66 protein-coding genes and 2 pseudogenes (2 of these 68 running past the window's edge) are annotated in these 57,671 nt (G+C 34.3%); 9 read left to right on the top strand and 59 right to left on the bottom strand.

What is annotated here, in order from left to right; all coding sequences use genetic code 11:
- Positions 1-699: the final stretch of a hypothetical protein gene (locus GTO82_RS01920; protein ID WP_180873559.1), read on the top strand. It extends 12,495 nt beyond the left edge of the window; 699 of the gene's 13,194 nt are visible here — the last part of the coding sequence; the start codon falls outside the window, past its left edge; it ends in the stop codon at positions 697-699.
- Positions 700-2,382: 1,683 nt separating this feature from the next.
- Positions 2,383-2,655: a hypothetical protein gene (locus GTO82_RS01915; protein WP_180873558.1), complete on the top strand. Its 273-nt coding sequence runs from the start codon at positions 2,383-2,385 to the stop codon at positions 2,653-2,655.
- Between the two features lie 420 nt (positions 2,656-3,075).
- Here GTO82_RS01915 and GTO82_RS01910 read toward each other — a convergent pair whose 3' ends face one another.
- From GTO82_RS01910 to GTO82_RS01865, 10 genes and pseudogenes are all read right to left on the bottom strand, one after another.
- Positions 3,076-3,264: a hypothetical protein gene (locus tag GTO82_RS01910; protein ID WP_044025913.1), complete on the bottom strand. Its 189-nt coding sequence runs from the start codon at positions 3,262-3,264 to the stop codon at positions 3,076-3,078.
- On the bottom strand, positions 3,257-4,585 hold the full coding sequence (gtfB, locus tag GTO82_RS01905; RefSeq protein ID WP_014567119.1) for an accessory Sec system glycosylation chaperone GtfB: 1,329 nt from the start codon (positions 4,583-4,585) through the stop codon (positions 3,257-3,259). Before gtfB ends, GTO82_RS01910 begins: the two co-directional genes overlap by 8 nt.
- Positions 4,578-6,107 (bottom strand): accessory Sec system glycosyltransferase GtfA, encoded by a 1,530-nt coding sequence (gtfA, locus tag GTO82_RS01900; RefSeq protein ID WP_180873557.1) that lies wholly within the window; start codon positions 6,105-6,107, stop codon positions 4,578-4,580. The genes gtfB and gtfA overlap by 8 nt, the downstream gene beginning before the upstream one ends.
- Before the next feature lie 12 nt (positions 6,108-6,119).
- A complete protein-coding gene (gene secA2 / locus GTO82_RS01895; protein WP_180873556.1) occupies positions 6,120-8,486 on the bottom strand; it encodes an accessory Sec system translocase SecA2 in 2,367 nt (788 codons plus the stop codon).
- Between the two features lie 4 nt (positions 8,487-8,490).
- On the bottom strand, positions 8,491-9,351 hold the full coding sequence (gene asp3, locus GTO82_RS01890; protein WP_180873555.1) for an accessory Sec system protein Asp3: 861 nt from the start codon (positions 9,349-9,351) through the stop codon (positions 8,491-8,493).
- On the bottom strand, positions 9,335-10,879 hold the full coding sequence (gene asp2 / locus GTO82_RS01885; protein ID WP_180873554.1) for an accessory Sec system protein Asp2: 1,545 nt from the start codon (positions 10,877-10,879) through the stop codon (positions 9,335-9,337). Before asp2 ends, asp3 begins: the two co-directional genes overlap by 17 nt.
- A gap of 1 nt (position 10,880) precedes the next feature.
- Positions 10,881-12,389: an accessory Sec system protein Asp1 gene (gene asp1 / locus GTO82_RS01880; protein ID WP_180873553.1), complete on the bottom strand. Its 1,509-nt coding sequence runs from the start codon at positions 12,387-12,389 to the stop codon at positions 10,881-10,883.
- A 2-nt stretch (positions 12,390-12,391) separates the two neighbouring features.
- Positions 12,392-13,579: an accessory Sec system protein translocase subunit SecY2 gene (gene secY2 / locus GTO82_RS01875; protein WP_180873552.1), complete on the bottom strand. Its 1,188-nt coding sequence runs from the start codon at positions 13,577-13,579 to the stop codon at positions 12,392-12,394.
- An 81-nt stretch (positions 13,580-13,660) separates the two neighbouring features.
- Positions 13,661-15,049: pseudogene (locus tag GTO82_RS01870) on the bottom strand (IS3 family transposase).
- Between the two features lie 177 nt (positions 15,050-15,226).
- Positions 15,227-16,882, bottom strand: coding sequence for an APC family permease (locus tag GTO82_RS01865; protein WP_180873551.1), 1,656 nt, complete (start codon positions 16,880-16,882; stop codon positions 15,227-15,229).
- A gap of 474 nt (positions 16,883-17,356) precedes the next feature.
- Here GTO82_RS01865 and GTO82_RS01860 point away from each other — a divergent pair.
- Positions 17,357-18,745: pseudogene (locus GTO82_RS01860) on the top strand (IS3 family transposase).
- Between the two features lie 201 nt (positions 18,746-18,946).
- Here GTO82_RS01860 and GTO82_RS01855 read toward each other — a convergent pair.
- The 5 genes from GTO82_RS01855 to GTO82_RS01835 form a co-directional block, all read right to left on the bottom strand.
- A complete protein-coding gene (locus tag GTO82_RS01855; protein WP_011161540.1) occupies positions 18,947-19,882 on the bottom strand; it encodes an AAA family ATPase in 936 nt (311 codons plus the stop codon).
- Positions 19,883-19,990: 108 nt separating this feature from the next.
- Positions 19,991-20,668, bottom strand: coding sequence for a 2,3-bisphosphoglycerate-dependent phosphoglycerate mutase (locus GTO82_RS01850; protein WP_053107056.1), 678 nt, complete (start codon positions 20,666-20,668; stop codon positions 19,991-19,993).
- Positions 20,669-20,689: 21 nt separating this feature from the next.
- Entirely contained in the window at positions 20,690-20,932 is a 243-nt protein-coding gene (locus GTO82_RS01845) for a hypothetical protein (protein WP_180873549.1), read from the bottom strand.
- A gap of 1 nt (position 20,933) precedes the next feature.
- A complete protein-coding gene (locus GTO82_RS01840; RefSeq protein WP_180873548.1) occupies positions 20,934-21,191 on the bottom strand; it encodes a hypothetical protein in 258 nt (85 codons plus the stop codon).
- A gap of 63 nt (positions 21,192-21,254) precedes the next feature.
- Complete coding sequence (locus GTO82_RS01835) at positions 21,255-22,139, bottom strand: cation diffusion facilitator family transporter (protein ID WP_180873547.1); 885 nt, start codon at positions 22,137-22,139, stop codon at positions 21,255-21,257.
- Positions 22,140-22,233: 94 nt separating this feature from the next.
- Here GTO82_RS01835 and GTO82_RS01830 point away from each other — a divergent pair, with 94 nt between their 5' ends.
- On the top strand, positions 22,234-22,560 hold the full coding sequence (locus GTO82_RS01830; protein WP_069168893.1) for an ArsR/SmtB family transcription factor: 327 nt from the start codon (positions 22,234-22,236) through the stop codon (positions 22,558-22,560).
- 26 nt (positions 22,561-22,586) lie between these two features.
- On the opposite strand, the gene GTO82_RS01825 is transcribed toward GTO82_RS01830, so the two are convergent.
- On the bottom strand, positions 22,587-23,276 hold the full coding sequence (locus GTO82_RS01825) for a histidine phosphatase family protein (protein WP_180873546.1): 690 nt from the start codon (positions 23,274-23,276) through the stop codon (positions 22,587-22,589).
- Positions 23,277-23,538: 262 nt separating this feature from the next.
- On the opposite strand from GTO82_RS01825, the gene GTO82_RS01820 reads away from it, so the two are divergent.
- Positions 23,539-24,123, top strand: coding sequence for a DJ-1 family glyoxalase III (locus tag GTO82_RS01820; RefSeq protein WP_014567098.1), 585 nt, complete (start codon positions 23,539-23,541; stop codon positions 24,121-24,123).
- A 233-nt stretch (positions 24,124-24,356) separates the two neighbouring features.
- On the opposite strand, the gene GTO82_RS01815 is transcribed toward GTO82_RS01820, so the two are convergent.
- Positions 24,357-25,223 carry an NmrA family NAD(P)-binding protein gene (locus GTO82_RS01815; protein ID WP_148420910.1) on the bottom strand — a complete coding sequence of 289 codons (867 nt, stop codon included), beginning with the start codon at positions 25,221-25,223 and terminating at the stop codon, positions 24,357-24,359.
- 143 nt (positions 25,224-25,366) lie between these two features.
- Positions 25,367-25,957 carry a TetR/AcrR family transcriptional regulator gene (locus tag GTO82_RS01810; RefSeq protein ID WP_180873545.1) on the bottom strand — a complete coding sequence of 197 codons (591 nt, stop codon included), beginning with the start codon at positions 25,955-25,957 and terminating at the stop codon, positions 25,367-25,369.
- Between the two features lie 90 nt (positions 25,958-26,047).
- On the opposite strand from GTO82_RS01810, the gene GTO82_RS01805 reads away from it, so the two are divergent.
- From GTO82_RS01805 to GTO82_RS01795, 3 genes are all read left to right on the top strand, one after another.
- On the top strand, positions 26,048-27,187 hold the full coding sequence (locus GTO82_RS01805; protein ID WP_180873544.1) for a DUF3533 domain-containing protein: 1,140 nt from the start codon (positions 26,048-26,050) through the stop codon (positions 27,185-27,187).
- Positions 27,187-27,831: an NAD(P)-dependent oxidoreductase gene (locus tag GTO82_RS01800; RefSeq protein ID WP_180873543.1), complete on the top strand. Its 645-nt coding sequence runs from the start codon at positions 27,187-27,189 to the stop codon at positions 27,829-27,831. Before GTO82_RS01805 ends, GTO82_RS01800 begins: the two co-directional genes overlap by 1 nt.
- Positions 27,832-27,921: 90 nt before the next feature.
- Positions 27,922-28,518, top strand: coding sequence for a Sir2 family NAD-dependent protein deacetylase (locus tag GTO82_RS01795; protein ID WP_260983170.1), 597 nt, complete (start codon positions 27,922-27,924; stop codon positions 28,516-28,518).
- A 475-nt stretch (positions 28,519-28,993) separates the two neighbouring features.
- On the opposite strand, the gene GTO82_RS01790 is transcribed toward GTO82_RS01795, so the two are convergent.
- The 40 genes from GTO82_RS01790 to rpsL form a co-directional block, all read right to left on the bottom strand.
- Positions 28,994-33,691 carry a type ISP restriction/modification enzyme gene (locus tag GTO82_RS01790; RefSeq protein ID WP_180873542.1) on the bottom strand — a complete coding sequence of 1,566 codons (4,698 nt, stop codon included), beginning with the start codon at positions 33,689-33,691 and terminating at the stop codon, positions 28,994-28,996.
- A gap of 166 nt (positions 33,692-33,857) precedes the next feature.
- Positions 33,858-34,253 carry a 30S ribosomal protein S9 gene (gene rpsI, locus GTO82_RS01785; protein WP_004895822.1) on the bottom strand — a complete coding sequence of 132 codons (396 nt, stop codon included), beginning with the start codon at positions 34,251-34,253 and terminating at the stop codon, positions 33,858-33,860.
- Between the two features lie 13 nt (positions 34,254-34,266).
- A complete protein-coding gene (gene rplM, locus GTO82_RS01780; protein WP_011161528.1) occupies positions 34,267-34,710 on the bottom strand; it encodes a 50S ribosomal protein L13 in 444 nt (147 codons plus the stop codon).
- A 102-nt stretch (positions 34,711-34,812) separates the two neighbouring features.
- Positions 34,813-35,604, bottom strand: a complete 792-nt coding sequence (truA, locus tag GTO82_RS01775; RefSeq protein WP_180873541.1) for a tRNA pseudouridine(38-40) synthase TruA — start codon at positions 35,602-35,604, stop codon at positions 34,813-34,815.
- A 3-nt stretch (positions 35,605-35,607) separates the two neighbouring features.
- Complete coding sequence (locus GTO82_RS01770) at positions 35,608-36,405, bottom strand: energy-coupling factor transporter transmembrane component T family protein (RefSeq protein WP_180873540.1); 798 nt, start codon at positions 36,403-36,405, stop codon at positions 35,608-35,610.
- Positions 36,406-36,594: 189 nt separating this feature from the next.
- The gene (locus GTO82_RS01765; protein WP_180873539.1) at positions 36,595-37,752 is read right to left on the bottom strand and encodes an RNA-guided endonuclease InsQ/TnpB family protein; all 1,158 of its coding nucleotides are present in this window, start codon (positions 37,750-37,752) and stop codon (positions 36,595-36,597) included.
- Between the two features lie 142 nt (positions 37,753-37,894).
- Positions 37,895-38,758: an energy-coupling factor transporter ATPase gene (locus GTO82_RS01760; RefSeq protein WP_180873538.1), complete on the bottom strand. Its 864-nt coding sequence runs from the start codon at positions 38,756-38,758 to the stop codon at positions 37,895-37,897.
- On the bottom strand, positions 38,734-39,582 hold the full coding sequence (locus GTO82_RS01755) for an energy-coupling factor transporter ATPase (protein ID WP_180873537.1): 849 nt from the start codon (positions 39,580-39,582) through the stop codon (positions 38,734-38,736). The genes GTO82_RS01760 and GTO82_RS01755 overlap by 25 nt, the downstream gene beginning before the upstream one ends.
- 185 nt (positions 39,583-39,767) lie before the next feature.
- The gene (gene rplQ / locus GTO82_RS01750) at positions 39,768-40,151 is read right to left on the bottom strand and encodes a 50S ribosomal protein L17 (protein WP_003649454.1); all 384 of its coding nucleotides are present in this window, start codon (positions 40,149-40,151) and stop codon (positions 39,768-39,770) included.
- A 26-nt stretch (positions 40,152-40,177) separates the two neighbouring features.
- Complete coding sequence (locus GTO82_RS01745; RefSeq protein ID WP_004895837.1) at positions 40,178-41,116, bottom strand: DNA-directed RNA polymerase subunit alpha; 939 nt, start codon at positions 41,114-41,116, stop codon at positions 40,178-40,180.
- A 45-nt stretch (positions 41,117-41,161) separates the two neighbouring features.
- Complete coding sequence (gene rpsK / locus GTO82_RS01740; protein ID WP_003647813.1) at positions 41,162-41,551, bottom strand: 30S ribosomal protein S11; 390 nt, start codon at positions 41,549-41,551, stop codon at positions 41,162-41,164.
- 24 nt (positions 41,552-41,575) lie between these two features.
- A complete protein-coding gene (gene rpsM / locus GTO82_RS01735) occupies positions 41,576-41,923 on the bottom strand; it encodes a 30S ribosomal protein S13 (RefSeq protein ID WP_003647814.1) in 348 nt (115 codons plus the stop codon).
- 33 nt (positions 41,924-41,956) lie between these two features.
- The gene (gene rpmJ, locus GTO82_RS01730) at positions 41,957-42,073 is read right to left on the bottom strand and encodes a 50S ribosomal protein L36 (protein WP_003647815.1); all 117 of its coding nucleotides are present in this window, start codon (positions 42,071-42,073) and stop codon (positions 41,957-41,959) included.
- A 14-nt stretch (positions 42,074-42,087) separates the two neighbouring features.
- A complete protein-coding gene (gene infA / locus GTO82_RS01725; RefSeq protein ID WP_003647816.1) occupies positions 42,088-42,309 on the bottom strand; it encodes a translation initiation factor IF-1 in 222 nt (73 codons plus the stop codon).
- Between the two features lie 73 nt (positions 42,310-42,382).
- Positions 42,383-43,036, bottom strand: a complete 654-nt coding sequence (locus GTO82_RS01720; protein WP_004895847.1) for an adenylate kinase — start codon at positions 43,034-43,036, stop codon at positions 42,383-42,385.
- Between the two features lie 11 nt (positions 43,037-43,047).
- Entirely contained in the window at positions 43,048-44,343 is a 1,296-nt protein-coding gene (secY, locus tag GTO82_RS01715; protein ID WP_004895849.1) for a preprotein translocase subunit SecY, read from the bottom strand.
- The gene (gene rplO / locus GTO82_RS01710) at positions 44,343-44,783 is read right to left on the bottom strand and encodes a 50S ribosomal protein L15 (protein ID WP_003649460.1); all 441 of its coding nucleotides are present in this window, start codon (positions 44,781-44,783) and stop codon (positions 44,343-44,345) included. Before rplO ends, secY begins: the two co-directional genes overlap by 1 nt.
- A gap of 25 nt (positions 44,784-44,808) precedes the next feature.
- Positions 44,809-44,994 carry a 50S ribosomal protein L30 gene (gene rpmD, locus GTO82_RS01705; RefSeq protein WP_024273012.1) on the bottom strand — a complete coding sequence of 62 codons (186 nt, stop codon included), beginning with the start codon at positions 44,992-44,994 and terminating at the stop codon, positions 44,809-44,811.
- Between the two features lie 9 nt (positions 44,995-45,003).
- Complete coding sequence (gene rpsE, locus GTO82_RS01700; RefSeq protein ID WP_003647820.1) at positions 45,004-45,528, bottom strand: 30S ribosomal protein S5; 525 nt, start codon at positions 45,526-45,528, stop codon at positions 45,004-45,006.
- Positions 45,529-45,545: 17 nt separating this feature from the next.
- On the bottom strand, positions 45,546-45,905 hold the full coding sequence (gene rplR, locus GTO82_RS01695; RefSeq protein ID WP_004895852.1) for a 50S ribosomal protein L18: 360 nt from the start codon (positions 45,903-45,905) through the stop codon (positions 45,546-45,548).
- A 27-nt stretch (positions 45,906-45,932) separates the two neighbouring features.
- A complete protein-coding gene (gene rplF, locus GTO82_RS01690; RefSeq protein WP_011161522.1) occupies positions 45,933-46,463 on the bottom strand; it encodes a 50S ribosomal protein L6 in 531 nt (176 codons plus the stop codon).
- Positions 46,464-46,487: 24 nt separating this feature from the next.
- Positions 46,488-46,886, bottom strand: a complete 399-nt coding sequence (rpsH, locus tag GTO82_RS01685; protein ID WP_004895856.1) for a 30S ribosomal protein S8 — start codon at positions 46,884-46,886, stop codon at positions 46,488-46,490.
- 24 nt (positions 46,887-46,910) lie between these two features.
- Complete coding sequence (locus tag GTO82_RS01680) at positions 46,911-47,096, bottom strand: type Z 30S ribosomal protein S14 (protein ID WP_003647824.1); 186 nt, start codon at positions 47,094-47,096, stop codon at positions 46,911-46,913.
- A gap of 14 nt (positions 47,097-47,110) precedes the next feature.
- Positions 47,111-47,653 carry a 50S ribosomal protein L5 gene (rplE, locus tag GTO82_RS01675; RefSeq protein WP_004895859.1) on the bottom strand — a complete coding sequence of 181 codons (543 nt, stop codon included), beginning with the start codon at positions 47,651-47,653 and terminating at the stop codon, positions 47,111-47,113.
- Between the two features lie 14 nt (positions 47,654-47,667).
- The gene (gene rplX / locus GTO82_RS01670) at positions 47,668-47,907 is read right to left on the bottom strand and encodes a 50S ribosomal protein L24 (RefSeq protein WP_004895861.1); all 240 of its coding nucleotides are present in this window, start codon (positions 47,905-47,907) and stop codon (positions 47,668-47,670) included.
- Positions 47,908-47,927: 20 nt separating this feature from the next.
- Entirely contained in the window at positions 47,928-48,296 is a 369-nt protein-coding gene (gene rplN, locus GTO82_RS01665) for a 50S ribosomal protein L14 (protein WP_003647826.1), read from the bottom strand.
- A gap of 33 nt (positions 48,297-48,329) precedes the next feature.
- A complete protein-coding gene (gene rpsQ / locus GTO82_RS01660; RefSeq protein ID WP_003647827.1) occupies positions 48,330-48,596 on the bottom strand; it encodes a 30S ribosomal protein S17 in 267 nt (88 codons plus the stop codon).
- 22 nt (positions 48,597-48,618) lie between these two features.
- Entirely contained in the window at positions 48,619-48,816 is a 198-nt protein-coding gene (gene rpmC / locus GTO82_RS01655) for a 50S ribosomal protein L29 (protein WP_003647828.1), read from the bottom strand.
- Positions 48,806-49,243 carry a 50S ribosomal protein L16 gene (gene rplP / locus GTO82_RS01650; protein WP_004895865.1) on the bottom strand — a complete coding sequence of 146 codons (438 nt, stop codon included), beginning with the start codon at positions 49,241-49,243 and terminating at the stop codon, positions 48,806-48,808. The genes rpmC and rplP overlap by 11 nt, the downstream gene beginning before the upstream one ends.
- Positions 49,244-49,245: 2 nt before the next feature.
- Positions 49,246-49,914 carry a 30S ribosomal protein S3 gene (rpsC, locus tag GTO82_RS01645; protein WP_012845643.1) on the bottom strand — a complete coding sequence of 223 codons (669 nt, stop codon included), beginning with the start codon at positions 49,912-49,914 and terminating at the stop codon, positions 49,246-49,248.
- A 14-nt stretch (positions 49,915-49,928) separates the two neighbouring features.
- Positions 49,929-50,282, bottom strand: a complete 354-nt coding sequence (gene rplV, locus GTO82_RS01640) for a 50S ribosomal protein L22 (protein ID WP_135352506.1) — start codon at positions 50,280-50,282, stop codon at positions 49,929-49,931.
- A gap of 20 nt (positions 50,283-50,302) precedes the next feature.
- Positions 50,303-50,590 carry a 30S ribosomal protein S19 gene (gene rpsS / locus GTO82_RS01635; RefSeq protein WP_003647831.1) on the bottom strand — a complete coding sequence of 96 codons (288 nt, stop codon included), beginning with the start codon at positions 50,588-50,590 and terminating at the stop codon, positions 50,303-50,305.
- Between the two features lie 21 nt (positions 50,591-50,611).
- Positions 50,612-51,448, bottom strand: a complete 837-nt coding sequence (gene rplB / locus GTO82_RS01630) for a 50S ribosomal protein L2 (RefSeq protein ID WP_004895870.1) — start codon at positions 51,446-51,448, stop codon at positions 50,612-50,614.
- A 19-nt stretch (positions 51,449-51,467) separates the two neighbouring features.
- On the bottom strand, positions 51,468-51,764 hold the full coding sequence (gene rplW / locus GTO82_RS01625) for a 50S ribosomal protein L23 (RefSeq protein ID WP_004895873.1): 297 nt from the start codon (positions 51,762-51,764) through the stop codon (positions 51,468-51,470).
- The gene (gene rplD / locus GTO82_RS01620; RefSeq protein WP_004895875.1) at positions 51,764-52,381 is read right to left on the bottom strand and encodes a 50S ribosomal protein L4; all 618 of its coding nucleotides are present in this window, start codon (positions 52,379-52,381) and stop codon (positions 51,764-51,766) included. The genes rplW and rplD overlap by 1 nt, the downstream gene beginning before the upstream one ends.
- A gap of 14 nt (positions 52,382-52,395) precedes the next feature.
- Positions 52,396-53,025: a 50S ribosomal protein L3 gene (gene rplC / locus GTO82_RS01615; RefSeq protein ID WP_003649467.1), complete on the bottom strand. Its 630-nt coding sequence runs from the start codon at positions 53,023-53,025 to the stop codon at positions 52,396-52,398.
- Positions 53,026-53,051: 26 nt separating this feature from the next.
- Positions 53,052-53,360: a 30S ribosomal protein S10 gene (gene rpsJ / locus GTO82_RS01610; protein ID WP_003647835.1), complete on the bottom strand. Its 309-nt coding sequence runs from the start codon at positions 53,358-53,360 to the stop codon at positions 53,052-53,054.
- A gap of 270 nt (positions 53,361-53,630) precedes the next feature.
- Complete coding sequence (gene fusA, locus GTO82_RS01605; protein ID WP_014567086.1) at positions 53,631-55,727, bottom strand: elongation factor G; 2,097 nt, start codon at positions 55,725-55,727, stop codon at positions 53,631-53,633.
- 29 nt (positions 55,728-55,756) lie between these two features.
- Positions 55,757-56,227, bottom strand: a complete 471-nt coding sequence (gene rpsG / locus GTO82_RS01600) for a 30S ribosomal protein S7 (RefSeq protein ID WP_004895884.1) — start codon at positions 56,225-56,227, stop codon at positions 55,757-55,759.
- A gap of 23 nt (positions 56,228-56,250) precedes the next feature.
- Complete coding sequence (rpsL, locus tag GTO82_RS01595; RefSeq protein WP_003647838.1) at positions 56,251-56,658, bottom strand: 30S ribosomal protein S12; 408 nt, start codon at positions 56,656-56,658, stop codon at positions 56,251-56,253.
- A gap of 166 nt (positions 56,659-56,824) precedes the next feature.
- On the opposite strand from rpsL, the gene GTO82_RS01590 reads away from it, so the two are divergent.
- A complete protein-coding gene (locus GTO82_RS01590; RefSeq protein ID WP_180873536.1) occupies positions 56,825-57,496 on the top strand; it encodes a prepilin peptidase in 672 nt (223 codons plus the stop codon).
- A gap of 73 nt (positions 57,497-57,569) precedes the next feature.
- Here the strand turns inward: GTO82_RS01590 and rpoC are convergent, their stop codons facing one another.
- Positions 57,570-57,671: the 3' portion of a DNA-directed RNA polymerase subunit beta' gene (gene rpoC / locus GTO82_RS01585; protein WP_023599205.1), read on the bottom strand. 3,570 nt of this gene lie beyond the right edge of the window; 102 of the gene's 3,672 nt are visible here — the last part of the coding sequence; the start codon falls outside the window, past its right edge — the gene reads right to left on this strand; it ends in the stop codon at positions 57,570-57,572.

Raw genomic sequence — 57,671 nt, 5'->3', positions numbered from 1 at the left:
CTCAAGCTTTCACTCATACTTACTGAGTTACTTAAGCTTTCACTCATCGATACTGAGTTAGATAAGCTCTCGCTCATGCTTACTGAGTTACTCAAACTCTCACTCATCGATACTGAGTTGCTCAAGCTCTCGCTCATGCTTACTGAGTTACTCAAGCTCTCACTCATGCTTACTGAGTTACTCAAGCTCTCGCTCATTGACACTGAGTTACTTAAACTTTCACTCATGCTTACTGAGTTGCTTAAGCTTTCACTCATTGACACTGAGTTACTCAAACTCTCACTCATACTTACTGAGTTACTTAAGCTTTCACTCATACTTACTGAGTTGCTTAAGCTGTCACTCATTGACACTGAGTTACTCAAGCTCTCGCTCATACTTACTGAGTTACTCAAGCTCTCACTCATGCTTACTGAGTTACTCAAGCTCTCACTCATGCTTACTGAGTTGCTTAAGCTTTCACTCATTGATACTGAGTTGCTTAAGCTTTCACTCATACTTACTGAGTTACTCAAGCTTTCACTCATACTTACTGAGTTAGACAAGCTCTCACTCATGCTTACTGAGTTGCTTAAGCTTTCGCTCATCGATACTGAGTTGCTTAGACTTGCACTTGTGGAAGTTGATCCGCTAAATGCTGTATATCCTATATATGCAGTTTTTTTAAAACGCGGCAAAATAATATTACTATCAACTTGAGCTGTATCGGTAGTTCCAGTTGGATCAAGTTGATTAGGCATCAAAGTAGTGTTGGTGCTTTGAACCGTACCACTTGGATAATTATCGTTTCGTGTATTATTTACATTAATGGTTGCTGTATTGGTTGCTATAAATGGTGATTTTTCTGTTATATCTCCATCACCAGTTTGAATATTTGTTTCACTTGCATTAACTGTGAAGGTAACACTGTAACCCTTATATTGAGAACCATAGGCTCTACCACCACCATTGCTCAGAATCACATAATCTGGATTGTTGATATTTACCGTTGCAGAGCCTAGTGCACCAATATTGAATAAATCACTATTTAATTGAACTCTAGCACCAGGATTGATATTGATTGTATTGTTAACTGATGCATTTTCATAATTTAAATCAATATTATCAGTAGCACCTTCTGGCACAGTCAAATTTACTTCCGCATTGTTACCAATGTTGATGACATTATCACCCCCGTCATAACTTGGCATAATAATGTTGGACTTAGCCGCACCCTTCATTTCAACATGTGCATTGTCACCAATCGAAATAGTATGCGTACCCCTCTTACCTTGCAATTGAATATTATATTCGGCACTTCCACCAGCATCTAAAACAACGTTTGCCCCGTTATCAATAACTACGTTAAATGCTGGTGAAATTAAAGCTGTACCATGAATATCGCTATATGCTGGAATATATATTGTTCCATTATAAGTATAGGAACTAGCTCCATTAATTCTCGTGTTACCTTTTATTTCAAACGTTTTTAGTGGTTGATATGAATAAGAATTAAAAAGACCATTATTAGCTTCTCTATCTGCAAAGACTGCCGTTCCACCAACTGCTTGTACATTATTATAAACTAATCTGATTTTAGAATTATCAAAGAATCTGGGAGTATTATTCATATATACTGCCCCATATTGATTAGCTGTATAAAGTGTAGTGTCATTAAATGTAATATTTAGCTCATCACTAGGAGAAGTCCAATTTGGTTTAATATAGAAGTTACCAAAGTTAATGATATGGCCATTACCATTAATAGTTACGCTGTGGGGAGTGTTCATAACACCAGTACTACTACCATATTTTGCTCCCAAATCAATGTCATTCGTTATATTAACGACACTAGCAGTACCCTTAACAACTTGATTATAAAATTCTTGCGCATTGCTTACATCAACACCAGTGTTTGTTTGAACCAAGTTAGTAAAAACACCATTCAAGCTTAATTCATTTAATTGTTGCTTTTTATTAAGTTGCTCTTTGTTATCAGTACTAATCTTATTTATGGAAGTTTGAAGAGCAACAGGAATTTTAAGACTTCTATCTATAAGTTGTGTATTGCTCAAGCTTAAACTAGTTGTATCATTAAGATTACTTTGATCGGTGCTTTGTTTTTCAATAATAGATGAATTTTCGCTAGAATAGAAATTTCCTACATAAGTGCTATTACTTGCATTGGCATTATTATTTGAATTTGAAACACTAGATTTGTCTTTAGTTTTTGAAGAATTGCTGCTCTTATCTCTATGAGATGTAGAAGTTCTTTTTTCAGCTACACTTAAAGAAGTAAGTTTACTTTTAGAATAACTTAAAGATTCTGATAAACTTTGTGACTTACTTAAAGATGTAGACTGTGAAGTCGATTGTGAGTGACTTATTGATTGACTTAAAGATGTGGAAGTACTTTTAGAGATTAGCAAACTCTTTGAACTAGAACTAGACATGCTTTTAGCTGCTGAGTTACTAGCCCTGACTCCATTTTCATCAGATTTACTATATCCTTGTTTTGATAAGTCAGTCTGTGTACTTTCAGACACTGATCCAACTATTTGTGATTTAGCATCTACAGAAGTCTGTGCAGCATATACACGATCATTGGGTAAAATTGCTGCCCCTGTAGCTCCAGTTCCTAAAATTGCTGCTAACGCTGCTAGTTCTTTAAGATAGGGCTTAGAACTATCTTCCGTTTCCTTTAAACTATTAGGATCGACATACTTACTCTTACTTTTTTGATTCTTTTTAAATTTTCTGTCTTTCATAACATCTCTTATCCGTCACTATAATATTACATTTAAATTTATTTATTAGATCTCTTTTATCTGGTATTAGCACATATTATAATAACATTCTTGTCACTAAATTGAATAATTCAAAGAAAGAAGCGATAACAAATTGTTATTTATAAAATTTTATTATTCAATAGATAAAAAAATCCTCAGTCGATTAATTTCATCAACTGATGACAAAAGCTTCATATATTTTATAGCCTATTAACAGGAAATGGATCAGTATTTACGCACTAATTTTTCAATTTATAATTTAAATATCTACTTGAAATAGTGTAAATCAAACTAAAACTAGGCTTTTTTACTTAACTATCATTTGAATTAACATCAAAAGTAAAATTATTCCAAAAAGCATCCCCATGACTAACTGTTTCCATGGAAAATCATTCTGCTTTTTTTCATAAGCTTTTCTTTGATTTTCTTCTACCTTATCTAATCTTTTTAACGCATGTCGTTCAGCAAGCGTATTTTTTGTTTTTTCCTTATTCACCTTTCAAGCCCTCAATCACTTCTTTATACTGGTCAACGCTCACATCCCCAGCTAGTAATCTTTGTTGATCAATAAGATTTCTCATAGTATTTGTATCAGACAAAGCATCAGAAATTTTATCAGCCATTTTATCAATCTCAGTATGTTTAAAGATATTATCAGGACTAATAAATTTAGGATTATGTAGCGTATCTTCAAACCCCAGAATTAACATATTTTGTTCAAAAGCACCACGAACCGCATCCAAAATTTCATTACCATGATTTATATCTAAATAGATATCACTAGTTTGATACAATTCCTGAATTTGTTTAGTTGTAGCATTTGGATACAAACGAACATTATTATACTTTTTAAAGGCAAGCAATTTAGATGACATTTCAGTAATAGCAGCAATATTAAAATGAATATTTGGCATTGCTTGAACTACTTCATCTAAATGTTCAATCTGGTCTGAATTAGTCAAAATAACTGCTTCAGGACGCATCTTGTTTCCTCTTGGATGAGGATAAATCATACCTAAAAATCTAAAATCAATATTTTTATCATTCGGTAATTTATCCTTCCACGTTTGCCAATCTACATAATTTTGGAAAACAATATGCTTAGTTCTGGTACTATTGTCCATTAAATACTTCATATTACCTGGTAAATCGTTAGCAATCTTTTCATGCCAAAACAGCGTATCACTACCATCACTTTGAAGCCCTAAACTTACCATCATTGACTGATTCAAAGTATTGTAGAAAACATGATCAAGCTGGTATTTCTTTTTTCTTAAATAGTAAGTCACAAATTGAGCTAAATTAGCAAAATATCGTTCATTATTTTCTTCATGTAAAAAGATATCACCAGAAACCAAATATTGTGTAATAACTTCTTTTCCATCTTTATTAAAGTATCGCTTTAAAACTTGCTGTCCATTGTTAACATAAGTTTTAGCAAATAGTTTTCCTTGACGATTATAGTGATCAATCCAGTTCAAGTTTCCATTCTTATCAAGCCAATGAACCTCTTTAATTAATCTTGTATTATCAGTGGCAAGGAAAAAAATATCTGCTCTCTTTTCATAAAGATCATAGACTTCTCCCTTACTTGCAGTTGCTACAATTCGATGAAATTCTGGCACCTTTAAGCGGTTAAAATACAGGGGAGTATTTTCATCACCAAATCCGCAATAGAATTTAAATGGAGAGTCTACCTCAACTGGTAAAAAACCATCATCATTAATTACCACAGAAGGAATTTTAAGATTAGCAAAAAGCTGTGATCTTAGAAAGTCGGTTGATTCTACGTCTAAATTTTCAAATAAATTAATCATTGACCAATTCCCCCACTAATTTTTTCCATTGTTTAGCAACATTTTCAGTTAAATAAGGTTCTGCTATTTGATATGATTTTTTATTAAAGCTGTCTACATCACTCTTAGTAAACAACTCAATAATTGCCTTTGTTAAAACTTCTTCTTTTCTAAAGTCAGTCCATTCTTCATTATATGGTAAAAGCATTCCATTTTTTCCATTTTCAATAAAAGTAGGATTTCCATATGGAACATCAAAACCAATCATTGCTAATCCAGATCCCACAGCTTCAAGCAGTGAAAGACCAAAACCTTCGCTTGTTGAAGCGGCAATATAAGCAGGATAGTTTCGATAGACTTTTGTTAAATCTCTTTGTCCCATAATATGAATATAATCTTGTGCTTGATTTTGACTAATTAAATTAGTAAGCATTCCTACTTCACCGCCAGTTCCATAGATATCTAAAGAAAGATCAGGAACACTATTTTTAGCAGCTATTACCGCATTCACAATCCAATCAATGTGTTTTTCTTTTGCTAATCGAGAAGCTGTAATTAAGGCATGCTTCATCCTGCCCTGTGTAGGATGCTCTAACTCATTTAGACTTCCTACCGGAATACAATCGATGCGTGGTTCAATATTATAATATTTTTTAAATTGATTTTTTAAAATCTTATTTTGTTCATTTGTAGCTACAACAAAGCTGTCGACATATTTCGCATGTTGGAATTGATACTCATAAAAATTATTCCATAAGATATTTTGATCAGTAGTATAGTGCTTATCAAAATGATCAGCATGGACTACCACCACTAATTTAGCTGGACCATGGTTTTCAAAAACTAATTGACCATTAATTAAGTTCTTATCTTCGTCTTCTCTATCTAGAATAATTACGTCTTTTTTAGTAAAGTTCAATTCCTTAAGCATTTTCAGATAAAGGTCATCTTTATTATAAATAACTTCACCATTTGCAAATTCAAACGTTTCTTGATCACCATTTAAATGTTGTGTATAAGCAATTGTGCCATCTTCATTATAAAATTCCCTAAAGGTAACGCGATTATCTTTATCTGCCCCTAAATAATACTCACAGGCATACTTAGTGTAAGAATAAAAGTCTCTCTTAAGTAAAGTATTATTTTTAACATAGCTAACCTGATCAATAGTACGTTTTTCGGCATCGCTTAGTCGAGCTACTAGTTGTAAGCCATCATTTAATTGATAAAATACTTCTTTTCCAACAGTCTTTACATTACTACTTAGTTTTTTTAAATTAAGTTCATTTTCTAGAGTATCTAAAGAATAATTAGAGGTTGAAATCTTTACATCAGTAAAGAAGTTATATAACCAGATAATATTGTCATTATCAAAACCCAAATTGGCAGTTAAATCTCCGATATTATTCCCTAAAATTAAATCTGAAAAAATAAATTTTCGTTTAATTCCAACTTCATTAAAACTTTGATCACGATATTTTTGAGCGTATTCTACTCCAGAGCTTGCCCAACCTATTCCTAAATTTATGTTATATACTGTCATAATTTTCTTCTACTAATTAAATACTACAACTAATTGGCCTTTTTCATTCGTAAAAATCTTGCTTAATAAAAGATTATCAAAGGCAGACAAGGTAATTTTATCTAAAAAATCTTTGTACGCTTCAAAAGCCTTTTCTTGGTGGAGAAGATCTTGAGGTCTGCCACTTCTTCCCCATTGCTGTGCATTAACCTTTATTTTTTCAATTCTATCTACTTGATCAATCCAATTTCCATCCATTGATGAAATGATTACTTGTTGATAAAAATCATTTGCTTGTTTTTTGTTAATTAATACATGCTTTTTCTCATCAAGAATCTTGTAAGCTAATTCTTTCAAAAAGTCTTTTATCGCTTTTTTCGTTTTTAAATTATCCGGTACGTTAACCTGTTGATAAGTAACATGCTGGTTAATAAAGTACTTTAAATCACTCTTATCTGATAAATCCTGCTTTTCTAAATAAAGATCCAATGCATTATCGATGATCCGATCTACATCTTTCTGTAAATCATCAGTTTTCATAATTTTGTCTCTTCTAGTATAAAAATTCTTCCGTTGAAGCGATAAAATTATTTCCATCTTGTTAGTTTGACTTCTCATCAACTCATTAAGATCTTCTTTACGAGTTCTTAACATAAACAAACTAAATCGAATTCGCGGACCTGAAAGAAGGGTAATATCTTTCCCCTTTGACTTCTTCTTCATTAATTTGCGGTAATACTTCTTCTGACGAGCAGTGTTATTAGAAGAAATAAATGAATCTTCTAAGGAAATCAAAAATTGACTACTACCTGGATCTCCTTGTCTGCCGGCACGTCCCGCTAGCTGCAATTCCACTCTTTTAGGTAACATTTCAGTTCCAATTACTGCTAAGCCACCCAGTTCCTTAACTCCTGGACCTAGCTTAATATCAGTTCCTCTACCAGCCATATTTGTTGCAATAGTTACAGCATTTTTTTGACCTGCATTTTTAATAATTTGTGCTTCATAGGCTGCATTATAGGCATTTAACACATTATGCGGAATACCAATATTGAGGAGCAGTTCTGAAATAATTTCTGAATTTTCTACAGAACCAGCAACAAGTAATACAGGTCGACCAGTTTTATGCATTTCTACTACGTCATCTACAGCTGTCATTAATTTATCTCTTGTAGTTAAGAAAATAAGTGGACGATAATCTTTTCTAATTACTGGCACTCTTGTAGGGATAGTTACCACTTTTAAGTTATAGGTCTGTAAAAACTCTTCCTCATTAACTTTAGCGGTTCCACTCATTCCACTTACTTCATTAAACAAAGCAAATAAAGCTGGAAATGTTATTGAAGCTGCTGTTTTCTGAATTTTAGTCAACTCAACCTTTTCTTTAGCTTCAACAGCCTGGTGAATTCCTGTACTTACCTGCACTCCACGTTTTAATCTGCCGCTATCTTCATCTAACAAGACCACTTCGCCTTTTACAACTAAATAATCATGTCCGCGTCTCATAGTTAAGTGTGCACCCATCGCTAAAATAATATGGCGATAAACACTCCTGCTCTCATTAGAAAATAGGTCATCTAGTTTGAAAAATTGCTCTGCTTTTTCAATACCATGGGCTGTTAACCAAAATAATTGATCATCCTTTTTAAATACATAGTCCACCTCTGGATCTAGCAATCTTACAAACTGATCCGCCAAATGATATAGATTGGATTGAACATTAGGACTAGAGGAGACCACGAATGGAGTCTGTGCTTCATCTAATAAAACCTCATCCACTTCATCGACAATAACATAATTAAATGGACGTAAATATTGATTCTCTTTGGAGCTGGCAAGATTATTAAACAAATAATCAAAGGCTAAAGAAGAAGCAGTAGTATATACAATATCTGAGTTATACCATTTTCTTTTAGTTTTAGCAGTTATCTTCTTTTTACTATCTTTCTCTTCTGCGAAAGCTAAACTCACACTTAAGCCTAGCCATTCATAGACTGGAGCTAACTCTTTTTTATCACGAGATGCAAGATAACCATTTGGGGTTACTAGCATTGCGCCTTTACCTTCTAAAGCATTTAGATATAGTGCCATTGTTGCTACCAAAGTTTTCCCTTCCCCAGTTTTCATTTCAGCAATAGAACCATTATGTAATATAATTGCCCCTAAAACCTGTACATCGTAAGGAAACATCCCCAAAATTCTTTTATCTGCTTCCCTTACAGTCGCATAAGCTTCTGGTAAAATATCGTCTAAACTTTTGCCTTCTTTAAGTCGCTTTTTAAAAATAGCAGTTTGTCCTTGCAGTTCTTCATCACTCATTGCCTGCATTTTAGGACCTAATTTATTAATTTTATTTAATAATTTCCTAGCTTTTTTTAGTCTTAACCTATCTGTTAGCATTGCATCATTCCTTAAAATAATTAATAGCTTCTTTTACTATTCGAACTTGATCAGGTTCTCTAGAATTTTTTGAAAGATATGTCTCCTGTAAATTATGATATCTTTCATTTACAAAAGCCTTCGAATACACTACCGTACAGTTTAAGGATTTAGAATTTTCTAAAGATTCATCTATCTCAGCACTACTGCTAAAGATGACTAATTCTTTATCTTTATGTTCATTAATATAATCTTTCACCAGATCAAGGCCATGTTGTTTATTTTGCCAACTCAAATATCCAATAGTTAAATTAGCTCCCACATAACTCTTAATCTTAAATGGAGCAATAATTCTAGCTCGTTTAGAGTCATCAAGTAGAATAAGCCCTTCTTTTTGGGAATTTTTATTTAAATAAATAGAATGCGGATAAAAGTCATTAAAAACTTCTTCTTCTAAATCCAAAGGAGAAATTTGAATTTTTTTAAAATTAATCTCTTCTACTCCGCCACTAATTATTTCAATAGTATATTTCACTGCTCGAGTTGGATATTTAAATTTTTGTTCTAAATTAGTGAAAATAACCTTATCAATTTTATTCCCCTGAATATCAAAAAAATGTATTCCAAAAATTGCACTATTTTCCGGTTTAATCTTTGCACTAATTTTTAACAAATACTCTTGTCCATTCAGCAGGAGTGGTAAACTAGGAACTTCTTTTGCTGCCTGATAATTTGTTATTGATGACCAGCTAATAAGAGTTTTTCCTGAAGGCATCAATTTATTCTTAAAAGTGACTTCATTTTTAGCGTTTTTCTTAAATGCCGTTCCATACAAATATGTCTCTGACATTCTATCCCAATACAATTGATTAATTACGTTTTTCATTATCTCGACCAAAATCTTCTCTTAATAGTTCATTTAAACGATCAATAAACCAGGAGTTAACTTGTGGATCATCATTATGCCGTCCAGGAAACCCTTTAGTAGAAAACTGAGCTGCTTGCTTTACAGCAGGAGACTCTTTTAACTCTTTTACTGCTCTATCGTCATAGTCATCATTAATCATATAACCAGCAAAAAAGCGTGTTTTTGAAAGATCTTGCTTATCAAATTCTTTCCAAAAATTCTCATCAATTTTTTTCAAGTCATCTCTATCCGTAGCTGGACCGATACCTTTATCAATATCGAACATAGTTTCAAATTCGTCAGGACGATCTAAGGCAGTCCTTGAAGCAATATAACCCAAATTTACTAAGGGTTTTGCGACATTAATTGCATGGGCACTCATTTTAGCTCCATATTTTATTGCAGGATACGTTCCCATTGAAATTCCATTTACTAGTAGTTGCGATTCATCAAAACCCAATTCATTCAATTTTAACTTAATGGTTTTAATAATTTCTTGCTCAAAAAAGTTATCCTTATCATCATAAAATTGACCAATATTTAATCGCATATCAGTAAATAAAAGCATCGGTGCTTTTAGTCCTTTAAACAAGAAATATGCCTCAAAGCCTTCTGCTTCACGCGCACCGGAAAAATATACATTTAATGGGGGCTTCAGGTCTCCCGGATTAAAGTAATAGGCAATATCATCCCTAGTCTGAGGATTAACTATTCTTTGCCCACCGGCAATGAAATTTCCGGACCCATCTCGGCCCCAACGTGAATGTAGCACGCCAATGATTAAGTCGCCGCTCCCCTTAACTTCTAGATTTAGGGTTGCGGTCCGGTAGTGTTCAGATGCTTCAATTTGAGAAAAATATTCATCTTTATTAAAAGAGCTTAAGTCTATTACTCTTTGTTCTTTGACATCTCCATCTGTACCAGGTTGTTGAATAAAAATTCTCAGTCTAACTTGAAAATTGAAATTCTTTAATGAAAGCCAAAAATTGATCTGCTTATCAGGATCAATAAAGACCCCACTTTTATAAGTACCTAAATTGACCCATTCATTATGGGTATCTAGATTTACTTTAAGATGCCCCTGTTCTTCAAACTCATAACTCTTAACCATCTGTTCATTTAATTTCAGTTGACTTGGAAAAATCCTTAATCCGGATTGTCCGGAGAAGTAACGAATTGGAAGTCGATCAATCAAATACTGCGGTTCTTCTTTTATTTTTTGAGCAGCAATACTTTTCAAAAAATATTTTTCATGATCATCCAATTCTGTATTTAAATTAGAACTGTATAAAACATGATATGGGGATATCAATTGCTTTAATTTCTTTAACTGGTCATTAGTTAAGTTAGTTTTACCAGTAACTAAAATTACATCATAACTTTTTATCCCCTTTTTCTTCGTAGCCTTTTTTTCTTCAAAAGAAAAGTCGTTAAAATGCCATTCTATATCTTCTGGGATTGTATATTTTTTCTCCCAGTTATCATTACCTAGTTGCAAAACTCGCATTCTACTCCGCTTTCCTCTCTTTAAATACTTCTTTCCATTTCTCAATGATATTTTCTTCGGAATACTGGTTCATTAATTGTACGTTATATACTACTGTCTGATTCCAACTATTTAAATTAGTTAAATACTCATCGACTACAGGTAAAAGCTCACTTATTTTCTTTATAATTCGTCCATTTTTATTATCCACAACAGTAGCCGAAGAAAAGTTTTGCACTTGTGGAATTCCAATACTTACACCCGATATTTGCATTAATTCATCCGCTTTTCCCCAATTTATTAAAAGTCTTATTTTATCCAAATTACTTAATACCTCTGAAATATTAGTTAAACGGGTATGAACAACATCAAGTTCTGGTAAACTCACTTCATCATCAAGTCCATCAATTGCAGCATTTTCTGCTTGTTCTGACTTTCCCAGAATAAAACTGTTTTTGTTTTCTTCTTTTATTTGCTCAAGAATTTTATTCACATGATCATCTTTCCAAAAATTATATGTAAATATTTTCAAGCTGTAATTATCTGGGTTTTTTAAGATGTAGTTACATAGCTTTTGAATAATTTGATGAATATCTTCGTCATTTGCGTTTTCCGCAAAGAAGCCAATCTCCTGTATATTTTGTCTTTGACTATGACCAAGACGAAATTCCGAATTAAAGACAGGAATAACTGAAATATCGAACTGTTCTCTATAGTCTTTTTCTAGATTTTGTTTAATTTCATTGCTACTTACAATTACTTTTGCCTTAGCTAGGCTACCTATCTTTTTACTATAAGGATGGTGTCTATTGATCATATATAAAGGTTTATATGGCTCAACGATTTCATTATTAAAGCTACTCTCATCATCTACTGTTACAATTATTTCATCATTATTCTTAGCATTGACCTTTAAGTATCGACTTAAAGTCTCATCAACCAAATCTGTAATATTTTCATATTCTCTTCTTTTACAAAAATGCGTTTCTAGATTAACCGTGATTTTACCAGTGTTTTTGTCCCTTTTAAAACGCCAATTACCGTATGGATCAAAGTAGATAGTTTTTTTCTCATCATCTTGATTAGAGATAAAACCACGACTATCTATACCCAAAGTAAATGCTTTATGTTCGTCATTTTCAGGATAAGAGATCCTTAAAATATGACCATCAATATCATAGAAAACTGTCGCATATAGTTTATTTTCTAAAACAATTAGGGTTCTAAAAGGACCATAATCAAAAATTGCATTTTTAGGCCAGTTAAAATCTTCTAATTCTAACATCTTATTTTCAAATCCATGAACTCCTTGTAAAAAATCATATACAGAAAATAGGTTATTAGGAAAAAAGGCGATTTGATTTAATTTACTCAATAACTGAGGCTGATAGTCTGTAATTATCAGGCCAATTTCTTCGTCAAACTTTTTTAAAACAGTCATGTATTCTGCTGCATCATAGTTTTCAATACTTGGAACATTAATTGACCAGTCATCGTATTGTTTGTGCCATGCAGGAATAAAATATTTCATTATTAGTTATCCTTTAATAAACGATCATAACGATATGGGAACAAAATAGTATCAATTTGATCTTTAATTCCTCCCATAAACATTGTAATCATAACAACATTCATTGGAATAATAGCAAAGCTAGCATAATTACCTAAAAAATTACCCCCATATAAACCAAAAACAAGCTGGAATGCGTTTAAAATGGCTCCTGGAAAGGCAATAATCCATATTAGACGGTTTAAATATTGTTGTGTAGGACGTCCTGGAGCAATATTGGGAATGTAGTAATGATTATTTCGAAAACTCTTGGCTTGTTCTTTAGGATCGAAATTTACAAAAGTGAAGAAATAAAAAATTAATATTCCCATTACTGCAGAAAAGGAAGCTTGAAATACCCAATTATTGATCAAAGATGTAGAACTAAAGTATCTTCCTACCATTAAAGGAAGGGTCAAAATAGCCATTCCTACCATATACATCATCATGGCAGCCATGTTTAATCCTAACGGCACTGTCATCAAATTGCTAGAAGCAGGGAGACTAAGATTAACTACTTTTAAAGGATAGTAGGCTTTAGTAAATGCGAGCCAAAATTTTATTAGTAACAAAATAAAAATAGCTAAAGCTGCTAACCAAACCCATGCATATTTCATGGTTAAAAGAAGCTTTACATTACTAATTATATTAGGAATAGCGCCATTAAGAATACTTGTTAAAATAACTGGTGCACTTGCTCCAACCCCATATTTCATATTGCGGTAACAAAGCCAAACTACTAAACAAGACCCAGCACTTAATATCAGAATCATTTCAAAATCTTCTAGTCCATCTCGCCGATTAGTAAAAGCAAAGACTAATAGTGCTGCTTGAATGATAGTGATAATCATAGTTAAAAATTGCATCAAGTACTGTACTTGTTTTGGTGATAAGGCATCAAAACCAAAGGAATGAGTAAAACTTAGAAGCTGAATAATTAACATCGAAAACATTAATGGATTCAGACCGATTGAAAAAATAGATATCCGTGTAAAATTGGCCCCACTAAATGCTCCTAAAATTGAAATAGGAGTATTTTTTACAGCTTCCATATACTGTTTAGTCACTTCTGCAAAAGGAAGAGGAATGTATAATCCCATTACATAAATTATTACTATGAATAGACTAAAGCTTACTTTCTTTATTACATTTAAAAGATTTTTCTTTTCCAAATGAACTTCTCCTCGATAAGTGAATTGAGCAATACTACTCTTTCAAAGATATGATATGAACCAAAAAATTAGGACATATTATTAAACTGTTTGATTTAAAACCATATTTCGATATTGAATCGGAGTATGGTTTTTTATTGAGCTCTTAATTCTAAAATTATTATAGTAATAAATATACTCTTTGATTGCATCTTCTAGTTCATCTAAATTCTTAAAATTTTTTTCAAAGCCATACCACATTTCTCGCTTTAAGATACCAAAAAATCCTTCCATTAATCCATCATCTAATGAATTACCTTTTCTAGACATTGATTGCTCAATACCATGATCTGTAAGCTATTTTTGAAAGGTAGAATGTTGATATTGCCATCCTTGATCAGTGTGAAAAATAAGACCATTTAGAGAAGGATGAGCTTTATAAGCTAGGTCAAGCATGGTCATTACTTGTTCTAAAACTGGACGGCGACTTAATGTATAAGAAATTATCTCATGGGTACACCCATCCATAATTGGTGATAAATATAATTTTTCGCCGTTTAAATGAAACTCAGTTATATCTGAATACCACTTTCTATCTGGTAAAATGGCTAAAAAATTGCGACAGATCAAATTAGGTTTGATTTCACCTACAGTTCCTCGATAACTTGAATATCTTTTTCTACGTCTAATGGCAATACCAAATAAATGCATCTTTTTCATCAGACGCTTTACTTTCTTATGATTGATTTTAATTCCTTCAATGTGCAATTGAGCTGTAATTCTTCTATAGCCGTAGCGATGTTTATGTTCCTCAAATATTTCTTTGATACGTTTCATGATCTGATGATTTTTTGAATCTTTATCATTTTGTTTTAGAACATAGTAATAATTACTTTTAGATAAGTGAGGTAAATCAGGATTAGAATTGATTACATTTAATATGAAACTGACGGTTACATGAAGTTCTTGCCTTAGTTCAGTAACCACCTGAGCTATTTCTGGTGCTTTTGGTTTTTTCTTTTGGAAACTAAGGCGCTCAATTTTTTTACAAATTCGTTTTCGACAGTAAGCTTGAGATTCTCTTGTTTTAAGTCTTTTACTTGTTTTTGTAGTTCTTTGATTTGTTGGTCTTTGCTTTTCATGATGTGGTCTGCCTTTCTTATGATTAATGACATTATACCCATCCTCTTTATATTTGCGAAGCCAATTATAGATCATACCTGAGCTTGGCAATCCTAAGTCTAATGAAACTTAATTCGCTGGTTCATCGTTAATCAATATTCTTTTAATGGCAGTTTTCTTAAATTCTACCGAATAAGAAGAATATGATTTATTCAAAATTTCTAAGCCGTGAAGGTCTATTAGACGGATTAAATAATATAAATTGTCAGGTCTTACTCCATATTCTCTACCTAGTTGAGATAGTGACTTATGATAATGCTTCCAATTATTGTAGATGTCAATTTTGTCTTGCTTAGATAATTTAGACATAATAAAAACCTCGAAATTCTTGTCCGAATTTCGGGGTTCATATCAAAGAGCTGTTTGATTCCTTTTTTCATTTCATTATTTAAAGTTAAATAAGGTTTTTAAACAAAAAAATCCTTTTGATGAAATATAAGAAATATTCATCAAAAGGATAGAAATATATTTTGTGTCTACTATAAATTAGCTTTGATTCTCTTCAACTGACTCATTCCGTTCGTCTGCATCAACTACTGATTTAGCTACTTGTTGATCAGGTTTATATGGGCGCTTAATAGGCATCCTCATTGGATTCTGTCCTTTAGACATCAATACAGTAGGAATGTTTGATGTAACTTTTTCAGGCTTCTTCAATCCTTCAATTTCCCAAGTAAATGGAGCAAATTCGTTTTTTGGATTTACCCAATTTGGGTGCTTCTTAGAAAGAAGATAAAGTCCTAAACAAGTAAGTAATACAACAGCAACTAAAACTGCGATAACAACGACATAAGTGACAGGGGAGCCAACTTCAGCTTTAACTTGTGCTGGTGGATAAAAGGCAAGAACTATACCGAAAACTGATGAAATAAGACCAACACTGGCAATAATCCAAGCTCCTACTTTACCACCAGGTACTTTAAATGAACGAGGACGGTTAGGTTGTTGGTAACGTAAGAATGCGACAAACATTAGAATGTAGTAGAAAAGATATAGAACAGTGACACACTGTGTTAATAAAATTACGAATCCTTCTACGTTTGGAATTAATTTGAATAAATATGCAATAATAGTCATTCCAGCCATTTGGACATAAACTAGTCGAGCAGGCATTCCATGCTTGTTTTTCTTTTGTAACCATTTTGGTAAAAAAACACTACTACCAGCTTGGGCAAGCATAACTGATGGAGCTGCTAGTTCAGTCACAGTAGAAGCAACTAAATTGAAAAGTCCGACCCACATTAGAACTAGATACAACCAAGGAAAGGCAAAGGTTTCACCAAGAACTTTAAATACGGTAACTAATGAATATAAAACATTAATTTGTTTTTCTGGAACGATCATTGCGATGATTACAGTACCTACTACGAAGATTAAGAACACTAAGATCAAAGTAATGAAAATTGAAGATACAAAGTCTTTTTCAGGGTGCCGTAATCGTTTAATGAAAGCAGCATTTTCATCGATTCCAGTATAAGAGAAGAATACACCAGCTGCGAGGGCTAAAGTACTCATCCCGTTCCATTTTGGAATTAATTGTTTTGGTACCATGGAAATAGCAGGTGTATGTCCCTGACATAACAAAACGATAGTTAGGATAATCATTACTGCTAATGGTATAAGTGTTCCAATTAAGACACCATATTTTGTAATAGTGGTAAAAGTTTTAACACCTCTATTAGCAATGATAGCCATGATCCAATATAAAATAATCCATCCGGTCATGATTAAAACAACGTGGGTAGGATTTTGAGCAAAGGCAACTGCTTTGTTATACATTGGCGTGTAGAACAAAATAGTTGCAGCGGAACTCGGCATCCCCATCCCGAAGTTAATCATTACCTGAAACCATAAAATTAACAGACAAGTTAATGCCCATCCTTTTCCTAAACCTTCGCCAACCCAGCGGAAAATACCGCCACGGTTGCTCCAGCCAGAGGCTAGCTCTGCAGCTACTAAAGCTGTAGGAATGAAGAAGCAAATAGCACCGATGGCAAAATAGGTAACTGACGATAAACCATAAAAGGCTTCTTGAACGTCATTACCTAAACCAGCGATAATTGCCACGTTCATTAGAGTTAGAGTCCATATGGAGATAAAGGCTTGCTTTTTGGCAGATCCTGATTTATGAGAATTCTCCATTTTTCTCTCTCCTTTAAATATATACAATAAACAAAATCAATATGTTATTTATTAATCTGCTCATGTGTATACTAGTCTCATGTTTCACAAACTACAAATAAAAAGGATCAAATATAAGAGCTAAAAACCTTTATAATAAGCTATTGTTTATCTATAGCCAGCCTTTATTTATTATATTGTGAATTAAGTTACTAATTATAGTGATGTAACTATAGTAATATAATCGTGAAAAGAATGGTTATCTACTTAGGCAAGAAGAATAAAATTATAAATTAGCAAAATTGGATCAATTCTTAAAAATAACGAATTATATTATTTCATTTTTTATATATTTCTACTTAAGTGCTTTTGATTATAATGTAGTATATAGGGTATAGACTTGAAAAATATAACATTAAATATAAAAGGATATGCGTATAAGAAATATATTGATATGAACCCCGAAATTCGGACAAGAATTTCGAGGTTTTTATTATGTCTAAATTATCTAAGCAAGACAAAATTGACATCTACAATAATTGGAAGCATTATCATAAGTCACTATCTCAACTAGGTAGAGAATATGGAGTAAGACCTGACAATTTATATTATTTAATCCGTCTAATAGACCTTCACGGCTTAGAAATTTTGAATAAATCATATTCTTCTTATTCGGTAGAATTTAAGAAAACTGCCATTAAAAGAATATTGATTAACGATGAACCAGCGAATTAAGTTTCATTAGACTTAGGATTGCCAAGCTCAGGTATGATCTATAATTGGCTTCGCAAATATAAAGAGGATGGGTATAATGTCATTAATCATAAGAAAGGCAGACCACATCATGAAAAGCAAAGACCAACAAATCAAAGAACTACAAAAACAAGTAAAAGACTTAAAACAAGAGAATCTCAAGCTTACTGTCGAAAACGAATTTGTAAAAAAATTGAGCGCCTTAGTTTCCAAAAGAAAAAACCAAAAGCACCAGAAATAGCTCAGGTGGTTACTGAACTAAGGCAAGAACTTCATGTAACCGTCAGTTTCATATTAAATGTAATCAATTCTAATCCTGATTTACCTCACTTATCTAAAAGTAATTATTACTATGTTCTAAAACAAAATGATAAAGATTCAAAAAATCATCAGATCATGAAACGTATCAAAGAAATATTTGAGGAACATAAACATCGCTACGGCTATAGAAGAATTACAGCTCAATTGCACATTGAAGGAATTAAAATCAATCATAAGAAAGTAAAGCGTCTGATGAAAAAGATGCATTTATTTGGTATTGCCATTAGACGTAGAAAAAGATATTCAAGTTATCGAGGAACTGTAGGTGAAATCAAACCTAATTTGATCTGTCGCAATTTTTTAGCCATTTTACCAGATAGAAAGTGGTATTCAGATATAACTGAGTTTCATTTAAACGGCGAAAAATTATATTTATCACCAATTATGGATGGGTGTACCCATGAGATAATTTCTTATACATTAAGTCGCCGTCCAGTTTTAGAACAAGTAATGACCATGCTTGACCTAGCTTATAAAGCTCATCCTTCTCTAAATGGTCTTATTTTTCACACTGATCAAGGATGGCAATATCAACATTCTACCTTTCAAAAATAGCTTACAGATCATGGTATTGAGCAATCAATGTCTAGAAAAGGTAATTCATTAGATGATGGATTAATGGAAGGATTTTTTGGTATCTTAAAGCGAGAAATGTGGTATGGCTTTGAAAAAAATTTTAAGAATTTAGATGAACTAGAAGATGCAATCAAAGAGTATATTTATTACTATAATAATTTTAGAATTAAGAGCTCAATAAAAAACCATACTCCGATTCAATATCGAAATATGGTTTTAAATCAAACAGTTTAATAATATGTCCTAATTTTTGGGTTCATATCACTTTTTAGCTGCTTAATTCCTTCTTAAAATTATCCATCAACAGGATTTGCAAAAGAGACTTTTATTTTTTCAATCTTATCCGTATCTTAAAAAGAACATTATCGCTATTTTTCCATTAAAGTCTATTTAAATTAACAAAAAAATGAGAAGGTTTTACCTTCTCATTTTTTACTACCAAATATGTAATAAACGTGTGGGATCAATCTTACTTAAATTAAATTGATGAACATGCTGGTGTTCGTTCTCTGGAAATTCTTTTACAAAATCAGCAATATTATATAGTCCAGTTGAATAGGACCAAACTCCCTTTACTTTTCGAATAGGATCTAACATTTCATTTCGAATTGGATATGCAGAAATTAAAAAGTGCTTATGGTGGAATTTAAATACAAAATATGGAAGCCTAAATTGTTCGATTACTTCTTCTCTAGTTTTACCTAAAGTTATAACGTTCCTATATGTTCCGTATTTTTTAGTAAATTCATCATTAAAAGAAAAGTAAAAGTTAGAAATATGCACATGTGGAAAGTCTTCTGGTCTTACCTTATCTGGTACACAAATCACATGTGAATAATGATCTAAATTCTTTTCTTTTTGACTTAAGGCCCGTTCCATTCCATTCGGTAAAATTGAATAAGCCCAAGATGGAACTTCCGGATGAGCTTTATATTGCTCATACATCATTTTAATTACGTCAGGTTTTACCCAGTCATAGTGCATTCTAACCTGATTACGCTGTAGTAAGCTTTCTAGAGTGTTATTTTGCATTAAATCGACTACAAATAACTCATAGCGATACTTTTCAACCCATGGACGAAAATGTTCAATTTTATCTGGCGTGATATGAGTCCCATCGACAATGATAGTTTCTCCATAGGCCATCTTATGCTGTACCAAATTATCAACCATTTGCTCTGTACGTACAGTAACATGGCGTGGAATAACTTGATGCAGGTGATCTGTACTTTCCTCATAATAAACCGTCAAATCAGCTAATAGCAGCCTAATTTCATCACGAGAAATAGCGTAAGGCTGCAAGTGGTGACGAGCAATAAAGGAAGATTTTCCAGATCCAGGTGCTCCTCTTAGTAAAAATATTTTACGCATTATTTTCTCCTACTCTACAAGAATTTGTTCAAATATACTCGTAAAAAATTTTACCATAAAAATACCTATACAAACTATTAAAAAAGAGTAGACCAGTTGGCTACTCAATTAATGTAAAATTTCTTTCTTTACAATATGCAAATCAGTATCAAAAGTATAAACAATCGGCTCTGCATTGGGCACTTCTACTTTTACAATATCTTCATTACTGATATCTTCAATTTTTTTAATCAAAGCACGTAAACTTGAGCCATGGGCTACAACCAATTGATCATGACCTGCCATTAATTCAGGTGCAATATGATCCCAAAAATAAGGCATTAATCTCTCCTGCGTTTGATGTAAACTTTCTCCTTGGGGCATTAGACGCATATCATACTTTTGATATCTACGATCTTGGACAGGCTGCGTTAATAAAGGAGGTACACTGTCAAAACCACGTCTCCATTCTAAGACTTGCTTAGTACCAAAAATTTTCTTTGAAACATCCTTATTAATACCGCGAAGCGCTCCATAGTGACGCTCATTTAAACGCCAAGTCTTAGTAATAGGTAAATATAAAAAGCTGCAAACATCCGCAATAATATTAGCCGTCATAATTGCGCGTGATAAGACAGAAGTATGAATATGCGTTGGCACAAATCCAGCTATTTTTTCCACCTTAAGACCTGCATTTTTCGCCTGTTCAATCCCCTTTTTACTTAAAGGCACATCATTCCAGCCTGTATAAACATTGTCACGATTAGCTATACTTTCACCATGCCTGACTAAAACTAATTTGGCCAACTTTCTTCTCACCTTCCTCACTTAAACCATAAAAAACAAAACAATTCCCGTAATAGTAAAAACGATACCTAAGATTGTAAAAGAAATGATATCAGCTTTCCTATCAGATGGAATACTAGTACTCAACTTTCTTGTTCCATTAGTAGTATCACTTTGAACTTCTTTTGTTGTTACTTTATGTTTTTGATACCGGTTATAGGCTGTATATAAATCCCATAATCCAACCAATAAAACTATTACTGCAACCCAAATATTTACCTTCATTTTATTTATCATCCTTGTGTATGCTTGTACCATTTACTTTTTGGTCTAAGTTTCGAACTGCTTTCTTAAAAGCTTTAACCGAATTCTGATAAGCTTTTCCACCATTTTGCCTCAAAAAATCCCCACCTTGTTGTCCTTTTTTAGTTAGGTGGTCTTTGATATCAGGCCAATCATTTTCAGCAAAGTCCTTAAATTGGTCTGTAGCTTTCTTTTGATAATTTTTTAGATTTTCTTTTAGATCATTAGTATCGAATTTCATTTTTTCTCCTTAAAATAAAAGGCTTTGCCACTATTTTACCAAATAGCAGCAAAACCAGATTAACTAATCTTCTTTATCATCAAAAATCATCTTATCGCTAATTCCACGTGTGCATTCTGCTTGAAGTGTCACATGGTTAATTCCAAGTGGCTTTAATTTTTTAGCAATTTCTGTGTATATCTTTTCTAATTGCACAGCATCTAGATTTTTATCCACATTAATATGTGCGTCTAACATCGTTACATTGTCTGAATATTGCCAAACATGCACATGGTGAATGTTATTCACATGTGGACAAGACAAAACTAATTCATTTATCTTATTTAAATTGATACTAGGATTAGTTTCCATTAAAATATTAGCCGCTTTGATAGTAACTTCATAAGCTTCTTTAAGTAAAAAGACGGAAGCTGCTATCGTTAAGACTGGATCGACCCAGTAAATTTTCCAAATTGAAATCACAATCGCTCCAATAACAACTGCTACACTAGTTATTGCATCTGAAAGCATATTTAAAAATGTAGCTTTTGCATTAAGACTCGTCTTAGCTTCCTGCATGACTACTAGCATTGAAATTAAATTAGCAGCTAACCCAATTAAAGAAACAATTAGCATAATTTTTCCTTTAATTGGTTCTGGATGACTAAATCGCTGGATTCCTTCGATAAATAAATAAATACTGATTACTATTAAAATTATCCCATTAGTAAAAGCTGCTAGTATTTCCGCTCGATCATATCCAAAGGTCTTGCTATTATTTCGCTTCCTCTTAGCAATTAAATTGGCCACAAAGGCCAAAATAATTGATCCAACATCGCTTAAATTATGTACGGCATCCGAAAGCAGAGCAAGTGAGCCTGAAACGGCTCCACCGATAAATTCCGCAATTGTAATAATAATATTTAATAAAGTTACCCAAAAGTAACGTAGTGATGATTTATCCTTCATATTTTTTCTCCATAAATATATCGAATTTGGTATACTTATTGCAGAAAGTATAATATTCCATTTTTGATATATTGTCAATAAGAGGTGCTAAATTATGACACAAACAGATACAAATTTAGTCAGTGAAGCAGCTAAAATCTATAAAGTTTTAAGCAATAGTAGACGAATTTCAATTTTATTTTTTTTACGGAATGCTTCAAAAGAAGTCGATGTCTCAACAATTGCCACTACTCTCACCCTTGCGCAGCCGGTAGTATCAAAACAATTAGGCATTTTAGAAAAATACAATTTGGTTAAACATCATAAACATGGAACTCATGTCTTTTATTTTTTAAATGACTCGGACGTTTTATCAATGATTGACGCCATGATTGAACATGTAGAACATACTGCCAAAGAACATCCCACAAACTTATACTAAAAAAGATGCAACTTGATAGCTGCATCTTATAGATTTGGAATGTCAGTGTTTTTTACACCATAATTAATTATTTTAAATTTTCCATTATCATCAATTATTCCACGCGTCACACTGCCATTGTCTGGAAAGGGAATATCGTGATCATGTGTAGTTTGATCCCAGTATTTAATTCCCAAAGTCTTAATAAAGTCTCCATGAGACACAATTAAAACTCGTCCTAGCCTTTTTGTTTCTTCAGCTAGTTGGCTAACAGCTTGGTCCATTCGATTATTGAGGGCTTCTGCATCTTCTGCTAAATGACGTGGATCAGCTTTCTTAGTTGCTTCACGAAAATCATGGATTCCTAAAGTTTGAATGATTTTTACTACATCATTTGTTGGTTTCATCCCTCCAGCTACAGCAACTTTTTCCCAAGTTTCGTCAATATCGTCACCTTCAAAAGTACCAAAGAATACTTCACGAAAAGCTGGAAGTTTTTTTATTTTACCAATCTCAGAAACTTCATTTGTATCAGCAATTAAGTGAACTGTATCAATGGCTCGCTTTAAGTCAGAACTATACATTTTATCAAAATGAACCTGAGATAAATTAGATGCTGTTACTTTTAGATCATTAATTCCTTTTACAGTTAGTGGAGAATCAGCCCATCCTTGAACTTTATTCAACTGATTAAACATTGTTTCCCCATGTCTTACTAAATAAACTTCAGTAGCCATTTTTACCCTCTTTTCTTAAATTGTTTCACAAATTTTCTTTCAATTATCTCAATGTTAACAGAATATTGCGTTAATTCAAGTATTTTTAAAAGCAACCCTATATTTAGTGTTTCACAAAATTCTTAGTACAACATATCTTAGTTTTACCTATAGTTATATACGCAATTGTAAGTTTATTTTTTTAATCTTTAAATTAAAAATTACTATTTTAATGGGTTAAAATAAAGGTTGCATAGTGCTTAATAAAAAGGAGGACTTTTTTATGACAAAAGTTGCTGTTGTCTTCGCAGATGGCTGTGAAGAAGTTGAAGGACTTAGTGTCGTTGATGTACTACGTCGTTTAGATATTGATTGTGACATGGTCGGTCTTGATAAAAAAGAAATTAACGGAGACCATCATATCTTACTAACCTGTGATAAAGTTGTGGATGATTCACTTTTAGAGTATGACTTGGTAGCTTTTCCAGGTGGAAGAACTGGAGCTTTAAACCTCAGAAATAATGAAAAATTAGCTAAGCTTATGATTCAAAGAAATAAAGAAGGTAAATGGGATGCAGCAATGTGTGCCGCTCCGATTGCTTTAGGTCACTACGGCTTGCTAGAAGGAGCCAACTACACCTGCTATCCTGGCTTTGAAAAAGAAATTGAAAAGGAATGTCCAAACGGCCACTTTAGCACTGATATTACAGTTGTGGATAAAGAACATAAAGTCATCACCAGTCGTGGACCAGCTACAGCTTGGGCATACGCTTATACAATTGCTCAAACTTTAGGTTATGACACCAAAGAATTAGAAAAAGCAATGCTTTATGATTATCTAGCTAAAAATATTAATCAAAGCCTATAGTTAAACATATCGAAAAAGAGACCAGATTTTATATCTGATCTCTTTTTTCGTATATAACAGCTAAAATAAACAAATAACTTTTAATCTATCCCTTAAATTAAAAGCTTGTGTAGTTAATAGCAAGCTTACGGTCTTGTCTCAGCACTGCACTACACCTAATTACAATTAATTTTTCTCTAAGCACTTACTATATTTATTATAACATCTTTTATTTTAAATTAAACTAATTTATTTTATAAACGTGCAATTTGATAGCCATTTCTTAAAAAATGTTCCATTTCTTCTGGTTCTCTACCAGTTAAGCGATGAAAGTCATCAGATGTTGCACTAAGAAGTCCCTTCGCTCCTCCGGCATACATCGATGCAAGTTCTTTTCCATCGCCTTCAGCGGCATAAATCTTTGCAAATTCATCAGTTGTTACAGGTGCATAGCCAATTTTATGATCAGTGATCCGAGACATAATGTATGATAGCTCAACCATGTTATAATTTTTGTCCATACTTAATAGATATGTTTGGCCTTGATCGCGCATTACTGGCTGCATTGCTAAACACGCAATTGCATGAGCACTATCATTTCTTGTAATAAAGGATAGTGGTTCTGCCCCAACTGGATAAATAATATTTTTTCGTTTAATTAGTTCTTCTATATATGGGACCAGTGGATCTGCATACAAACTATTTTTTATAATACTGTATTCAATTCCTGAGCTAGCAAGCCTCCTTGGTACATATGCATAAAATGGAGACATTACAAATGGATTATTTTCTTGATCTGCAAAAAAACTTACAAAAATCAATTTAGATTTAGCTTCTTTTACAACTTGTAAGACATTTTCAAATTCTGTAATTCTTTTCTGCAAGTTATAAGTAATGCTGGGAATATAAATTACCAGATCAACGCCAGCAACTGCTTCTTTGAGGGTGTTGAGATCAAAATAGTCTAATTTTACTTTTTCCACAGCTAAGTCGCTAAACTTATCAGCCTTTTTTAAATTATGGATTCCAACTCGGATATTAGTTTCCGGAGTCATTGTTCTCAGCCAGCGAGTAACTTTTTCTCCTAAATTACCTGTTGCTCCTGTAATTAAATATTTCATATAAATAGTATAGAACCTTTCTTAAGATTAACTTTCTATATTATTATAGTTCAAAACCTTTATGAATTCTTAATCTTAGTTTAAATACATGGTTTTGCTTATTGGGGTATTAGAGAGTTATTCTTCCAATTACTACATCTCAATTATAAAGATAAATTATTATCTTCTAGTTCTTTTATAGCCCCTACTCGAGCTTCAAAGAAAAAATTTGCTATTTGGAAAGCCGAGTATTTCGGATGTTTTCTCCAGTACTGAATTACTCCTATCAATGCAGAAATACTGTAATAAGAAAACATTTCCTGTTTATCTTTAGGCATATGAAGAAGGGTATAAGGATGAGACTTTATCTCTAAGTTAATCAAATAGGTCATAAGCTTGTTAGTAAAACCCAAATTGGCATTTGTACCCATCAAAATATGAAGCAAGGAAAAGTTTTCTTGTAAAACTTTTAAAAAATCTGTTAGTGCTGTTAAGTCCGGAGATTCAGTTGTACTTTGAGTTTTTAGCTGGAGATTAAGGATCATTTTAGAATGTGGAACGTCAAGCTTATGAAGAAATTTTTCTTCGATCTTTTCTAATATGTCCCATTTATCATTATAATGACGATATATCGTGACACGATTTACATTTGCTTTCTGAGCAATCTCCTTTATAGTTACCTGATTAATATCCTTTACTTGTAAAAGCGATAATAAAGCATTCTCAATTTTGTCATTAGTTTTATTGTTTTTCATCAATGCAACACCTTGTTACTTTTTGTAGTTTTATTATATCCCTATTTTTCTTAGAATATTTGTAATCTTAATATTGAAAGGGATGTATATATGTTTAAACTATTAAAGAATAAATTTGTCTGGTTATCCATCCTAGTTGCTTTATTTATTGGAGCATACTTTTCAATTACAGCAATTCCTTCAACTCATATGAAGGTTAATGATTTACCTATTGCTATTGTTAACGAAGATCAAGGTACTACTGGAAAAAATTTAACTAAGCAAATAACAACAAAAAATTCATCTAACTCTTCTAAAATGAGCATTAAATGGACAGTTTTTAATTCTCAAGAAGATTTATTAAAAGAAATGAATAAAGAAAAATATTATGGAGCAATTGTTATTCCCAAAAATTTTTCCTCTAATCTTCAAAGTCTAATGACCCCTAATCCCAAAAAAGCTAAATTAAAAATCATCATTAATCAGGGTATGGGAACTACCATTACGACACAGGTAAATACGGCCTTAACTGAAATGACCCATCAAATTAACACTGCCTTAGGCAAGCAACTACTACAAACTTTATCTAAAAAAATGCCTACCATACCAGCAGAAATGGCTTCCAATTTAACTAATCCACTAACTATAGAAACAGAAAAAATTAATAAAACCGGTGATTTAGCAAATGGGGGCGCCCATTTCTTCCAATCAGTTTGGCTAGGATGTTTAGGAACCTCAATGCTTCTTGGATTTGCCTTTTCAAAGATTAAATTTAAATCTCTTCGAGAAAAATTTAGTGCTTTAGGAGTTCAGCTACTTTCTGCAATTATTTCATCCTTTGTAATCGGATATGGAGTGATATATCTACAATCCACAATTCTTAATGTAACTATTCCTAATTTTACTTTACTTGGTTTATTCCTATCACTATGCGCATTCTCGTTCATTATTTTTATTAACGGCGTAGAGTCTTGGGTAGGATTAATTTCAATTCCTATTTTTATGTTACTTTTATTCTTCGCTGCTCCATTGCTAACCGCTATACCTGAATCATTAAATGGCTTTTACAGTACACTGTCTAATTGGTTACCTATGTCCTACATGTATAGAGGTGTCAAAAGTATTATGTACTTTAACAACTCACCTTCTCAGTCAATAATTATGGGTTTAATTTATACTATAATCGTTGGACTAATTTTAGTAATAAGTGCTCAATTTAAAAAAGATAAGAAAAAGGAAGTCGATGCTTAATGAAACTGTTTATCTTAGGGGCCACTGGCCGAACTGGAAAAGAATTAATTAAACAAGCAACGGAACGTGGATATGAAATAGTAGCATATGTACGTTCACCACAAAAATTAGTACCACAGGACAATCTCAAAGTTATTCAAGGCAATCTCAATGAAACATCAAAAATGGAACACGCCTTAGCTTCTTGTGATGCTGTTTTAGTAACTCTCGGCAATCCTGTAAATGACAGTTCAGCTAATTTGTTTGAAGGTCTAATGCCTAATCTTATTAAAAGCATGCAACACACAAACGTATCTCGAATTATTAGTCTATCTAGTTTAGGAACTGGAGATACAATTAAGAATGTCTCCTATCCCTATAAACTGGGTGTCAAAACTTTTCTAAAAGGAAACCAAGCTGATCATAAAAAAGGAGAACAACATCTTATCCATTCTAATTTGAATTGGACTCTAGTTTATCCAGGTCCCTTATTTAATGGAGATAAAACTTCCCATCCTTTAGTAAAAAATGCAGCGTCTGGATATAAGATGCCTGGTGCTCCTAGAACCAACCGAGCCGATGTTGCTGCCGTCATGTTAGATCAATTAAATAATAAATCAAGTTATAAACAAAAATTAATTATGTGTTCAAAACAGGAGGACTGAAAATGAACAACACACCAAAATTAAAGGAGATGTTATTAGCAAGTATCTATCACAGGAGCTGGAATTTCCAATAGTTGCGGAATCGCAGATATGGAAAAGATGAATGTCTTAAATGCTATCGAAACTTCTTTAGCTCCCCTTGTTCAGATGCATCCCGAACGTTCTTACAATTTGTTACGTAAATCATTTTTAAAAGGAATTTTCGAAAAAGGACCTTCTCTAACTCATCGTAAAATTTCCACTTTAGAAAAAGATGGGTTAATACAAGGTACAATTACTACCAATATTGATCATCTACATTCTTTAGCTGGTTCAACACAAGTAGCAGAAATTCAAGGCTCATATGCAATCAACAAATGCTCTCAATGCGGACATCATAATGATAATATTGAAATTTGGAACAATGGGCATGCACCCCAATGCTCAAAATGTAATGGCTTAATGTTATCCTTTCCTGTTTATTCTCATGTTGGTGTCTATGAAAAGGCAATGACCCAAGCTAAACAATGGATGACAAAAGCTGAATTAGTACTAATTGTTGGCTCTAAAGGAAACTATAGTTACTACTTGAATAATTTATCTCCCTCAACCTCTATTATTCAAATAAATCCTCAAGTAACTCAATTTGATAACATTGCTACACTAAATATAAAAGATGAAGCCGATAACGTCTTCAAAAAATTATAAATAATATTATACGCAAGCTAAAAACCACTTATATACATTTTCCTGTTGTTGAATATCTCTGATATTCTGTCAACAGGATTTTTTAATGCAAAAAGAGATAATAAACATCTTAAACCTTTTAAATTCACTTCAAATAATACAAGTGATTATTTATATTCTCATTTAAGGATGGTATCAAATTTCAAAATAATATTAAAGATTCTATTACTTAAACTATGTATAGGTCATGTCACTGTCTGTTATCCCAACGTATTTTCAATAGAAGTAGTCTTTTTAAGATAAAAACACTGATACTTACTTAATTTTTACCAACAAAAAAGACATCCTTTCGAGATGTCTTTTGCATAAAACGTAATATAAAATATTAACGCTTTGAGAAGCGTGAATATTTAAAATTGGAAAATATTGTGACCAATTGTGTCCATTTTATCGATTATCTTACTTGAGCTTCATCCCTGTTGGGGTTAAGCTTTTTTTATTCTTCAATTTCTAATTTAGGCAATTGATTAATTAAATCAACAGTTTGGATAGAGACATTTATTATTCTCAATAATAAGTTGAAGATGTATTTTGGATCATCACTGTAATCATTTGGATCATCTGTAATACCTGATTTTTTATCCGTCTTAACTTGATATTGATCCATAATCCATTCAATAGCTGATTTTCCATTCACTATATATTCATATGCTTTTTCTGGAATATTAGAGATTGTAATAGAATCATTGAAAATTATGGAAGATCTATCCTTTTCTAACTTACCATTTTTACTACGTTTTTTTGCAAACTTCATTTTTTTAACTTGGTAATTTGGCTCACCTATGTATGAGATTTCAACATTCTCATAAACTGGTACTTCTTCATAATTAAGATGAATGTCCATTAAATTTTTGCCAATTTCAACATATTTTTCTTTATTTCTAACAATCGGAATGCGTGCTAAATCTTTTTTTAGATCATTAGCATACTTGCCTTGAAAATCCTTAGAATTAAGCAAGCCATATATATATGTAAAAGTATCATCTTTATTCAATCCAATCTTTTTGGCAAATGAATCAGTAATATTATCTTTATTTATTTTAATCAACTCGTCTGAATTATCCTCATTATTAAAACGCATAAAACCTTGTGTTTTTTCTAATAAATCCATACATGGTACACAATTAGAAACAAATACAGAAAAATCTTTATTGGCTCCTCTACCTGAAGATAAAATAACTTTATTATTCTTCCCCCATTTATTTAAATATTTTCCTGGTCTTTCTACAATATTTTTATCATACATTAACCATTTTTTTGTAAATGGTCTGTACATCTGTATTCTTAAATTCAAAGGATCAAATTTCAGATGAATACCTCTTTTAAAATCTCTTTCTAAATTGGTAGACCATTTGATTTTTTTAGGGTCCCTCATAGTAGTTTTTTCCCCTAATCCCCCTGATTTAGTTACCTCAAAATTGTAATTATCAATTAATTCTTTGGAATTACATTTTACCTTCTCTCTTGAGAAACCAGATACCCAAATATCTCTATTAGTTTTTACTCCCATAGCATTTATAAAAAAAGGCGAATTCAAGTCATTTGCTATAGGTGCATACTTTTGATAATTAGGATCTCTTTTATTAAGCCAATCATTATTTTGATCGGGTTTTAAACTGTTCCAAGAAATATTTTTTATAGAGAAAAGATTTTTAATTATATCTAACTTGTTCTTTTTTGAAATATAATCACCAATATCATGATAAAAAATTTCATGCTCATCAGATCCATCTTTAACCAAAATACTGATTGATACTCCTGTCAAAATATCAAAGATATTCTGACCCTCTTTTTTAGCACCAATACCAACTTTGCCACGAATTGCGCCTCGTAAATTAAAAACATAAAGATAGTTAAATTCTTGATACAAAGATGCTCTAAAACCATCGGTACTATTACTATCTAAAAAGCCATTATTTGTTATGAACCCTATAATCCCCTTGTTTTTTATTCGATCACTAGCCCACCGAAAAGCCTTTATATAACTATCATATACACTCATACTCAACTTAGAATGACTTTGCTTAACATAACTCTTTTCAATTTGTTCTTCTAATTTTAAATAATGAACATTTTGATTATCATCATTTGCATTTTTTTGTCCCACTGAATAAGGCGGATTAGAAATAATAGCAGTAATTGGCACTTCTTGTTGTTTCTTTAAACGCTTATCATTTTCTCCAAACATATCATCATCTAGGGTATTTTGACGTTCTGTACTTTCAAAAGTATCAGTTAAAACAATACCTTCAAATGGTTTATAACCACGATCCGGTCCATTAACTTCATCAAATACTGCTTCAATATTAATAGCTGCAATATAATAACTTAAAAGAACAATTTCATTCGCATGAAGTTCATGCATATACTTACGTAAAATATCATCATAAGTAATCTTTCCTTCATCCATTTGCTGCTTTAGATAATACAATGTTCGTGTAATAAACGTACCCGTACCTGTAAATGGATCAAGAATATGCACATTTTTGCTTGCTAATGATTTTCCAAAGTACTTATTCAAGGCCCAATCAACAGAATGAATGATAAAATCTACTACCTCAACAGGCGTAAACACAATGCCCATTAATTCAGTTACACGTGGAAAAGCAGTCTTAAAGAAGTTGTCATACAATTGAATGATAAATTTTTGCTTACCTTGTACATTATCAATTCCAGATGCACGTAATTGAACTGATTCATAGAATGGCTTCAATTGTTCTTGCTCTTTAGCAAAACCAAAGACTTTAAAGGCAGAAATAATATCACTCATAGCCTTTGAAACAGCATTATTTCTCACAAAATCATAATCACTAAATAAAGCATTAAATACAGGCTCAGTGATTAAGTGTTGTGCTAGCATTTCTACTGCTTGTTCTTGATCAATTGAATCATTAATGTTGTAACGCAATGACTTTAGAAACTTATCAAAGGCTAATTTTGCACCTTGATTACTATCAATCAAATCATTAATTCTACGGACATATATCTTGGCAATATCTGCTACATCTTTAGACCAATCTTCAAGATATCTTCTATCACCAACATGTTGAACAACCTTCCCATAGAATGCATTACGCATTTCTTTCCAATCTAACGGAAGTTCCAATTGTTCTGATCCATGTTCATTAAACACATCTTCTTTAACAGGTTGATCTGGACTTGAATCAACACCAATAAAATCTATTCTTTTCGACTTATTTTTATTTAAGTCTAATGTATTTACTTCAGCATCAAATCTTTCATCAGTTGATCGTAAAGCATTAAGTACCTGCCATACCTGTTTATACTTTTTATCATTATCTAAAGCTAAATGAGGATCAGAGCCATCCGCAACCACAATAGGTAAAATAATATAACCATATTGTTTATTTTCTGCTTTACGCATAATACGTCCGACAGCTTGAACAATATCTACTTGTGATTTTTTAGGACTAAAGAAAATAATAGCATCAAGATTTGGTACATCTATACCTTCAGTTAAGAATCTGACATTTGATAAAACTCTAGCATGGTTTTCCTCAATATCATTATTTCCTAGCCAGTCAATTTGTTCTTCTTTTTCAAGAGCATTCAATCCACCATCAACATGGTGTACATCAACTTTAAAGCTTTCAGTTGATTGAGTATCAAGATATTCATTCACCACTTGATTAAATTCTTCGGAAATCACCTTTGAGTGCTTAATAGTATCTGTAAAAGCAATAGCACGTTTTAAAGGTGCACCGTTAATTTCATCAGTAATACCGTTTCTTTTAACCATGGCATTCCAAACACCAATAATCTTCCCAATATCATCAACTTTCAATTGATTATCTGATGATAAGAGTGTTTGCATGTCTTTATTAATATAAGATTCACTAACTGCTAAGACAGAAACTTTATAGTCAGTTAAAATGCCGCGTTCAACTGCTTCTCCAAAGCCTAATCTATAGATTTCTTCTCCATAAATAGATTTATCATCCATTGAAGATACAACAATACTATTTTCTTTAGCCTTCTTTTTTGCATTTTGATCATAGATTTTTGGCGTTGCAGTTTGATATAGTCTTATCTTTCCTTTTATATTGTGATTTGAATGAACTTCAGTAAAAGTACTATCTCCTTCTCTTTCGGCGATTGCTCCAGTAGTTCTATGTGCTTCATCAGCAATAATTAAATCAAATTCAGGAAAATCAGCCTTCTGCGCTTGCTTAAGTACATCAATAGATTGATAAGTACTAAAAACAACTCTCATATCGTTAGGAAGATTATTACTTTCAATTAATTTATAGTGATTAATTAAGTCTTCAACTTTTGTAGTTGGTTCAAATCCAATTTCTCTAGCGCCTAAATCGTCATCATCTTTATTTTTCTTTTTATTAGCTTTGGTATCAGAAACAACAGAAAGTGATGTCATGTGGATATCTTCAGAGACGTCAGCATTCCAGCCAAAAAGAGTTTGAGATAATAATTGAATACTTGGAACAAGATATAAAACATTAAATTGTTTTTTTCCTTGTTTTTTCATCAAAGCCTCGGCAATCTTTAAACTAGTAAAAGTCTTGCCAGTTCCTGGAGCCATAATCAATTTACCTCGATCATGCTCTTTAAAGTATTCTAATGATTTATTTATTGCTATATTTTGATAGTCTCTTATTTTTTTAATTACTTTATTAGAAAGATCTGTATTTTCTTTTGCAAAATTAAATTTTTGCCAACTAAAATGTGCATGACGTAATTGACTTAATCCAATAATACTAAAAGGCTTAGTTGTATCTTCTAATGTAGCTTTTGCATTTTTATTCCACTTATCAGTAGAAGAAACTATGATCCCAGCAGAATAAACATTTTTCCCTGCTTCTGCAACAAATGAATCTATTTCTGCTTTACCAACCTTGCCTTTATAAAATTTAGCTTGTACAGCAGTTAAGTTACCATCGTAATCTTTAGCTACAATATCAACACCTATATCTTTTTTAGAAATATGATACTCTTCTGGAACTTCATTCAGCATCCAAACATCTTGAAATTTTTGCTTATAAGCGGGCTCATTTTTAAGATAAGCTACTACCATTTTTTCAAATGCAGTCCCTCTATCACGTTGTTTATCTAAATTATTATTAACTTGATCAACCAGTTCATCAAAAGTAGCCATAATCCACATTCTCCAAAACATAAAGATAGCTTAATTATACATGATTACAAAATTTATACTAATTACTATTTTTACAATATTTAAATAACTACAAAAAATTGAAAAAAATCACACAAAAAAGACATCCCTTTCGAGATGTCTTTTGCATAAAACGTAATATAAAATATTAACGCTTTGAGAATTGTGAAGCTTTGCGGGCTTTCTTCAAACCTGGCTTCTTTCTTTCCTTCATTCTTGGGTCACGAGTTAACATGCCAGCCTTCTTAAGAGGACCACGGAAATCTGGGTCAACTTCAAGAAGTGCACGTGCAATACCTAAACGAATTGCACCAGCTTGTCCTGAGAAACCACCACCGTTAACGTTAACTAAAATGTCGTATTGACCTTCAGTTTCAGTTAATGCTAATGGTTGCTTCATATCTTGAACCAAGTTAGGGTATGGAATGTACTTAGTTACGTCTTCTTTGTTAATGGTAATTTGACCGTTACCTGGTACTAAACGTACGCGGGCAACAGAATCTTTACGACGACCAGTTCCAGCGTAAGCTGCTTGTTGTGCCATTATTTAAAACCTCCTAGATTAATTCGTTGATGTCTAACTTTTCAGGCTTTTGTGCTGCGTGTTCGTGGTCTTCACCAGCGTAAACATGCATCTTCATGAATTCTTGGTGACCAAGAGTATTCTTTGGCAACATGCCTTTTACAGATAATTCAACTAATCTTACTGGGTTCTTAGCTAATAATTCACCGGCAGGAGTAGCTCTTAAACCACCACGGTAATCTGAGTGGCGGTAGTAGATCTTATCAGTTGCTTTTTTACCAGTCAACTTCAATTTAGCTGCGTTAACAACAATAACATAATCACCAGTATCAACATTTGGTGTATATTGAGGCTTGTTCTTACCTCTTAAAATTGATGCTACAGCAGTTGATAAACGACCAAGTGAAACATCAGTCGCATCGATAACATACCACTTACGTTTAATATCACTAGTTTTAGCTAATGGGGTAGTACGCACTTTAAATTCCTCCGTTTTTCTTCTGTTTGACAAACAATAAGTTTCCGGGGCCTATCGTGGACAAACATACGTATATTAATTTACGTCGTTTTGCCCAAAAAGTCAATCTTTTTTAAGATCTAATCGATATTTTTTAGGAATATCTTCATAAAAAACATGTTGTAAATATAATCCACTGGCTGGTGCAGTAGTTCGAACTTCTTGTCGGTCTTTCGCCTTTAAAACTCTTGGTATATCGTCAACAGGTCTTTTTTTATTGCCTATTTCTAACAAAGTTCCAACTAGGATTCTTACCATGTTATATAAAAAGCCATTTCCAATAAAATCAAAAATGATCTGTTTTTTATCTGAGTCTGGCGTAATATTCACATAGTAAATTGTTCGCACCTTATCCACAATTTGTCCACCGCTAGCAGCAAAACTAGTAAAATCGTGCTCCCCAATCAAATCTTTAGCTGCTTGCTGCATTAGCGAAATATCTAAAGGATATGGATAATGCCCGGTATAAAAGCGATTAAAAGGATCTGTAAAACGATGTTGATCCACTACATATCGATACCATTTTCCCTTAGTTGAATATTGAACATGAAAATCTTCATCAACAATTTCACTTTCAAAGAAAACTGTGTCAATCGGCATGAGGGCATTTAAAGCAAACATCATATTCTTAGCTGGGATTTCTTTTCCAGGATAATCAAAGTGAATAACTTGTCCTTTAGCATGAACACCAGCATCGGTTCTTCCAGATCCGTGCACTACCACTCTTTTTCCTTTAGTCATCTTTTTTAATGCTTCTTCAATCACACCTTGGACAGTTCGTTCATTCGGTTGAATTTGAAACCCATGAAAAAGATGACCATCATAGGCCATGGTTAATTTATATCTTGTAGTCATTAATTAATACGTCCTTGTAAGTAATAAAATTAGCGTCAATAGCGCGAAATAGCCTAAGTTAACCCAATCATACTTTGACCACTTTAAAACGCGATAGCGGGTCCTTTTTGCCCCTTCTCGATAACCTCTTGCTTCCATAGCCGTAGCCAAATCAATTGCAACAGTTAAGGAACTAATAAATAAGGGAATTAAAATTGGAATAATCGAATGAATTCTCTTAATTAAACCACCACTATTAAAATCGGCTCCACGTGCTCTCTGAGCATTCATAATTCGCACAGCTTGGTCTAATAAAGTCGGCACAAAACGAAGAGCAATAGACATTACCAGAGCAATTTGAGCTACTGGAACTTTTAGGTAACCAAGAGGTTTTAATATCCATTCCATTCCATCTGCAATTTCTAATGATGTGGTCGTCAAAGTAAGAACTGTCGAAATCAGAATAATCATTACAAAACGAATAAAGATAAAAATAGAATTCTGAATACCATATTCACTAATGTTAAAGATTCCCCACTGCCAGTAAACTCTTCCACCTGTAGTAAAAAATAATTGCAAAACTGAAGTAAATAGAATTAACCAAATTAATGGTTTTACTCCATCCCAAAACACTTTAGGCTTTAATTTTGTTGCCCAAACAGCAAGTAAAGTAAATATTGTTAAAAAGAAGTAGGACAACCAATTATTAGCCAGAAAGATAATAACAATAAATAAAAATGTTGCAATGATCTTTCCTCGAGGATCCATTTTATAAACGATAGAATTACCAGGAATATAGCGTCCAATAATAATTTTACTCATCCATGTCTGCTATACAAAACATAGAAATATGTAGAAGAATACGAATTTTCTACATATCAGAAAGATATATTTTTCCTTTCTTTGTTTCATTTACTGTCGTCTTCACTAGTGTTCTGATATTCCAAATAGGAGTAATCACATTGACCAGCTCTTACAGTTTAAGGGCCTAGCCAGCCCCATTTATTTTCTTTATTTTGCTAAAGCTAAAAGGTTTAAAACCGCATTTTCATCTCGATCATTACTATAGCCGCACTGATAACAAATATACTCATTATGCTTTGTACCATGCTTTTTATTGCCTTGCAAAGTGATTTTTTCATCACCTTTTTTGACATAACCGCATTTAGCACATCTTTGAGTTGATGGGTATCTTTTATCAGCCAAGATCAATTCTTTGCCATACCAATCACACTTGTAAGTTAAGATCTGCCTGAATTTACTAAATAATGATCGCTGCATACCTTTGGAAGCTACATGTGTCATCATCATTTCTTTGACTGCTAAGTCTTCAACTACAATTTGGTCGTAATTATCCACGAGCTTAGTAGTAAATTTTTGTAACAGATCGTTTTGAATGTTGGCTCCTTTGCGATAATCTTTTTGCAGTTTGGTTCTCACTGCAAAATAATTATTTGATTTAATAGCTAACTTACCGTTAACTTCTCTTTTACGTGCTAAGACTCTTTGATAATGTTTGATACGCTTATAAAGCTTTTGCAATTTAGCTGGTAAAACCTTGATTTGCCCCTCGGTATAGTTAAAATGACCAACATTAACATCAACTGCTGTCTCTTGATGAGTTTTAGCTTTACCTGAAACCTCTTCTTCATAAGGCAAAGCCGCATAATAGCTCCCTTTTTCTTTGAAGATACTTACTACTTTGACTTCACTCATCTTTAAAGACTCATAACTTACTAGATCAAACCAAAACTCTTTTGAGATGCTTCTTGGTTTATCAAGGCGAAGCTTGCCATTAACAATCTTAGCTCTGTCAGTTTTAAAGCCTTGTCTGGGAGCCTTTTTTGATTTAAAACTAGGTGTTCCCCAATCAGGCTGAGCTTTATCAAAGAAGTTCTTCCAAGCATTCGCCAAGTCTTTAACAGCTAGTTGCAAACATCTAGCAGACAAATCATATTGCCAGTCAGCTTTATTAGCAACTAGTTCATCACGGACTCTGCGTTCATTGGGACTTAGATTATCTTGCTTGTTCAAGCTATGGGCTTCATACATTAATTGCCAAGTTTCAAGTCCTTTATTCCAGCAGTATCGGCGATAGTCACACAAGGCATCAAGATGCTTTTGCATAGTTTTATTAACTTTTAGCTTAACTACTTGAGTTTTAATCATTGCTTCACCTCCTAAAATACAAACATAAGTTTATCTAAGGAAGGAAAGCAAAACAAGTAAGTATTGAATTAAAGCTTATTTTCCATGTTTAGCTTTCTAAATAAGCCTAATCTTCTATAGATTTCTATATTTTGGTTAACAGTTAATTAGCTCCCTTCTTCTTTAGCTCATTTACAACTTTACTTACTAACGACTCAATAGTTAGCGGCATCTCAGAGAATTGAAAACCACCTTTTTGTAGCTCCCGAGTTAGTCTACTAGTTGCGGGTTCATCGAGATAGTGTTTTTTTACCCACTCCTGATCAGAAAAAATCTCTTGTGGACTAGCATGTTTTATTAAATGACCATGATCAAGGACTAACATATCATCTGCATATTCACTAATATCGTCCATATTATGTGAAATTAGAATAACTGTATGGCCAGCTCGTTGGTAATCCTTAAATATCTCAAACATTTGCTTCTGTCCTTCAGGATCCAGTCCAGCTGCAGGTTCATCAAGACATAAAATTTCTGGTTCATATGCCATCACACCTGCAATTGCTACGCGACGCATTTGACCTCCAGAAAGTTCAAAAGGAGATTTATCCATCATATCTTCAGAAAGACCTACTTTTTTTATCCACTCTACTGCTTGCTCTTTTGCCTTTTGTTCTGAAAAGCCAAAATTAAGTGGACCAAACATCACGTCTTTAAGCACAGTTTCTTCAAATAGTTGATTTTCAGGAAATTGAAACACTAAGCCTACTTTTTTTCGAATTGCTTTTAGTGACTTACTTGAAGTATTTGCATTAATCTGCTCACCCGCTACAGTGATTTCACCCTTACTTGGAAGTAATAAGCCATCAAAATGCTGCATGAGAGTAGACTTTCCACTTCCAGTATGACCAGCAATTGCGACAAATGATCCTTTTTCTATTTTAAAAGATATATCTGCCAATCCTTGAGTTTGAAATGGAGTTCCAGGTGCATAAACATAATCTACATTTTTGAATTCAATTGACACAAATACTTCACCAACTTTTCCTCACTATTGACTTCTCGAGGGATATGAATTCCTTTTTTTATAAGTCCATTTTTAACCTTATAAAATAAAGGGAGCTCTAATCCAGCATTTTTTATTAAAATCTCGTTTTCAAATATCTCTCTTGGAGAGCCACTAGCCAATAATTTTCCTTTATCTAAAACTAACATCTGGTCTGCTTGTACCGCTTCATTAATATCATGAGTAATAGAAAAGATAGTCAGACCATTTTTATTTTGCAAATCTCGTATAAGACTAAGAATCTTCGCTTTACCTGCTGGATCTAACATACTAGTCGATTCATCTAAAATTATTAATTTTGGTCCAATCGCTAAGATACCAGCGATAGCTACTCTTTGCTTTTGACCTCCAGACAAATATTGAGGTTCGCTTTTTTGAAAGTCAAGCATATCCACTTGTTCAAGCACATCATAAACAATAGTCTGCATCTTAGAACGCGCAATTTGACGATTTTCAAGACCAAAAGCTACATCATCTTCTACAGTAGCACCAACAAATTGATTATCGGGATTTTGGAATACAATTCCTACGCGGTCTCTAATATCCCACATTGTTTCCTCTGTCAGATCAATACCATCAACGTTAATTACCGTCCTAGGATTATCATTGGGTAAAAGAATGCCATCCACTAAACGGGCAATTGTTGATTTTCCGCTCCCATTATGACCTACCAAAGTAGTCCATGATCCTCTAGGAATTGAGAAACTAATATCATTTACAGCAGGTACTTTACTATCTTTATAGGTAAAAGAAAGATGCTTAACCGTTACTATATTATCTTTCATAAATATTCACTGCTCTTTTTCCATAATATGTCATTGTATCAATTATATATAAAAAAAGAGCAAAAAAAAATCATCCACAAAGAGGGATGATTTAACATCTAAGCTAGACTAGGCAAAAGCCACCATCATCACGCTTATTCTCGCTTTTGTGAAAGATTTATAAAATAATATTATATTTTACCTAATTAAACTAATTCAATGATTACCATTGGAGCAGCGTCACCCTTACGTGGGTTAGCTAACTTGTACATTCTGGTGTAACCACCATTACGATCTTTGTAACGAGGTGCAATGTCACTGAAAAGTTTTTGAAGTGCTGATTTTACAACAACTGCATCTTTTTCTTCATGAATATCAGCAATTTCATTACGAACAAAAGCAGCTGCCTTTCTTCTAGCACTTAAATCACCGCGTTTACCTAAAGTAATCATTTTTTCGGTAGTTTTACGGATTTCTTTAGCACGGGTTTCAGTAGTAACAATGCGTTCGTTCATGATCAATTGAGTAGTCATTTCTCTAAGCATTGCTTTTCTGTGTGCACTATCGCGACCTAATTTACGGTATGCCATGAGTTTTCCCTCCTTATTATTCCTACTTAGTCATCTTGACGAAGTGATAGACCAAGATCGGCAAGTTTATTCTTTACTTCTTCTAATGACTTACGTCCTAAGTTACGTACGCGCATCATATCTGCTTCAGATTTATCAGTTAATTCTTGAACAGTATTAATTCCTGCACGTTTCAAGCAGTTATAGGAACGAACAGACAAATCAAGCTCTTCGATCGTCATCTCAAGCTTCTTTTCGTTCTTATCGTCCTCTTTTTCTACCATTACATCATCAAACTGCGCATCCATATCAGTAGACATAAATACTTTGAAGTGTTCTACAAGAATCTTCGCAGCGAAACTAAGGGCATCATTAGGTGTGATTGAACCATCAGTCCAAATTTCTAAAGTTAATTTGTCATAGTCATCTCTCTTACCAACACGAGCACTTTCAACTTGGTAGTTAACTTTTTTGATTGGTGAGAAGAGTGAATCAACGGGGATGACACCAATAGGCATGTCATCTGTCTTGTTTTCACTTGCGGGAACATAACCACGACCAGTCTTGATCGCAACGTTCATATGCAAATGGCCACCATCAGCAATACTACAAATATATTGATCTGGATTTAAGACCTCAATATCAGAGTCGACCTTCAAATCAGCAGCAGTTACAATTGCTGGTCCAGTTACATCGATTTCAGCAATTTTTTCTTCATCTGAGAGTGACTTTAACTCTAGTTTCTTCAAATTAAGAATGATCTTCGTGACGTCTTCTCTAACGCCAGGAATTGTTGAAAATTCATGTAACACACCATCAATCTGAATGTAAGAAAGTGCCGTACCTGGAATAGAAGTAAGTAAAACTCGACGGAGTGAGTTACCTAAAGTAGTCCCGAAACCGCGTTCCAGTGGTTCGACAACAAACTTACCGTATGCCTCCTCTTGGTCTACTACGGTAATATTTGGTTTTTCAAATTCAATCATTACTGGGCCCCTTTCAAAACGTAATGTCCTGCACGCAGGAATAAACTAGACACGACGACGTTTTGGTGGTCTGGAACCGTTGTGCGGCACTGGAGTAACGTCGCGAATAGCAGTGATTTCAAGACCTGCAGCTTGAAGTGCTCTAATAGCAGCTTCACGACCTGCACCTGGGCCTTTAACTGAAACTTCAACATGCTTCATGCCTTGATCCATTGCAGATTTTGCAGCTGCTTCTGCGGCCATTTGAGCAGCAAATGGTGTAGACTTACGACTACCCTTAAAACCTAAAGCACCAGCGGAAGACCATGCGACTGCGTTACCTTGTACATCAGTAATCATGACCAAGGTATTGTTAAACGTAGAATGAATATGAGCAACGCCGCTTTCAACATGCTTCTTTACACGGCGTTTACGTGCTGTTTTCTTTGCAGCCATTAACTTAACCTCCTATTTAATAAATTATTTTCTCTTTGAACCCTTACGAGTACGAGCATTATTCTTGGTATTTTGACCACGAACTGGTAAGCCACGACGGTGACGAATACCACGGTATGAGCCAATTTCAACTAAACGCTTGATGTTAAGGCTAACTTCACGACGAAGATCACCTTCAACACGGTACTTGTCTACTTCGCTACGTAATTTTTCTTGATCTTCTGGAGTCAAGTCATTAGTACGAATGTCTTCAGAAATACCAGCATCTTTACAAATCTTTTTTGCAGTTGGTTCACCAATACCATAGATATAAGTTAATGCGACTACAACTCTTTTATTTCTGGGTAAGTCAACACCAGCAATACGTGCCATTAAATTGCACCTCCTAATAAAAATATCTAACTATTAACCTTGACGTTGTTTGTGCTTAGGGTTTGCAGAGCAAATCACCATAACACGACCATGTCTTTTGATAATCTTGCAATGTTCACACATTGGTTTAACAGATGGTCTAACTTTCATGTTTGCCTCCGTAATTACTTAATAAAACGATACGTAATCCTACCCTTAGTTAAATCATATGGTGATAATTCAACTGTTACTCTATCACCAGGTAAAATTCTAATGTAGTGCATTCTAATTTTACCAGACACATGAGCTAAAATAGTTGCACCATTTTCTAATTCAACTTTAAACATAGCATTAGGTAAGGTATCAACTACCTTACCCTCAACTTCGATGACATCTTCTTTTGCCAAAATTGTTCCTCCACATGAACAAATAGTCACACTTAGGCATTATAACACGGAATTGTAAAAAAACAATAACAGACTAGTCTTTACTTAAAATTTTGTCAATGTCTTCAAATACTTTTTCCGGAGTTTGTTCACCGTTAACAGTTGAAAGAATTCCTTTTTCTTCATAAAAATCACGAAGAGGAGTATTCATTTTCTTGTTAACTTCTAAGCGATTTTTAACAACTTCTGGCTTGTCATCCTCACGTTGGAAAAATTCATGTCCTCCGCAACGATCACAAGTACCTTCTACTTTAGTTGGATTTGAAATCTTATTGTAAGTTGCACCACATTTTTTACAAATGTAACGTGCTGATAAACGTTTGATCAAAACATCTTCATCAACATCAATTGCAATTACATTAGTTAACGGTTTTTCCAACCGTTTAGTTATATCTTCAAGAAGTTCTGCTTGAACAGTGGTTCTTGGAAATCCATCCAAGATGAATCCGTTCTTAGTGTCGGGTTGCTTAAGTCGTTCTTCAACTAACTTAGCTGTAACTTCATCTGGGACCAAATTTCCTTTATCAATATAACTTTTAGCTTCCAAACCAACAGGAGTTTCATTAGCCATAGCTTCTCTAAACATATCACCGGTAGAGATATGTGCTAAGTGATACTTATCCACAATGCTTTCAGAAGCTGTTCCTTTGCCTGCCCCAGGCAAACCTAAAAGAATTAAATTAATCATTTTTATCCTTACTATCTAATAAATCCAACGTATTCGCGTTTCATTAGTAACCCATCAACTTGACGAGCTAATTCTAAAACAACACCAATAACGATTAAAAGACTCGTTCCACCAAGACCAATTGAACTTGGTAAACCAAAAATATTTGTAGCAAGTTGTGGTAACAAGGCAACTAGCCCTAAAAATACCGCACCTACTGTAGATAATCTAATCAAAATTTTAGATACATATTTTTGTGTATCTTTTCCTGGCCAAACGCTAGGAATATAGGCTCCTTGCTTTTGCAAGTTCTCAGCCAACTTTTCTGGATTTACTTGAACAAAGGCATAGAAGAAAGTGAACAAAATAATCAATAGTGTATAAATCAGTGCACCAGGTGTAGTTTGTAAACTAAATATTTGATTACAAATCTTAAACCATTGTTCATTTCCATGAGATCTTTGGAAAGCCATCAAAATTGTAGCTGGTGTAATAATAAAGGAACTGGCAAAAATAACTGGAATAACTCCAGACACGTTAACCTTTAATGGTAGGAAACTTTCGGAGCCACTTGTTGCTGCTCTACGAGTATATTGAATAGGTACTCGTAAATCAGCTTGTTGAAACCATGTAACAAATTGAGTTACTAGTAAAATGGCAATAATGATCGCGATGAAGAACAAAATCCCTTGCCAACGATCGCTAGCACTATTATTAATGATGAAATCTTTATATAGTTGATAAATTCCATTTGGAAGGCGAGCAATGATACCTGCAAAAATAATAACAGATACACCATTTCCGAGCCCCTTATCAGTAATTTCATCACCTAGCCAGGTCAAAAGCATTGTCCCAGCAGTCATAATAATGGCAATCTCAATATAGGTTTGAGGAGTTTGCGTTTTAACCAAACCCATTTCAGTTAAAACGTTAAAACCAAGAGTAATTCCTAGACTTTGAACAAAAGCAACGACTAAAGTAAGATAGCGCGTTACCTGATTTGTTTTTCGTCTTCCGACTTCTCCTTGTTTCCCCCACTCAACTAACTTAGGAACAATATCCATTTGGAGTAATTGAATGACAATTTGGGCAGTGATGTAAGGTGAAACACCTAATGAAAAAATAGAATAAGTATCTAATCCACCACCACTAACTGTATCCAACATTGGGACTAAACCAGTTTGTGCAACCCGTGTAATAGCTTTTGCATTAACACCCGGAACCGTAATATTAGCTCCGATTCGATAAAGCAATAGGATAAAGAGAGTAAAGAAGATTTTTGATCTAATATCTTTATCCTTAAAGGCGTTCTTCAAGGTCGAGAACATTAGATCACCTCAACAGTTCCGCCAGCGGCTTCAACAGCTTTTTTAGCAGCTTCTGAGGCTTTGTTAACTTTTACAGTTAACTTAACCTTTAATTCACCGTTAGCTAACAACTTAACTCCTGCAAGTTCTTTTTTAACTAAACCTGATGATTTTAATGTATCGATAGTTACTTCACTACCATCATCAAATCTGTTTAAATCATTTAAATTAATAATAGCGTATTCTTTGCGGTTAACGTTCTTGAAACCACGCTTAGGCATTCTTCTGAATAATGGCATTTGACCACCTTCGAAACCTAAACGAGTCTTACCACCAGTACGAGCTAATTGACCCTTTTGTCCACGACCAGCAGTTTTACCGTAACCACTAGAAGTACCACGACCAACACGTTTTCTGTTGCGACGTGAACCTTCATTTGGTTTTAATTCATTAAGCTTCATTAATTGGCACCTCCTTGGATTCTAATTACTTATTAACCTCTTCAACTGAGATCAGGTGAGCAATCTTCAATAAAGCGCCACGAGTTGCAGCGTTGTCTGGAAGAACAACAGTGCTATTTACCTTACCAAGACCAAGAGCTTTAACAATTTTTCTTTGTTTTGGAAGACGGTGTGCGACGCTTTTAATTAAGGTAACTTTTAAATCCATTATTTAATCTCCTTAATCTTCTAAGCTTTTTGCTGACTCACGAAGCTTCAAAACATCTTCACGAGTCTTTAATTTACTCAAACCGTCCATAGTAGCACGGATAACATTGATTGGTGTATTTGAACCAAGTGATTTAGAAGTAACATCTGAAATACCAGCTAAATCCATGATAATACGAACAGCACCACCAGCAGCAACACCAGAACCAGCTTCAGCAGGCTTCAACATAATGTTACCAGAACCGTAATGGCCCATAACTTCATGTGGAATAGTAGTACCAACAGTAGGTACCTTAATCATTCTCTTTTTACCAGCTTCAACAGCCTTGCGGATAGCTTCTGGGACTTCTTGAGCCTTACCAGTACCAAAACCTACATGACCTTTTCTATCGCCGACGATTACAACAGCAGCAAATCTCATGCGACGACCACCCTTAACAACCTTGGTGATCCGGTTAATTGCTACTAATTGATCTTCAATATCGTCTTTTTTACGATCTTTACGAGAATCTCTACGAGAATCGTTGCGGTTTGCCATTAGTTAATTCTCCTTTCCTAGAATTCTAATCCGTTTTCACGTGCTGCATCAGCAAGAGCTTGAATACGACCGTGGTATAGGTAACCACTTCTGTCAAATACAACACTCTTGATATTCTTCTTAGCAGCAGTTTCAGCTAAAGCTTTACCTACTTCAGCAGCTTGTTCCATTTTAGAACCTTCTGCTGAAATATTTTTATCATTTGTTGAGGCACTTGCAAGCGTTACACCCTCTACATCATCAATTAATTGAGCGTAGATGTTTTTGTTTGAACGGAAAACACTTAAGCGTGGGCGCTCAGCAGTACCAGAAATCTTTCCACGAATACGTTTATGACGCTTTAAGCGTAATTTGTTTTTATCTGGTTTAGAAATCACAATTTCACCTCAAAAATTTTCTATTTATTATTTACCAGTCTTACCTTCCTTGCGACGTACATATTCGTCTTCGTAACGAATACCCTTACCCTTGTAAGGTTCTGGTGGACGAACGTCACGAATTTCTGCCGCAAATTGACCAACAACTTGTTTTGAAATACCTTCGATTTCAATTGAAGTTGCTGATGGAGTTTTAACAGTAATACCTTCTGGTGCTTCAAATTCAACTGGGTGAGAGTAACCAACATTTAAAGTTAATTTCTTACCTTGTGCAACTGCACGGTATCCAACACCAACTAAAGTTAACTTCTTAACATATCCATCAGTTACACCTTCAATCATGGAAGCAAGGTTTGCTCTTTCAGTACCGTGAAGAGCTTTGTCAGCTTCACTTGAACGACTAAAATGAATTTCTCCATCTTTTTGTTCAAAGGTAATGCGTGGATCAAAGTATCTAGTTAATTCACCTTTTGGTCCCTTAACAGTGATGTCGTCACCATTCTTGGTAACTGTGACCTTTTCAGGAACCTCGATGACCTTTAAACCAATTCGGCTCATTAATAGTTCTCCTTTCTGTCAAAATTACCAAACGTAAGCAATAACTTCGCCGCCGACGTTCTTTTCTCTAGCTTCTTTATCAGTAATCACACCTGCAGAAGTAGAAATGATAGCAATACCAAGACCATTAAGAACTTTTGGTAAGTTTTCAGCACTTACATAGTTTCTTAAACCAGGCTTAGAAATACGCTTTAAACCAGAAATAACGCGTTCGTTATTAGGACCGTACTTCAAGAAAATCTTGATCATACCTTGTTTGTTATCATCTTCAACTTGGTAATCGCGAATAAAGCCTTCGTTCTTTAAGATTTCACTAAGTGATTTCTTCATTGATGATGCAGGAATCTCAACAGAAGTATGTTTTGCCATGTTGGCATTTCTAATTCTAGTCAAGTAATCTGCAATAGGATCTGTCATGACCATTTAATTTGCCTCCTTTACCGTTAATTACCAACTTGCCTTTTTAACACCAGGAATTTGACCCTTGTGTGCTAAGTCTTTTAAGCAAATACGGCATAATTTGAACTTGCGGTAAACAGAGTGTGGACGGCCACATCTCTCGCAACGAGTGTATTCACGAGATGAAAACTTAGCAGGACGATGATTTCTGACGATTTGTGATGTTTTAGCCATTAATGTCCTCCAAATTATTTAGCAAAAGGCATACCAAACTCAGTAAGAAGTTCACGAGCTTCTTCATCTGTCTTGGCAGTAGTTACAATAACAACGTCCAAACCTCTAACACGGTTTACCTTGTCGTAATCAATTTCTGGGAAAATTAATTGTTCTTTGATACCTAAAGTGTAGTTACCACGACCATCAAATGATCTAGAACTAATTCCACGGAAATCACGAACTCGAGGAAGAGAAACGTTGATTAATTTGTACAAGAAATCGTACATTCTATCGCCTCTAAGAGTTACCTTAGCACCAATAGACATACCTTCACGTAAACGGAAGTTTGCGATTGATTTCTTAGCTTTAGTAATCAAAGGCTTTTGACCTGAGATTAAAGTCAATTCTTCTACAGCTTCATCAAGATTCTTTGCATTAGAAACTGCATCACCGACACCCATGTTTAAAACGATCTTATCAATCTTAGGAATTTCCATAACTGAATCGTAATTAAACTTTTTGTTCATAGCTGGTGCGATTTCATTTGAGTATTTTTCTACTAAACTGTTTGCCATGTGCGTCCTCCCTCCTATTTGTTGTTATCTTCTTTTTTAGCAATAACTTTTACATTAGATGCATGGATAGAACCTTCTTTTTCTACCACACCACCATTAGCGTTGGTTTGTGAAGGTTTCTCATGCTTTTTGATCTTATTAACACCTTTGACAACGATACGGTTAGTCTTGGCGTTGACTGAAAGTACAGTGCCTTCTTTGCCTTTATCTTTACCGGCAATAACTTTTACTTTGTCACCTGTTTTAACAAACATCAGTGCACCTCCCTAAAAAATTATAAGACTTCAGGAGCAAGAGATACGATCTTCATGAAATCGTGCTCACGCAGTTCACGGGCTACAGGCCCAAAAATACGAGTTCCACGAGGACTCTTATCAGCATTAATTACAACTGCTGCATTTTCGTCGAACTTGATGTATGAACCATCTTCACGGCGTGCACCTGATTTTGTTCTAACAATAACTGCTTTTACAACATCACCTTTTTTGACAACGCCACCTGGTGTTGCTTGTTTAACAGCAGCAACTACGATATCACCAATATTACCGGTCTTACGCTTAGAACCACCTAAAATCTTGATAACTAGGAGTTCTCTTGCACCGGAGTTGTCAGCAACCTTTAAACGGCTTTCGTGTTGGATCACTAGTTTATCCTCCCCTCAATAAAATCCGCGTAATTAAATTGACTTCTTAACAATCTTAGTTAGACGGTAACGCTTCGCATGTGATAATGGACGGGTTTCCATGATACGAACAGTATCGCCAATCTTAGCTTCGTTGTTTTCATCGTGAGCGTAATACTTCTTTGAGTACTTGATACGCTTCTTATAAACAGGGTGGTTCTTGTAGGTATCTACAACAACTGTAATAGTCTTATCCATCTTGTCAGAAACAACTCGACCTTGGTATACGTGACGATTATTTCTTTCGTTAGTTTCGCTCAAGTTAATAACTCCCTTCCGTTAACTAATTCTTGCTCAATTCTTTTTCGCTAAGAATTGTCTTAATTCTAGCAATGTTCTTGCGGACTTGTCTCAAGCGAGCGGTGTTCTCTAATTGACCCGTTGCTTGTTGGAAACGCAAATTAAAAAGTTCTTCTTTATATTGCTTTTCCTTTTCTAACATTTGATCAGTGGTTAATGCTCTGATATCTTTAGCCTTCATTAGATTCGCCACCTACTTCCGAACTCTTCTTAACAAACTTAGTCTTAATTGGAAGCTTGTTTGAAGCAAGTCTTAAAGCTTCACGAGCAACGTCTTCTGAAACGCCACCGATTTCAAACATAATCTTGCCTCTTTTAACAACAGCTACCCAACCAGCTGGTGCACCTTTACCGGAACCCATACGAACACCAACACCTTTTGCAGTGTAGGATTTTTGTGGGAAGATTCTAATCCAAACTTTACCGCCACGCTTCATGAAACGAGTCATAGCAATACGAGCAGCTTCGATTTGTCTATTAGTAATCCAGTGAGATTCAACAGCTTCTAAACCATATTCACCAAATGCAATGGTCTTTCCACCTTTGGCTTCACCACGCATTTTACCGCGGAATTCACGACGGTGCTTTACACGCTTAGGTACTAACACTATTAGTTTCCTCCCTTCGCTTTCTTAGAAGGTTTGTTCTTACGTTGTGGTAAAATTTCTCCACGGTTAATCCAAACCTTAACACCAATTTGACCATAAGTAGTTGCAGCTTCTACCCAAGCATAATCAATATCTGCTCTTAAAGTATGAAGTGGAACACTACCTTCAGTATGCCATTCTCTTCTTGCCATATCAGCACCATTCAAACGACCAGCAGTTTGAACCTTGATACCTTTAGCACCAGAACGCATAGATCTTTGAGTTGCTTGACGAGTTGCACGTCTAAATGCAATTCTTGCTTCAAGTTGACGAGCAATGCCTTCGCCTACTAATTTAGCATCTAAATCAGGCTTCTTAATTTCAACAATATTAATGTGAACGTTCTTGTTAGTTAAAGCACTAAGTTGTTTTCTTAAAGCTTCAACTTCCTTACCACCTTTACCAATAACCATACCAGGCTTAGCAGTGTGGATAGAAATGTTAATTCTGTTTGCAGCACGTTCAATTTCCACAGTGGAAACAGATGCATCAGCTAACTTTTCAGAGATGAACTTTCTAATACGTAAATCTTCATTTAAAGTGTCAGCGTAGTTTTTGTCTGCATACCACTTTGCTTCCCAATCACGGTTAACACCGAGACGGAAACCATTTGGGTTAATCTTTTGACCCATTAAATTTACCTCCCTTAATCGTTCTTCTCAGATACTACAACTACTACGTGGCTAGTTCTCTTATTAATTGGAGAAGCCATACCCTTAGCACGTGGACGGAATCTCTTTAAAGTTGCACCTTCGTTAACGTATGCTTCTGATACGTAAAGGTTTTCACTTTCAAGATCGTAGTTGTGTTCAGCATTTGCAATAGCTGACTTCAATACTTTTTCAACGATTGGGGAAGCAGCTCTTGGCGTAAATTGTAAGATTGCGAGAGCTTCAGCAACACTCTTTCCACGAATAAGGTCTACTACCAAACGGGCTTTTCTAGGAGCGATGCGAACTGTTCTTGCTTCAGCTTTAGCTGAACTAATTTGTTCTGCCATTTAAATGTCTCTCCTTCCTATTATTTACCTACTGTAGTAGTGGCCTTATCAGCGACCTTGTGACCGCGGAAAGTTCTAGTAGGTACGAATTCACCTAACTTATGACCAACCATATCTTCAGTAATGTATACTGGCACATGTTTTCTTCCATCGTAAACAGCTATTGTGAAACCAACAAAGGAAGGGAAAATAGTTGAACGACGAGACCATGTTTTAATTACTTGTTTCTTTTCGGAACCTTCTTGGGCTTCGATCTTCTTTAAAAGGCTTGCATCAGCAAAAGGACCTTTTTTAATACTACGGCTCATTAATTAACCTCCTTCGTTTAATTATTTGTTACCTTTACGGTGACGAATAATAAGTTTTTCACTTCTAGCCTTAGAGTTTCTAGTCTTAATACCACGAGACTTCTTACCCCATGGAGTCATAGGTTGTGGACGACCAACTGGAGCCTTACCTTCACCACCACCATGTGGGTGATCGTTAGGGTTCATTACGGAACCACGAGATTGTGGACGTTTACCCAACCAACGACTACGACCAGCTTTACCTAATTGAATTAATGAGTGTTGTTCATTACCAACAGAACCGATAGTAGCACGGCAAGTTGATAAAATCTTACGAACTTCACCACTTTGAAGTCTAACTAAAGTGTACTTACCATCATTACCAAGAACTTGTGCAACAGTACCAGCACTTCTTACTAATTGTCCACCTTTACCAGGCTTTAATTCAATATTGTGAATTTCAGTACCAGCTGGAATAGCAGATAATGGTAATGCATTACCTGGCTTAATATCAGCATCTGGACCAGATTCAACAACAGCACCAACTTTTAGACCCTTAGGTGCTAAAATGTAAGCTTTAATACCATCAGTGTAGTGAAGAAGAGCGATATTAGCAGTTCTGTTTGGATCGTATTCGATAGCCTTAACAACTGCTTTTACATCATCCTTGTTACGCTTGAAGTCAATGATACGGTATTTTTGTTTGTGACCACCACCACGGTGTCTAACAGTAATATGACCGTATGAGTTACGACCAGCAGTATGACTTTGAGATTCAAGTAAAGTCTTTTCAGGCTTTTTCTTGGTAATTTCAGCAAAGTCGGAAGAAGTCATATTACGTCTGCCGTTTGTAGTTGGCTTATATTTGATAATTGCCAATTGACTGACCTCCTATTTACTAATTTTCTTTATTATCATTGAAGATCTTAATGTCATTAGAATCTTCAGTTAAAGTAACGATTGCTTTTCTACGGCGAGCAGTCTTACCAGTGTAACGACCAACTCTCTTTTCTTTACCGCGAACGTTCATAATGTTAACATTTTTAACTTTTACATCAAAAATTTCTTCGATTGCATTACGAACTTGAGTCTTGGTAGCTGATACAAGCACATCAAAAGTATACTTTTTATCATCCATTAAGTTCATGGATTTTTCGGTAACTACAGGCCGTAAGATGATATCACGTGCATCCATTATGCCAAAACCTCCTCAATTCTCTTAATAGCGTCTTGAGTTAATACAAGTTTTTGGTAGTCAACCGCATCAACAACATTTAAGCCATTAACAGGTACAACTTTCACTTTTGGAAGGTTCTTACCTGATAATTGAACATTCTTATCATCAGACACAACTAAAACCTTACCAGAAACATTAGCATTATCTAAGATAGCTTTTAATTCTTTAGTCTTAGGTGCTTCTAAAGTTAATTGATCAAGAATGATTAGATCATTGTCAGCAACTTTTTGGGAAAGAACTGACTTCATAGCTAAACGACGTGCTTTACGAGGCATATCCATCTTGTATGAACGAGGAGTTGGGCCAAATACAGTACCACCACCACGCCATTGTGGAGCTCTAATAGAACCTTGACGAGCACGACCAGTACCTTTTTGTCTCCAAGGCTTCTTACCACCGCCACGAACAGCTGATCTGTTCTTTACAGCAGAAGTACCTTGACGCTTACCAGCTCTTTGTCTAATGATAGCATCAAAAACAACACTTTCATTAGGTTCAATACCGAAGATTTCTTCATTTAAATCTACATTACCTGCAGACTTACCTTTTTGATCGATAATTTCTAAATTAGCCATTATAGTCCTCCTTCCTATTTAGCAGCTTTAGCAGCAGATTTTACAAAAATTAATGAGTTCTTTGCACCTGGAACATTACCCTTAATTAAAAGTACGTTCTTTTCAGGTACAACTTTTTCAATTACTAAGTTTTGTACGGTAACTTTCTTGCCACCCATGTGACCAGGTAACTTTTTACCCTTAGGTACACGGTTAATGATTGAACCCATTGAACCTGGGATTCTGTGGTATCTTGAACCGTGGGTTTCTGGACCTCTTGATTGGCCCCAACGCTTGATGTTACCTTGAGTACCATGACCTCTTGTAGTTCCAGTAACGTCAACTACGTCACCTTCACTAAATGAGTCCACCGTGATTTCTGAGCCGACTTCGTAGTCCTTAAGCTCGACATCGCGGATTTCCCGAATGAAGCGCTTAGGTGAAGTCTTTGCTTTTGCAGCATGACCTTTGGCAGGTTTGTTGCTCAATACTTCACGCATATCTTGGTAACCTACTTGAACTGCTTCGTAACCGTCTGATTCGTTAGTTTTAACTTGTAAAACAACGTTAGGGGTTGCTTCGATAACAGTTACAGGAACCAAAATACCGTTTTTAGTGAAGATTTGAGTCATACCGACCTTTCTTCCTAAGATTCCTTTGGTCATGATTACACCTCCATATATGTTTTAAATTATAATTTAATCTCGATATCAACGCCGCTTGGTAAATCAAGCTTCATTAATGAATCAACAGTCTTAGGTGTTGGATTCAAAATATCAATTAAACGCTTGTGTGTACGGATTTCAAATTGTTCACGTGAATCCTTGTTCTTGTGTGGTGAACGTAAAACAGTGAATAAAGTTCTTTCCGTAGGTAGTGGAACAGGACCAGAAATTTGTGCGCCTGTTCTTTCAGCAGTAGCTACAATCTTAGCAGCTGATTCATCGAGAATACCATGTTCGTATGACTTTAATCTAATACGAATTTGTTGACTTGCCATCTAATAACCTCCTTCGTCTTCTTTAAAAGATGACTAGCTCGGCAAAAATTACCGACTCACCTCTGTGGCAATGCAGCCTGGTGTGCCGCAACCTTTTGCGTCAAAGCATTGCTTTTGTGCATGGGGTAATACCCCTCCAATATTTTCGCACGTTTACTATTGTACTGTGTCTTTCCTTAAATAGCAAGCTTTCTCAGCATTTTATTTTATTTTTTGTACAAAAAAAGAGATATCCTTCGATATCTCTTTTCTTTAACTCTCTAATTAAAATTATTCAGCGTCTTCGCCACCACGTTTTTTGATGATGTCAGCTTGAATAGACTTAGGAGTTGGTGAGTAGTGGTCAAATACCATAGTAAATGTACCACGACCTTGAGTTGATGAACGCAAAGTAGTTGCGTAACCAAACATTTCTGAAAGTGGAACAAATGAGTTGATTACTTTAGCACCAGCTCTATCTTCCATACCTTCCATAGAACCACGGCGTGCAGTGATTGAACCCATTACATCACCTAGGTATTCTTCTGGAGTAGTTACTTGAACTTTCATGATAGGTTCAAGAATAACGGCACCAGCCTTAGAAGCAGCATTTCTCAAAGCAAGAGATGCAGCAACCTTGAAGGCAGCTTCTGATGAGTCGACTTCGTGGTAACTACCATCGTATAACTTAGCCTTAACATCAATTAATGGGTAACCAGCAAGAACACCATTCTTCATAGCTTCTTGTAAACCTTGGTCAACTGAAGGAATAAATTCACGAGGAACTACACCACCAACGATAGCGTCTTCGAATTCGTAACCCTTTCCTTCTTCGTTTGGAGTAAATTCGATCCAAACATCTCCATATTGACCTTTACCACCAGATTGACGAACAAACTTACCTTGTGCTTTAGCTTCCTTAGTGAAGGTTTCACGGTAAGCAACTTGTGGTTCACCAATAGTTGCTTCAACGTTAAATTCACGTTTCATACGTTCAACCATGATGTCTAAGTGTAATTCACCCATACCAGAAATCAAAGTTTGACCAGTTTCTGGGTTAGTTTCAGCACGGAAAGTTGGGTCTTCTTCAGTAAGCTTTTGTAAAGCAACATCCATCTTATCACGGTCAGCTTTTGACTTAGGTTCAACAGATACTTGGATAACTGGATCTGGAACTTGTAAACTTTCCAAGATAAGTGGGTGAGCTGGATCAGTTAAGGAGTCACCAGTAGTAGTGTTCTTCAAACCAATAGCACCAGCGATATCACCTGAGAATACTTCTGGAATTTCAGTTCTTGAGTTAGCGTGCATTTGAAGCAAACGACCAACACGTTCACGAGAGTTCTTTGATGCATTTAATACGTAAGAACCTGATTGAAGTGAACCAGTGTAAACACGGATGAAAGTTAAACGACCAACAAATGGATCAGTTGCAATCTTAAATGCTAAAGCTGCAAATGGTTTCTTATCGTCAGCCATAAGTTCAACTTCGTCACCAGTCTTAGGATCATGAGCAACGTAAGGTTTTACGTCAAGTGGTGATGGTAAGTAATCAACAACACCATCAAGCATCATTTGAACACCCTTGTTCTTGAATGCTGAACCTGCGTAAACTGGGAAGAATTCTAAGTTTAAAGTAGCTTTACGGATAGCTGCCTTTAATTCGTCGTTAGAAATTTCTTCACCGCCTAAGTACTTGTCCATAATGCCATCATCAACATCAGCAACAGCTTCAATTAATTCGTTACGACGTTTTAAAGCTTCTTCCTTGTATTCATCAGGAACAGGAATAGTATCCCATTTTGAACCAAGTTTATCTTCATCATAAACATCAGCAACCATGTTGATTAAGTCAATAACACCTTCAAAAGTGTCTGCTGAACCAATAGGCATTTGAACAGCTTGTGCGTTTGCGTTTAAACGTTCATGTAATGATTTAACAGACTTATCGAAGTCAGCACCGATCTTGTCCATCTTGTTAACAAAAACAATACGAGGAACACCGTAAGTTTCAGCTTGACGCCAAACATTTTCAGTTTGTGGTTCAACACCAGCTTGAGCATCAAGAACAGTTACGGCACCATCAAGAACACGAAGTGAACGTTCTACTTCGATAGTGAAGTCAACGTGTCCTGGGGTATCAATAATGTTAATTCTGTAATCCTTCCATTGAGCAGTAGTAGCTGCGGAAGTAATAGTGATACCACGTTCCTTTTCTTCTTCCATCCAGTCCATTTGTGAGTCACCTTCGTGAGTTTCACCAATTTTGTGGATCTTACCAGTATAGTACAAAATACGTTCAGTAGTAGTAGTTTTACCGGCATCGATGTGGGCCATGATACCAATGTTACGTGTTTTATCCAAAGGGAATTCACGTTTGTTAGCCATAAGATTAATCTCCTTTTACAAACTAACGATTAGAAGCGGTAGTGAGCAAATGCACGGTTTGCTTCTGCCATTCTGTGGACGTCTTCACGTTTCTTAACTGCTGAACCAGTGTTGTTAGCAGCATCCATAATTTCGTTTGCAAGACGTTCATCCATAGTATGTTCATTACGTAAACGTGCGTATGAAACAAGCCATCTTAAGCCAAGAGTAGTTCTTCTTTCTGGACGAACTTCAACTGGGATTTGGTAGTTAGAACCACCGATACGGCGAGCTTTAACTTCCAAAACTGGCATAACATTGTTCATTGCTTCTTCAAAAACTTCAACTGGTTCCTTACCAGTCTTATCTTGAATAATACCAAAAGCATCGTAAAGAATTGAAGATGCCTTTGCTTTCTTACCATCAATCATTAAGTGGTTAATTAACTTAGTAACCAATTTAGAGTTGTAAACTGGATCTGCTAAAACATCTCTCTTAGCAATATTACCTTTTCTAGGCATTAGTAGTCCCTCCTATTAACTGTTTAACCCTTTTTAGCACCGTACTTAGAACGGCCTTGTTTTCTACCATCAACACCTGCAGTATCCAAAGCACCACGAATGATGTGGTAACGAACACCAGGAAGGTCCTTTACACGACCACCACGAATTAAAACAACGGAGTGTTCTTGTAAGTTGTGACCAATACCAGGGATGTAAGCAGTAACTTCAATTAAGTTTGAAAGACGAACACGAGCGTACTTACGTAAAGCTGAGTTAGGCTTCTTAGGTGTCATAGTACCTACACGAGTTGCAACTCCACGCATTTGAGGTGCTGGGTTGTAGTTCATCTTTTTCTTCATGCTGTTGTAAGCATAGTTTAAAGCTGGTGAATCAGATTTAGTCGTCTTTGAGTGACGGCCTTTTCTAACCAATTGGTTAATTGTTGGCATTAAAATTTCCTCCTAAAATTGTTCACACATCCGGGAGTTTCTTTTCTGACCTCACGGACATCATGTTTTTAATAGCACAATGGCTAGTGTAACATGATTTTTTAATTCAGTAAACAATTTAAAAAACTTTTTTTGATTTTGCGTATATAAATATTGGAGGTAAAAAATGCCAACATTATTCATTTATGGACTTAATTTTATATTCGGAACTATCATCGGTTCCCACTTGTTAGTAATCGTACAACGTTTTGAACAGGAAAATTTTATCTTGGAGAAATCTCACTGCGATAGTTGCAAAATTCCTCTTACCCTTCTTAATCAAATTCCTATATTTTCATTTATACGATATAAGGGACATTGCTTTTTCTGCAAGGCACCTATTCCTATAGAAGCATTATATTGTGAACTACTTGGCGGTCTTGCATTTTTGCCCTTAAATCCCTATCTTGATCAATCTTCCTATTTATTCATTACCTTTATTTTCCTAATTAGTATCTTTGATTATTTTGACCACTCTTTTCCTATTTCTCTCCTTTTCCCCTTAATTTCTATCGTCGTTCTTAATCGTGCCTTTTTAAACTACGAGTTAATAGAATGGATATTAATATTTGCTATAATTTTAATTTTTTTAATAATGAATTTAAAAAATAAATTCGGCTATGGTGATACAATCATTTTTGTTATTCTAATTTTTTACTATGATTTTTATACTGCACAATATATTTTTCTTTTAGCTTCTATTTTTTTACTTATTAATCATATAGTTGGTGACAAACGGAACACATATCCCTTTGTTCCTTTTATTTTTTTAAGCCTTATATTTTATAATTTTCTCTAATAACACAAAAAGCCTACTCGTTTTTACACAAATAGGCTTTTTTAACACAAATGTTTAAGTTTTGAAAGGACGATTAGTCAGCTGAACCATTGTCTTTCTCTGCATCAGCTGCAGCTAATTTCTTTTCAATATCAGCTATAGAATAAACTGACTTTTTCTTTTCATCTTCAGGAAC

Origin of the sequence: Lactobacillus johnsonii (assembly GCF_013487865.1) — a bacterium.
Taxonomy (GTDB): domain Bacteria; phylum Bacillota; class Bacilli; order Lactobacillales; family Lactobacillaceae; genus Lactobacillus; species Lactobacillus johnsonii_A.
Note: the sequence above shows the minus strand (reverse complement) of the source record. Positions and strands in the feature narration are given on the sequence as shown.

Excerpts from the sequence above, each read along its gene's own strand:
- gtfB (WP_014567119.1), bottom strand. The coding sequence starts at position 4,585 with ATGATTAATTTATTTGAAAATTTAGACGTAGAATCAACCGACTTTCTA.
- gtfA (WP_180873557.1), bottom strand. The coding sequence starts at position 6,107 with ATGACAGTATATAACATAAATTTAGGAATAGGTTGGGCAAGCTCTGGA.
- secA2 (WP_180873556.1), bottom strand. The coding sequence starts at position 8,486 with ATGCTAACAGATAGGTTAAGACTAAAAAAAGCTAGGAAATTATTAAAT.
- asp3 (WP_180873555.1), bottom strand. The coding sequence starts at position 9,351 with ATGAAAAACGTAATTAATCAATTGTATTGGGATAGAATGTCAGAGACA.
- asp2 (WP_180873554.1), bottom strand. The coding sequence starts at position 10,879 with ATGCGAGTTTTGCAACTAGGTAATGATAACTGGGAGAAAAAATATACA.
- asp1 (WP_180873553.1), bottom strand. The coding sequence starts at position 12,389 with ATGAAATATTTTATTCCTGCATGGCACAAACAATACGATGACTGGTCA.
- GTO82_RS01865 (WP_180873551.1), bottom strand. The coding sequence starts at position 16,882 with ATGGAGAATTCTCATAAATCAGGATCTGCCAAAAAGCAAGCCTTTATC.
- GTO82_RS01855 (WP_011161540.1), bottom strand. The coding sequence starts at position 19,882 with ATGCGTAAAATATTTTTACTAAGAGGAGCACCTGGATCTGGAAAATCT.
- GTO82_RS01845 (WP_180873549.1), bottom strand. The coding sequence starts at position 20,932 with ATGAAGGTAAATATTTGGGTTGCAGTAATAGTTTTATTGGTTGGATTA.
- GTO82_RS01840 (WP_180873548.1), bottom strand. The coding sequence starts at position 21,191 with ATGAAATTCGATACTAATGATCTAAAAGAAAATCTAAAAAATTATCAA.
- GTO82_RS01835 (WP_180873547.1), bottom strand. The coding sequence starts at position 22,139 with ATGAAGGATAAATCATCACTACGTTACTTTTGGGTAACTTTATTAAAT.
- GTO82_RS01830 (WP_069168893.1), top strand. The coding sequence starts at position 22,234 with ATGACACAAACAGATACAAATTTAGTCAGTGAAGCAGCTAAAATCTAT.
- GTO82_RS01825 (WP_180873546.1), bottom strand. The coding sequence starts at position 23,276 with ATGGCTACTGAAGTTTATTTAGTAAGACATGGGGAAACAATGTTTAAT.
- GTO82_RS01820 (WP_014567098.1), top strand. The coding sequence starts at position 23,539 with ATGACAAAAGTTGCTGTTGTCTTCGCAGATGGCTGTGAAGAAGTTGAA.
- GTO82_RS01815 (WP_148420910.1), bottom strand. The coding sequence starts at position 25,223 with ATGAAATATTTAATTACAGGAGCAACAGGTAATTTAGGAGAAAAAGTT.
- GTO82_RS01810 (WP_180873545.1), bottom strand. The coding sequence starts at position 25,957 with ATGAAAAACAATAAAACTAATGACAAAATTGAGAATGCTTTATTATCG.
- GTO82_RS01805 (WP_180873544.1), top strand. The coding sequence starts at position 26,048 with ATGTTTAAACTATTAAAGAATAAATTTGTCTGGTTATCCATCCTAGTT.
- GTO82_RS01800 (WP_180873543.1), top strand. The coding sequence starts at position 27,187 with ATGAAACTGTTTATCTTAGGGGCCACTGGCCGAACTGGAAAAGAATTA.
- GTO82_RS01795 (WP_260983170.1), top strand. The coding sequence starts at position 27,922 with ATGGAAAAGATGAATGTCTTAAATGCTATCGAAACTTCTTTAGCTCCC.
- GTO82_RS01790 (WP_180873542.1), bottom strand. The coding sequence starts at position 33,691 with ATGGCTACTTTTGATGAACTGGTTGATCAAGTTAATAATAATTTAGAT.
- rpsI (WP_004895822.1), bottom strand. The coding sequence starts at position 34,253 with ATGGCACAACAAGCAGCTTACGCTGGAACTGGTCGTCGTAAAGATTCT.
- truA (WP_180873541.1), bottom strand. The coding sequence starts at position 35,604 with ATGACTACAAGATATAAATTAACCATGGCCTATGATGGTCATCTTTTT.
- GTO82_RS01770 (WP_180873540.1), bottom strand. The coding sequence starts at position 36,405 with ATGAGTAAAATTATTATTGGACGCTATATTCCTGGTAATTCTATCGTT.
- GTO82_RS01765 (WP_180873539.1), bottom strand. The coding sequence starts at position 37,752 with ATGATTAAAACTCAAGTAGTTAAGCTAAAAGTTAATAAAACTATGCAA.
- GTO82_RS01755 (WP_180873537.1), bottom strand. The coding sequence starts at position 39,582 with ATGAAAGATAATATAGTAACGGTTAAGCATCTTTCTTTTACCTATAAA.
- rplQ (WP_003649454.1), bottom strand. The coding sequence starts at position 40,151 with ATGGCATACCGTAAATTAGGTCGCGATAGTGCACACAGAAAAGCAATG.
- GTO82_RS01745 (WP_004895837.1), bottom strand. The coding sequence starts at position 41,116 with ATGATTGAATTTGAAAAACCAAATATTACCGTAGTAGACCAAGAGGAG.
- rpsK (WP_003647813.1), bottom strand. The coding sequence starts at position 41,551 with ATGGCTGCAAAGAAAACAGCACGTAAACGCCGTGTAAAGAAGCATGTT.
- rpsM (WP_003647814.1), bottom strand. The coding sequence starts at position 41,923 with ATGGCACGTATTGCTGGTGTTGACTTACCCAGAAATAAAAGAGTTGTA.
- rpmJ (WP_003647815.1), bottom strand. The coding sequence starts at position 42,073 with ATGAAAGTTAGACCATCTGTTAAACCAATGTGTGAACATTGCAAGATT.
- GTO82_RS01720 (WP_004895847.1), bottom strand. The coding sequence starts at position 43,036 with ATGATTAATTTAATTCTTTTAGGTTTGCCTGGGGCAGGCAAAGGAACA.
- secY (WP_004895849.1), bottom strand. The coding sequence starts at position 44,343 with ATGTTCTCGACCTTGAAGAACGCCTTTAAGGATAAAGATATTAGATCA.
- rplO (WP_003649460.1), bottom strand. The coding sequence starts at position 44,783 with ATGAAGCTTAATGAATTAAAACCAAATGAAGGTTCACGTCGCAACAGA.
- rpsE (WP_003647820.1), bottom strand. The coding sequence starts at position 45,528 with ATGGCAAACCGCAACGATTCTCGTAGAGATTCTCGTAAAGATCGTAAA.
- rplF (WP_011161522.1), bottom strand. The coding sequence starts at position 46,463 with ATGAGCCGAATTGGTTTAAAGGTCATCGAGGTTCCTGAAAAGGTCACA.
- rpsH (WP_004895856.1), bottom strand. The coding sequence starts at position 46,886 with ATGGTCATGACAGATCCTATTGCAGATTACTTGACTAGAATTAGAAAT.
- GTO82_RS01680 (WP_003647824.1), bottom strand. The coding sequence starts at position 47,096 with ATGGCTAAAACATCACAAATCGTCAGAAATCATCGTCCTGCTAAGTTT.
- rplE (WP_004895859.1), bottom strand. The coding sequence starts at position 47,653 with ATGGCAAACAGTTTAGTAGAAAAATACTCAAATGAAATCGCACCAGCT.
- rplX (WP_004895861.1), bottom strand. The coding sequence starts at position 47,907 with ATGTTTGTTAAAACAGGTGACAAAGTAAAAGTTATTGCCGGTAAAGAT.
- rpmC (WP_003647828.1), bottom strand. The coding sequence starts at position 48,816 with ATGAAGGCTAAAGATATCAGAGCATTAACCACTGATCAAATGTTAGAA.
- rpsC (WP_012845643.1), bottom strand. The coding sequence starts at position 49,914 with ATGGGTCAAAAGATTAACCCAAATGGTTTCCGTCTCGGTGTTAACCGT.
- rplV (WP_135352506.1), bottom strand. The coding sequence starts at position 50,282 with ATGGCAGAACAAATTAGTTCAGCTAAAGCTGAAGCAAGAACAGTTCGC.
- rpsS (WP_003647831.1), bottom strand. The coding sequence starts at position 50,590 with ATGAGCCGTAGTATTAAAAAAGGTCCTTTTGCTGATGCAAGCCTTTTA.
- rplW (WP_004895873.1), bottom strand. The coding sequence starts at position 51,764 with ATGGATGCACGTGATATCATCTTACGGCCTGTAGTTACCGAAAAATCC.
- rplD (WP_004895875.1), bottom strand. The coding sequence starts at position 52,381 with ATGGCTAATTTAGAAATTATCGATCAAAAAGGTAAGTCTGCAGGTAAT.
- rplC (WP_003649467.1), bottom strand. The coding sequence starts at position 53,025 with ATGACCAAAGGAATCTTAGGAAGAAAGGTCGGTATGACTCAAATCTTC.
- rpsJ (WP_003647835.1), bottom strand. The coding sequence starts at position 53,360 with ATGGCAAGTCAACAAATTCGTATTAGATTAAAGTCATACGAACATGGT.
- fusA (WP_014567086.1), bottom strand. The coding sequence starts at position 55,727 with ATGGCTAACAAACGTGAATTCCCTTTGGATAAAACACGTAACATTGGT.
- rpsG (WP_004895884.1), bottom strand. The coding sequence starts at position 56,227 with ATGCCTAGAAAAGGTAATATTGCTAAGAGAGATGTTTTAGCAGATCCA.
- rpsL (WP_003647838.1), bottom strand. The coding sequence starts at position 56,658 with ATGCCAACAATTAACCAATTGGTTAGAAAAGGCCGTCACTCAAAGACG.
- GTO82_RS01590 (WP_180873536.1), top strand. The coding sequence starts at position 56,825 with ATGCCAACATTATTCATTTATGGACTTAATTTTATATTCGGAACTATC.